The 57,671-nt window shown below is 72.3% G+C and carries 48 protein-coding genes (1 of these 48 only partly in view); 18 read left to right on the forward strand and 30 right to left on the reverse strand.

Going from position 1 to position 57,671, the window contains the following annotated elements:
* The 3 genes in view from ACWDVW_RS11370 to ACWDVW_RS11380 are tightly spaced (at most 2 nt apart) and all read left to right on the forward strand, a layout consistent with a single transcriptional unit that may run on beyond the window.
* Positions 1-227: the final stretch of a precorrin-3B synthase gene (locus tag ACWDVW_RS11370; RefSeq protein ID WP_449946955.1), read on the forward strand. 973 nt of this gene lie to the left of the window's left edge; 227 of the gene's 1,200 nt are visible here — the last part of the coding sequence; its start codon lies beyond the left edge, outside the window; its stop codon occupies positions 225-227.
* Entirely contained in the window at positions 224-853 is a 630-nt protein-coding gene (locus tag ACWDVW_RS11375) for a precorrin-8X methylmutase (RefSeq protein ID WP_449946957.1), read from the forward strand. Before ACWDVW_RS11370 ends, ACWDVW_RS11375 begins: the two co-directional genes overlap by 4 nt.
* Positions 854-855: 2 nt before the next feature.
* Positions 856-2,370, forward strand: a complete 1,515-nt coding sequence (locus tag ACWDVW_RS11380) for a precorrin-2 C(20)-methyltransferase (RefSeq protein ID WP_449946959.1) — start codon at positions 856-858, stop codon at positions 2,368-2,370.
* Here ACWDVW_RS11380 and ACWDVW_RS11385 read toward each other — a convergent pair.
* The 3 genes from ACWDVW_RS11385 to ACWDVW_RS11395 form a co-directional block, all read right to left on the reverse strand.
* Positions 2,358-3,107, reverse strand: coding sequence for a cobalt-precorrin-6A reductase (locus ACWDVW_RS11385; protein WP_449946960.1), 750 nt, complete (start codon positions 3,105-3,107; stop codon positions 2,358-2,360). The genes ACWDVW_RS11380 and ACWDVW_RS11385 overlap by 13 nt on opposite strands.
* A gap of 153 nt (positions 3,108-3,260) precedes the next feature.
* Positions 3,261-3,746: an SRPBCC family protein gene (locus tag ACWDVW_RS11390; protein WP_449946962.1), complete on the reverse strand. Its 486-nt coding sequence runs from the start codon at positions 3,744-3,746 to the stop codon at positions 3,261-3,263.
* A 3-nt stretch (positions 3,747-3,749) separates the two neighbouring features.
* Positions 3,750-4,091: an ArsR/SmtB family transcription factor gene (locus ACWDVW_RS11395; protein WP_449946964.1), complete on the reverse strand. Its 342-nt coding sequence runs from the start codon at positions 4,089-4,091 to the stop codon at positions 3,750-3,752.
* 572 nt (positions 4,092-4,663) lie between these two features.
* Between ACWDVW_RS11395 and ACWDVW_RS11400 the strand changes: the two genes are divergently transcribed.
* Positions 4,664-4,834, forward strand: a complete 171-nt coding sequence (locus tag ACWDVW_RS11400) for a hypothetical protein (RefSeq protein WP_449946966.1) — start codon at positions 4,664-4,666, stop codon at positions 4,832-4,834.
* 27 nt (positions 4,835-4,861) lie between these two features.
* Here ACWDVW_RS11400 and ACWDVW_RS11405 read toward each other — a convergent pair whose 3' ends face one another.
* Both ACWDVW_RS11405 and ACWDVW_RS11410 read right to left on the reverse strand, forming a co-directional pair.
* Positions 4,862-5,404, reverse strand: coding sequence for a hypothetical protein (locus tag ACWDVW_RS11405; protein WP_449946968.1), 543 nt, complete (start codon positions 5,402-5,404; stop codon positions 4,862-4,864).
* Positions 5,405-5,699: 295 nt separating this feature from the next.
* Entirely contained in the window at positions 5,700-7,001 is a 1,302-nt protein-coding gene (locus ACWDVW_RS11410; RefSeq protein ID WP_449946969.1) for an aspartate aminotransferase family protein, read from the reverse strand.
* A 125-nt stretch (positions 7,002-7,126) separates the two neighbouring features.
* Here ACWDVW_RS11410 and ACWDVW_RS11415 point away from each other — a divergent pair, with 125 nt between their 5' ends.
* Entirely contained in the window at positions 7,127-8,047 is a 921-nt protein-coding gene (locus tag ACWDVW_RS11415; protein WP_449946970.1) for a LysR family transcriptional regulator, read from the forward strand.
* A gap of 106 nt (positions 8,048-8,153) precedes the next feature.
* Here the strand turns inward: ACWDVW_RS11415 and ACWDVW_RS11420 are convergent, their stop codons facing one another.
* The 3 genes from ACWDVW_RS11420 to ACWDVW_RS11430 form a co-directional block, all read right to left on the reverse strand.
* Positions 8,154-9,380, reverse strand: coding sequence for an epoxide hydrolase family protein (locus tag ACWDVW_RS11420; RefSeq protein WP_449946972.1), 1,227 nt, complete (start codon positions 9,378-9,380; stop codon positions 8,154-8,156).
* Positions 9,381-9,437: 57 nt separating this feature from the next.
* Positions 9,438-9,890 carry a peptide-methionine (R)-S-oxide reductase MsrB gene (gene msrB / locus ACWDVW_RS11425; protein ID WP_449946973.1) on the reverse strand — a complete coding sequence of 151 codons (453 nt, stop codon included), beginning with the start codon at positions 9,888-9,890 and terminating at the stop codon, positions 9,438-9,440.
* Between the two features lie 95 nt (positions 9,891-9,985).
* Positions 9,986-11,017 carry a fatty acid desaturase family protein gene (locus tag ACWDVW_RS11430; RefSeq protein ID WP_449946975.1) on the reverse strand — a complete coding sequence of 344 codons (1,032 nt, stop codon included), beginning with the start codon at positions 11,015-11,017 and terminating at the stop codon, positions 9,986-9,988.
* Between the two features lie 109 nt (positions 11,018-11,126).
* On the opposite strand from ACWDVW_RS11430, the gene ACWDVW_RS11435 reads away from it, so the two are divergent.
* From ACWDVW_RS11435 to ACWDVW_RS11445, 3 genes are all read left to right on the forward strand, one after another.
* A complete protein-coding gene (locus tag ACWDVW_RS11435; protein ID WP_449946977.1) occupies positions 11,127-12,434 on the forward strand; it encodes a sensor histidine kinase in 1,308 nt (435 codons plus the stop codon).
* Positions 12,386-13,021, forward strand: coding sequence for a LuxR C-terminal-related transcriptional regulator (locus tag ACWDVW_RS11440; RefSeq protein ID WP_449946979.1), 636 nt, complete (start codon positions 12,386-12,388; stop codon positions 13,019-13,021). Before ACWDVW_RS11435 ends, ACWDVW_RS11440 begins: the two co-directional genes overlap by 49 nt.
* 204 nt (positions 13,022-13,225) lie before the next feature.
* Positions 13,226-15,352: a Xaa-Pro dipeptidyl-peptidase gene (locus ACWDVW_RS11445; RefSeq protein WP_449946981.1), complete on the forward strand. Its 2,127-nt coding sequence runs from the start codon at positions 13,226-13,228 to the stop codon at positions 15,350-15,352.
* A 121-nt stretch (positions 15,353-15,473) separates the two neighbouring features.
* Here ACWDVW_RS11445 and ACWDVW_RS11450 read toward each other — a convergent pair whose 3' ends face one another.
* The 4 genes from ACWDVW_RS11450 to ACWDVW_RS11465 all read right to left on the reverse strand — a co-directional run bounded on the left by ACWDVW_RS11450 (position 15,474) and on the right by ACWDVW_RS11465 (position 20,906).
* Positions 15,474-17,099: a cellulase family glycosylhydrolase gene (locus ACWDVW_RS11450; protein ID WP_449946983.1), complete on the reverse strand. Its 1,626-nt coding sequence runs from the start codon at positions 17,097-17,099 to the stop codon at positions 15,474-15,476.
* Between the two features lie 111 nt (positions 17,100-17,210).
* Positions 17,211-17,771 carry an NADAR family protein gene (locus ACWDVW_RS11455; RefSeq protein WP_449946985.1) on the reverse strand — a complete coding sequence of 187 codons (561 nt, stop codon included), beginning with the start codon at positions 17,769-17,771 and terminating at the stop codon, positions 17,211-17,213.
* A gap of 111 nt (positions 17,772-17,882) precedes the next feature.
* A complete protein-coding gene (locus tag ACWDVW_RS11460) occupies positions 17,883-18,986 on the reverse strand; it encodes a M14 family zinc carboxypeptidase (protein ID WP_449946987.1) in 1,104 nt (367 codons plus the stop codon).
* A gap of 447 nt (positions 18,987-19,433) precedes the next feature.
* The gene (locus ACWDVW_RS11465) at positions 19,434-20,906 is read right to left on the reverse strand and encodes a hypothetical protein (RefSeq protein ID WP_449946989.1); all 1,473 of its coding nucleotides are present in this window, start codon (positions 20,904-20,906) and stop codon (positions 19,434-19,436) included.
* A 257-nt stretch (positions 20,907-21,163) separates the two neighbouring features.
* On the opposite strand from ACWDVW_RS11465, the gene ACWDVW_RS11470 reads away from it, so the two are divergent.
* From ACWDVW_RS11470 to ACWDVW_RS11480, 3 genes are all read left to right on the forward strand, one after another.
* Positions 21,164-22,123 carry a TIGR03557 family F420-dependent LLM class oxidoreductase gene (locus tag ACWDVW_RS11470; RefSeq protein WP_449946990.1) on the forward strand — a complete coding sequence of 320 codons (960 nt, stop codon included), beginning with the start codon at positions 21,164-21,166 and terminating at the stop codon, positions 22,121-22,123.
* A 161-nt stretch (positions 22,124-22,284) separates the two neighbouring features.
* Positions 22,285-23,331 (forward strand): NAD(P)-dependent alcohol dehydrogenase, encoded by a 1,047-nt coding sequence (locus ACWDVW_RS11475; RefSeq protein WP_449946992.1) that lies wholly within the window; start codon positions 22,285-22,287, stop codon positions 23,329-23,331.
* A gap of 108 nt (positions 23,332-23,439) precedes the next feature.
* A complete protein-coding gene (locus ACWDVW_RS11480) occupies positions 23,440-24,558 on the forward strand; it encodes a PQQ-dependent sugar dehydrogenase (RefSeq protein WP_449946994.1) in 1,119 nt (372 codons plus the stop codon).
* 43 nt (positions 24,559-24,601) lie between these two features.
* On the opposite strand, the gene ACWDVW_RS11485 is transcribed toward ACWDVW_RS11480, so the two are convergent.
* Positions 24,602-26,059, reverse strand: a complete 1,458-nt coding sequence (locus ACWDVW_RS11485) for a pentapeptide repeat-containing protein (protein WP_449946996.1) — start codon at positions 26,057-26,059, stop codon at positions 24,602-24,604.
* A 68-nt stretch (positions 26,060-26,127) separates the two neighbouring features.
* A complete protein-coding gene (locus ACWDVW_RS11490; RefSeq protein ID WP_396747005.1) occupies positions 26,128-26,988 on the reverse strand; it encodes a LysR substrate-binding domain-containing protein in 861 nt (286 codons plus the stop codon).
* A 134-nt stretch (positions 26,989-27,122) separates the two neighbouring features.
* On the opposite strand from ACWDVW_RS11490, the gene ACWDVW_RS11495 reads away from it, so the two are divergent.
* Positions 27,123-28,088 carry a bile acid:sodium symporter family protein gene (locus ACWDVW_RS11495; RefSeq protein WP_449946999.1) on the forward strand — a complete coding sequence of 322 codons (966 nt, stop codon included), beginning with the start codon at positions 27,123-27,125 and terminating at the stop codon, positions 28,086-28,088.
* Positions 28,089-28,141: 53 nt separating this feature from the next.
* On the opposite strand, the gene ACWDVW_RS11500 is transcribed toward ACWDVW_RS11495, so the two are convergent.
* Positions 28,142-30,574 (reverse strand): glycogen debranching N-terminal domain-containing protein, encoded by a 2,433-nt coding sequence (locus ACWDVW_RS11500; RefSeq protein WP_449947001.1) that lies wholly within the window; start codon positions 30,572-30,574, stop codon positions 28,142-28,144.
* A 127-nt stretch (positions 30,575-30,701) separates the two neighbouring features.
* Here ACWDVW_RS11500 and ACWDVW_RS11505 point away from each other — a divergent pair, with 127 nt between their 5' ends.
* The gene (locus ACWDVW_RS11505) at positions 30,702-31,484 is read left to right on the forward strand and encodes an alpha/beta fold hydrolase (RefSeq protein WP_449947003.1); all 783 of its coding nucleotides are present in this window, start codon (positions 30,702-30,704) and stop codon (positions 31,482-31,484) included.
* A 101-nt stretch (positions 31,485-31,585) separates the two neighbouring features.
* Positions 31,586-32,026, forward strand: a complete 441-nt coding sequence (locus ACWDVW_RS11510; protein WP_449947005.1) for a DUF7144 family membrane protein — start codon at positions 31,586-31,588, stop codon at positions 32,024-32,026.
* Here ACWDVW_RS11510 and ACWDVW_RS11515 read toward each other — a convergent pair.
* From ACWDVW_RS11515 to ACWDVW_RS11535, 5 genes are all read right to left on the reverse strand, one after another.
* The gene (locus ACWDVW_RS11515; protein WP_449947007.1) at positions 31,995-33,626 is read right to left on the reverse strand and encodes a hypothetical protein; all 1,632 of its coding nucleotides are present in this window, start codon (positions 33,624-33,626) and stop codon (positions 31,995-31,997) included. The genes ACWDVW_RS11510 and ACWDVW_RS11515 overlap by 32 nt on opposite strands.
* Positions 33,627-33,770: 144 nt before the next feature.
* Positions 33,771-37,160: a beta-L-arabinofuranosidase domain-containing protein gene (locus tag ACWDVW_RS11520; RefSeq protein WP_449947009.1), complete on the reverse strand. Its 3,390-nt coding sequence runs from the start codon at positions 37,158-37,160 to the stop codon at positions 33,771-33,773.
* Between the two features lie 204 nt (positions 37,161-37,364).
* A complete protein-coding gene (locus ACWDVW_RS11525) occupies positions 37,365-38,831 on the reverse strand; it encodes an FAD/NAD(P)-dependent oxidoreductase (RefSeq protein ID WP_449947010.1) in 1,467 nt (488 codons plus the stop codon).
* Positions 38,828-39,097: a (2Fe-2S)-binding protein gene (locus ACWDVW_RS11530; RefSeq protein WP_449947012.1), complete on the reverse strand. Its 270-nt coding sequence runs from the start codon at positions 39,095-39,097 to the stop codon at positions 38,828-38,830. The genes ACWDVW_RS11525 and ACWDVW_RS11530 overlap by 4 nt, the downstream gene beginning before the upstream one ends.
* A complete protein-coding gene (locus ACWDVW_RS11535) occupies positions 39,094-40,269 on the reverse strand; it encodes an NAD(P)/FAD-dependent oxidoreductase (RefSeq protein ID WP_449947014.1) in 1,176 nt (391 codons plus the stop codon). Before ACWDVW_RS11535 ends, ACWDVW_RS11530 begins: the two co-directional genes overlap by 4 nt.
* 138 nt (positions 40,270-40,407) lie before the next feature.
* Here ACWDVW_RS11535 and ACWDVW_RS11540 point away from each other — a divergent pair, with 138 nt between their 5' ends.
* From ACWDVW_RS11540 to ACWDVW_RS11555, 4 genes are all read left to right on the forward strand, one after another.
* Complete coding sequence (locus ACWDVW_RS11540) at positions 40,408-41,304, forward strand: dihydrodipicolinate synthase family protein (RefSeq protein WP_449947016.1); 897 nt, start codon at positions 40,408-40,410, stop codon at positions 41,302-41,304.
* A gap of 19 nt (positions 41,305-41,323) precedes the next feature.
* Positions 41,324-42,334, forward strand: coding sequence for a proline racemase family protein (locus ACWDVW_RS11545; protein ID WP_449947018.1), 1,011 nt, complete (start codon positions 41,324-41,326; stop codon positions 42,332-42,334).
* A 17-nt stretch (positions 42,335-42,351) separates the two neighbouring features.
* Positions 42,352-43,731 (forward strand): aldehyde dehydrogenase family protein, encoded by a 1,380-nt coding sequence (locus ACWDVW_RS11550; protein WP_449947020.1) that lies wholly within the window; start codon positions 42,352-42,354, stop codon positions 43,729-43,731.
* Between the two features lie 71 nt (positions 43,732-43,802).
* Positions 43,803-44,483: a GntR family transcriptional regulator gene (locus ACWDVW_RS11555; RefSeq protein WP_449947021.1), complete on the forward strand. Its 681-nt coding sequence runs from the start codon at positions 43,803-43,805 to the stop codon at positions 44,481-44,483.
* 39 nt (positions 44,484-44,522) lie between these two features.
* Here ACWDVW_RS11555 and ACWDVW_RS11560 read toward each other — a convergent pair whose 3' ends face one another.
* From ACWDVW_RS11560 to ACWDVW_RS11605, 10 genes are all read right to left on the reverse strand, one after another.
* A complete protein-coding gene (locus ACWDVW_RS11560) occupies positions 44,523-46,265 on the reverse strand; it encodes an ABC transporter ATP-binding protein (RefSeq protein ID WP_449947023.1) in 1,743 nt (580 codons plus the stop codon).
* On the reverse strand, positions 46,262-47,950 hold the full coding sequence (locus tag ACWDVW_RS11565; protein ID WP_449947025.1) for an ABC transporter ATP-binding protein: 1,689 nt from the start codon (positions 47,948-47,950) through the stop codon (positions 46,262-46,264). Before ACWDVW_RS11565 ends, ACWDVW_RS11560 begins: the two co-directional genes overlap by 4 nt.
* A 133-nt stretch (positions 47,951-48,083) precedes the next feature.
* Positions 48,084-49,001 (reverse strand): ROK family protein, encoded by a 918-nt coding sequence (locus ACWDVW_RS11570; RefSeq protein ID WP_449947027.1) that lies wholly within the window; start codon positions 48,999-49,001, stop codon positions 48,084-48,086.
* Positions 48,998-50,458 (reverse strand): lyase family protein, encoded by a 1,461-nt coding sequence (locus tag ACWDVW_RS11575; RefSeq protein WP_449947029.1) that lies wholly within the window; start codon positions 50,456-50,458, stop codon positions 48,998-49,000. Before ACWDVW_RS11575 ends, ACWDVW_RS11570 begins: the two co-directional genes overlap by 4 nt.
* 65 nt (positions 50,459-50,523) lie before the next feature.
* A complete protein-coding gene (locus ACWDVW_RS11580; protein ID WP_449947030.1) occupies positions 50,524-51,471 on the reverse strand; it encodes an amidohydrolase family protein in 948 nt (315 codons plus the stop codon).
* A 2-nt stretch (positions 51,472-51,473) separates the two neighbouring features.
* Positions 51,474-52,352: a creatininase family protein gene (locus ACWDVW_RS11585; RefSeq protein WP_449947032.1), complete on the reverse strand. Its 879-nt coding sequence runs from the start codon at positions 52,350-52,352 to the stop codon at positions 51,474-51,476.
* Positions 52,349-54,136, reverse strand: coding sequence for an ABC transporter permease (locus ACWDVW_RS11590; RefSeq protein ID WP_449947033.1), 1,788 nt, complete (start codon positions 54,134-54,136; stop codon positions 52,349-52,351). The genes ACWDVW_RS11585 and ACWDVW_RS11590 overlap by 4 nt, the downstream gene beginning before the upstream one ends.
* Positions 54,133-55,206, reverse strand: a complete 1,074-nt coding sequence (locus ACWDVW_RS11595) for an ABC transporter ATP-binding protein (RefSeq protein ID WP_449947034.1) — start codon at positions 55,204-55,206, stop codon at positions 54,133-54,135. Before ACWDVW_RS11595 ends, ACWDVW_RS11590 begins: the two co-directional genes overlap by 4 nt.
* Positions 55,207-55,378: 172 nt before the next feature.
* Positions 55,379-56,422, reverse strand: coding sequence for an extracellular solute-binding protein (locus tag ACWDVW_RS11600; protein WP_449947035.1), 1,044 nt, complete (start codon positions 56,420-56,422; stop codon positions 55,379-55,381).
* Positions 56,423-56,444: 22 nt separating this feature from the next.
* Positions 56,445-57,608 (reverse strand): ROK family protein, encoded by a 1,164-nt coding sequence (locus ACWDVW_RS11605; RefSeq protein WP_449947037.1) that lies wholly within the window; start codon positions 57,606-57,608, stop codon positions 56,445-56,447.
* Positions 57,609-57,671 lie beyond the last annotated feature (63 nt).

Here is a 57,671-nt window from a genome sequence, read left to right on the forward strand (position 1 = left end):
TGGCCGACGTCCGCGCCGACGCCACGGCCGCCCTGGCCGCCGCCGCGCCGCCCGCCGCCGACGCGCTTCCCCTGCACTGGGCCGGCTGTGACCGGTGCTGCGGCCGACCCTCCGGCCCGGTCGCTCTGGCGGTGGCCACCGGCGCCGGTTACCGTGTCGCCGGTCCCCGAGAGGATCACCACGGCCCGCTGTCCGAGCGGGTGGCACAGGCACGGAGACCACGATGAGTTACGACTACGTCCGCGAGGGCGCCGAGATCTACCGCCGCTCGTTCGCCACCATCCGCGCCGAGACCGACCTGTCCCGGTTCCCCGCCGACGTCGCCCGGGTGGTGGTGCGGATGATCCACGCCTGCGGCATGGTCGACCTGGTCGACGACGTGGACGCGCACCCCGAAGTGGTCGCCGCCGGGTACGCGGCACTGGCCGCCGGTGCGCCGGTGCTCTGCGACGCGGCGATGGTCGCCGCCGGGATCACCCGCAGCCGGCTGCCCGCCGACAACGAGGTGGTGTGCACGCTGCGTGATCCGGCGGTGCCGGAGTTGGCCCGGCAGTTGGGCACCACCCGCAGCGCCGCCGCCATGGAGTTGTGGCGGGACCGGCTCGACGGCGCGGTGGTCGCCATCGGCAACGCCCCGACCTCCCTGTTCCGGCTGCTGGAGCTGATCGACGAGGGCGCGGGTCGGCCGGCGGCGGTGGTGGGCGTACCGGTCGGGTTCATCGGCGCGGCCGAGTCCAAGCAGGCGCTGGCCGACCATCGGGCCCGGATTCCGTACCTGGTCGTGCAGGGTCGTCGGGGTGGCAGCGCCGTCACCGCGGCGGCGGTGAACGGCATCGCGAGCGAGGTGGAGTGACCATGGTGGAGCCCGGCACCCTCTACGGCGTCGGGGTCGGACCCGGCGACCCGGAACTGTTGACCGTCAAGGCGGCCCGGCTGATCGCCGAGACCGACGTGGTCGCGTACTACTCGGCCCGGCACGGTCGCAGCATCGCCCGGTCCATCGTGACCGGGCTGCTGCGGGAGGACCACGTGCACGAGGCCCTGGTGTACCCGGTCACCACCGAGGGCACCGACGACCCGGCCGGCTACGAGGGCGTGATCCGCCGGTTCTACGACGACAGCGCCGAGCGGCTGGCCGTCCACCTGGCCGCCGGACGCGACGTGGTGGTGCTCTGCGCGGGCGACCCGATGTTCTACGGCTCCTACATGTATCTGCACGAACGGCTCGCGCACCGGTTCCCGGCCGAGGTGGTGCCGGGGGTGACCTCGGTCAGCGCCGCCTCCGCCGTGCTGGGTCGACCGCTCGTCGAACGCGACGAGGTGCTGACCGTCCTGCCCGGCACGCTGCCCGCCGAGGAACTCGCCCGGCGGCTCGCCGACACCGACGCCGCCGCCGTACTCAAGCTGGGCCGGACCTTCGACAACGTCCGCGCCGCCCTGGACGACGCGGGTCGGCTGCCCGAGACGTGGTACGTGGAACGGGCCACCTCACCACGCGGCCGACACGCCCCGCTGGCCGACGTGTCCGCCGACGAGGTGCCGTACTTCTCGCTGGCCCTGCTGCCCAGCCCGACCAGTGCCGCCAGCCGGGACGACCTGCCTGCGCCGGCACCGGCGTCGGCGGGGGAGGTGGTCGTGGTCGGGCTCGGCCCGGCCGGACCGCGCTGGCTCACCCCGGAGGTGGCGCGGGCGCTGCGCGAGGCCCAGCACCTGGTGGGCTACGGCCCGTACGTGGACCGGGTGCCGGTGCGTCCCGGCCAGCAGCGGCACACCTCGGGCAACCAGGTGGAGACCGAACGGGCCGCCCACGCGTTGGAACTGGCGCTCGGCGGGGCCCGGGTGGTGGTGGTCTCCTCCGGCGACCCCGGGGTGTTCGCGATGGCCAGCGCGGTCTACGAGGTGGCGACCGGCCAGGCGAGATTCGCCGGGGTGCCGGTGCGGGTGCTGCCGGGACTGACTGCGGCGCAGGCGGCGGCGAGCCGCGTGGGCGCCCCGCTCGGGCACGACTTCGCGGTGCTGTCGCTGTCGGACCGGCTCAAGCCGTGGCCGGTCATCGAGGCGCGCCTGGCCGCCGCCGCTGCGGCCGACCTGGTCCTGGCGCTCTACAACCCGGCCTCGGCCAGCCGTCGCTGGCAGGTCGGCGCGGCCCGGGAGACGCTGCTGCGCCACCGTGACCCGAAGACGCCCGTGGTCCTGGCCCGGGACGTGGGCCGGGCCACCGAGTCGATCACCGTGGTCACGCTCGGCGATCTCGACCCGGAGACGGTCGACATGCGGTGCCTGCTCATCATCGGTTCGTCGACCACCCAGGTCAGTACGCGGGGCGACGACTCCGTGGTGGTCTGGACTCCCCGCACCTACCCCGGGTGAACCGGCAGCGCCGACACCCAGTCCACCGCCTCGTCCACCTTGGACACCGCCGTCGGGCGGACGGCGGCGACCGGCCGGTCGATCATCAGCACCGGTAGGCCGAGTTGCCGGGCCGCGTCGAGTTTCGCCTCGGTGAGCCGGCCGCCGCTGTCCTTGGTCACCACCACGTCGATGCGATGGGTGCGGATCAGCTCCAGTTCACCGGCGAGCGTGTAGGGACCCCGGCTGCGCAGCAGTCGGATGTGCTCCGGCAGCGGCTCCTCCGGCGCGTCCACGACCCGGGCCAGGATCCACAGCCCGGTCGACGGGCGGAACGCCGCGAGGCTCTGCCGTCCGGTGGTGAGCAGGACCCGCCGCCCGAGCGCCGGAAGTTCCCGAACCGCAGCGGCCACGTCGGGCACGCGGTGCCAGCGGTCGCCCGGCCGCGCCGTCCAGCCCGGCCGTTCCAGCCGCAGGTGAGGTACGCCGACCCGGGCGGCGGCGGTGACGGCGGAGGTCCGGATCCGGGCCGCGTACGGGTGGGTGGCGTCGATCAGCACCTCCACGCGGTGCGCGTCGAGCCACCGGGCCAGCCCGTCGGCACCCCCGAACCCGCCGACGCGTACCTCACCGACCGGCAGACGAGGATCGGCGACCCGCCCGGCCAGCGAGGAGATCACCGACAGCCCCGGTCGGTCGACGAGTCGAGCGGCGAGATCACGTGCCTCGGCGGTGCCCCCGAGGATGAGTACCCGCACCCGCTACCCCCTCGCACTCGTACCCGGGGGAGTAGTGAACCACGCGGCCTCGATGAAAGGAGGGGTCCCCTGCTAACGCCTACGGTATAGAAAGGGACCCCTCCTAACATCGGCGGTGCCGGCTCCCGCGTCGGTGCCGGCTCCGCGCGTGGGTCAGGAGGCGACCAGGCCGTCGATCTGGTTGATCGCCCCGGTGGCGCCCTCCACCATGCCCATGTCCAGCACCTGCTGGAGCGCCTCGGCGGACGGGTACGTGCTCACGTACGTCGCCCGGGTCCCGCCGTCGTGCGCGGTGAAGGTGAAGACGCTCTTGGAGACCGGCATGTCCGGGTTGGGGGTGAGGTCGTCGTGGGCGAAGCCGTCCTCGAAGGCGAAGCTGCGTGTCGCGTCCACGGCGGTGACCAGCCAGTATCCGGCGAAGCGTTCGCCCTCGGGGCTGGTCATGTAGTAGGTCACCCGCCCGCCGGGTGTGAGGTCGTGGTCGACCACGGTGGCCGGATAGGTCGGCGGCCCCCAGATCTTCTCCAGTTGGCGTGGGTCGGCGTACACCTGCCAGATCCGCTCCACCGGCGCGGCGAAGTCGGCGGTGATGGTCAGGCTCAGGTTGTCGAGGTCCTGCTTGACGTCGGTGACGGGCACTGTTCAGTCCTCCTGGTCGGTTTCTGATGCGATGAGCATGTCGATGCGGGCGATGCGGCCGCGCCAGACCTGTTCGAGCTCGGTGAGCATGGACGCCACCGACCGCACCGCCTGCACGTCGCCGCTGGCCAGTTGCTCGCGACCGCTGCGTCGCTTGGTCAGCAGGCCGGCCCTCTCCAGCACGGCGACGTGTTTCTGCACGGCGGCGAAGCTCATGTCGTACTTGGCGGCGAGCGCGGAGACGGAGTGCTCCCCGGCCAGCACGCGGCGCAGGATGTCGCGCCGGGTGCGGTCGGCGAGCGCGTGGAACAGGGCGTCCGCCCGGTCCTCACTCGTCTCCGTCACAAACCCAATATACAACCGATCGGTTGTACGTCGTCAAGGGGCTTGCGGATGTGTCGGCGCGTGTCGCGGCGCGGCACCTCGCGCCTTCCCGCCCGGCAGACGTCGACACGCACCCACCACGGCACCGTCCGACCCCGCGAGATGTGCCGACTGCCGGGCGTGGGCCGCCACGCGTGCTCCACGCCGATGATCGACCGCCGGTCGCGCTCCGCCGAGCAAGAGCGCCCGGCGTGCCCGGGCGTGCAAGGAAGGGTCCCCTGTTAACGCTTGGTGGTGTTAACAGGGGACCCTTCCTTGCGTTTGGGCGGGCAGGGGGTGCAGAGAACGGGAGGTGGGTAGATTTGTTGCTGCCATAGCGACAACAAATCGACCCACCTGCGAACGTGCCTGCGTGGGTCTTCCCAGTCAGTCGCCAGTTCGGGTGCTTTGTCCGTTCTGGTGACGGCAGTGGCCCCGGAGCTGGCCCGATCGCCACAGCGGCTGGTCCGACCGATCAACTCACACGGCGGAGCGGGCTGAGCGGCGAGGCAACCGCGCCAGCCGGGCTGGAACACGTCTACCAGGCCGACCGGGTGCCGACTCATCCAGAAGCCCGGATCACGGCGGCCCGGATCACGGCGGCCCGGATCACGGCGGCCCGGATCACGGCGGCCCGGATCACGGCGGCCCGGATCACGGCGGGCCGCCTCATGCGGCTCGGCGACGCGCTCTCGGTCGGCTTCGAGCAGTCATCCTGCAACTGAGCTAATGGGCTCGGGGCGGCCGGGTGGTCAGGGCGTCGAGGCGGCGGGGGGTTCTGGCTCGGGGGTGCGGCGTCGTTGCAGCGTCCGCGCGGCGACCACCGGCAGGACGCGCAGGACGAGCGCCAGGATCACGGCCAGAGTGACGACCTGGCGTACCGACAGACCCTGCCAGGCCAGCACGGCACCCGCGCCCACGCCGGTCAGCAACGCCCCGCGTGCGACCCGCAGCGCGACGACGAGACCCGAGGGTTCCTCCCCAGCCTGGTCGGGCTTGGACCACAGGGTGCTCACCGCCGCCGTGACCGCGAACAGTACGGCGATCAGCAACGCCCAGAGGGCGACCCGACCGATGCCGGCGTCGTCGGTCAACGACGGTGCGGCGAAGGTGGCCGCCAGCAGGATGAAAAGGGTGGGTACCCACGTCAGGAGGAAGGCCGCCAGCCCGGTCTGCAACGCCCGGCGTCCCCGTCCGACCTGCGGTTGCACCTGACTTCCGATGCCGGCGGTCACCTCGTCGGGGGCCCATACCAGCTGGCCTATTCTGCGCGGCTCGGGCGTTGACTCAGACATGCCGGCAAGCCTAGTGCGGGGGCTTTTCCTCACCCTGTGCGGCGTCCTGCCCGCCGTGCTCGGAGTCCGACGATCCGGCCGACGTTTCATCCACTGTGGACGGTGCCTCGACCACCGCGCGGCCGGTCCGTCTCGTGGGGCCGCTGTCAGCGCGCTCTCACCGCTCGCGCAGGACCGCTGTCCGCGCGTTCTCACCGCTCGGGCAGGGCTGCTGTCCGCGCGCTCTTACCGCTCGCGCAGGACCGCTGTCCGCGCGTTCTCACCGCTCACGCAGGACCGCTGTCCGCGCGCGCCCTTACCGCTCGCGCAGGACCGCCGTGAGCGCGGCGTCGAGGATGTCCAGGCCGGCGTGCAGGTCGTCGTCGCTGATGGTGAGCGGCGGGGCGATCCGGAAGATGCCGCCCATGCCGGGCAGTTGGACGATGTTCATGTGCAGACCCCGGTCGAGGCAGGCCGAGGTGACCCGGGCGCCCAGCGCGTCGGCCGGCGTCCGGCTCATCTTGTCGGTCACCAGTTCGATGCCCTGGAGCAGGCCCCGGCCCCGTACGTCGCCCACCACCTCGTGCTCGTTCCGCAGGGTCTGGAGCCGCTCGGTGAGCTGCTCGCCGAGCTGCGCTGCCCGCCGGACCAGGTCCTCCCGCGCGATGACGTCGAGGACGGTCAGCGCGACCGCCGCCGCCAGCGGGTCGGAGACGTGGGTGGTGTAGAAGAGGAATCCCCGCTCGTGGCAGACCTGCTCGATCTCGGCGCTGGTGACCACGGCGGCCACCGGCAGTCCGGCGCCGAGGGTCTTGGACAGGGTCAGGATGTCCGGGGCGACGCCGTCGCGTTCGAAGGCGTACATCGCGCCGGTGCGGCCGAGCCCGGTCTGCGCCTCGTCCAGGATGAGCAGCATCCCGCGCTCGTCGCACATCTGCCGGAGTCGGCGCAGGTATCCGGGCGGCAGGTCGATGATGCCGCCCGAGGAGAGGATCGGCTCGACCAGGCAGGCGGCGAGGCTTCCGGCGGACTGCTGGTCGACCAGGGCGAAGCCGTACGCGAGTTCGGCCTCCCAGTCGTGCGCGCCGGTGGCCGTACGGAACGGCGACCGGTAGGCGTTCGGTGTGGGCAGGACGAGGTTGCCCGGCATCGGCGGACCGTAGCCGCGCCGCCCGGCGGAGAACGTCGCCGACGCCGCCCCCTGCGTCATGCCGTGCCAGGACCGGTCGAACGACACGATCTCGTACCGGCCGGTGTGGAGCTTGGCCATCTTGATCGCCGCCTCGTTCGCCTCGGCGCCGGTGGTGAGCAGCAGCGTCTTGCCCAGCGAGGGAGGCAGTGTGGCGGCGAGCCGTTCGGCCAGTGCGAGCAGCGGTGGGCTGAGCATGCCGCTGTAGAGGTGGTCCAGTGAGGCGACCGCGGACGAGACGGTGGAGACGATGTCCGGGTGCGCGTGGCCCAGGATGGCGCTCATCTGTCCCGAGGTGAAGTCGAGGATCGGCCTGCCCTCGCGGTCGAAGACGTACGCCCCACGGGCGCGCTCGATGATCCGGGGGGTGAAGGTGGCCCCGTAGCGGATCAGCAGGCGGTCCGCCTGGTCCCAGAACGTCGTGTCCATCAGCGGTCCTCTCGTACGCACCGGGCGGCGGAGCCGGTCCCTGCGGGTCATCCTGCGACGGCCCCGGTGCGGGCGACAAGCAGACAAAGATCGCTGATCGTTCGTCGTCGCCGTACGGTCGACCCATGCTCAACCCTCGACGTCTGGTGGTGCTGCGGGCGGTCCTGGCCGCCGGATCGATCAACCAGGCCGCCCGGAACCTGAACTACGCCCCGGCCACGATCAGTCAGCACATGACCGAGCTGGCCAGGGAGACCGGCCTGGTCCTCTTCGTGAAGCAGGGACGGGGCATCGTCGCCACCGACGCCGCCCGGCACCTCGCGGACCAGGCGCAGACGCTGGTCGCCGACTTCGAGCGGCTGGAGCGGGTCGTCGCGGACCTGCGCGGCGGCCAGGGGGAGCACCTGGCGATCGCCTGTTTCGCCTCGGCGGCCGAACGGTGGATCCCGGAGCTGGTGCGGACCGTTCGGCAGCACCGACCGAACCTGACCGTGGAGATCAGCCTCAACGAACCGGTCGACGGCCGGGGCCGACGGCAGCCGGACCTGGACATCCGCACCGAGCCGTCCGGCGGCGTCGAGGTACGGCTCGACGGCTACCACCGGCACGAACTCGCCGTGGAGGAACTCGTCGCCGTGCTGCCCGCCGGGCACCCGCTCGTGGACGCCCCCGAGATCGCGTTGCGGGATCTCGGGGGCGAGCCGTGGGTGGACCACGACATCTACGACAGCCCGATCGGGCAGATCATCTCCAGTGCCTGCCGCACCGCCGGGTTCACGCCCCGGTTCGCCGCGCGGCTGGACGACCACCGGGCGGCCCTGCGCCTGGTCGCGGCCGGTGTCGGTGTCACGCTGCTGCCCTGCCTGGCCGTGGTGGACCTGCCGGAGGGCGCGGTGTCGAGACCGGTGGTCCGTCCCGTCGTCCGGCGTCGCATCGTCGTGCACGTGCGCCGGGACCGCCGCCGGCACGAACTCCTCGCCCGGGCGGTGGCACGCCTGCGCGCCGACGCCAAGTCCGACCCCTGCACCGCGAGCCCCGACCACTGACCCGACCGTCCCGCACCGGCGGATCGACAGGCGGTGCGGTCCAGGCTGGGCGGACGCGCACGACCGGCGCCCGAGGGCACCGGTCGCGGCGATGGGTGACGGTCGATCAGCGCAACGGCCGGAATCCGGCGCGCAGCTCCTCGGCGAAGGCCATCGGCCGTTCCCAGGCGGCGAAGTGCCCGCCCCGGTCGAGCCGGTGGTAGTAGACGAGGTTCGGGTACGCCTGCTCCACCCAGCTCCGCGGCGCCTCGTACAGCTCGTCCGGGAAGACGCTGACCGCCACCGGCACCCGTACGCCCTTGGTGGCGAAGAACGAGAGTGCGTTCTCCGCGTAGAGCCGGGACGACGAGACACCGGTGTTGGTCAACCAGTACAACGTGATGTTGTCCAGCACGTCGTCCCGGCTGAGGCCGCCCGGCCCACCCGCGAAGACCCGCGAGATGAGGTCCAGGCTGCGCGCGTCGTGGTCGAGCAGGAACGCGGCCAACCCGACCGGCGAGTCCGCCAGCGCGGTCAGGGTCTGCGGCCGGGTGCCCATCATGAGGGCGTACGCGACGTGCTTCCACACGAAGTCGAGCTGCTCGCAGGCGCGCCGCTCCTCGGCGGAGAGGTTCGACGGCAGCGAGCCGAGGGCGTCGTTCGCCCCGCTCATGTCGGACTGGAACAGCTTGTCGAGATCCGCCGGTACGGCTCCCGGCATGTTGGTGTGGATACCGGCCAGCTCCGGTGGGTCCTGCACCCCCATCAGGTCCGAGATGATCGCGCCCCAGTCGCCGCCCTGGGCGACGAAGCGGTCGTACCCGAGACGCCGCATCAGCTCGGTCCATGCGCCGGCGATGTGCTCCGGACCCCAGCCCGGCATGGTCGGCTTGCCGGAGAAGCCGTGCCCGGGCATGGACGGGATCACCACGTGGAAGGCGTCCGAGGCGCTTCCGCCGTGGGCGGTGGGATCGGTGAGCGGGCCGATGACCTTGAGCTGTTCGATCACCGAGCCGGGCCAGCCGTGCGTGATGATCAGCGGCAGCGCGTCCTCGTGCTTCGAGCGGACGTGGATGAAGTGGATGTCCAGCCCGTCGATCTCGGTCATGAACTGCGGGACGCTGTTCAGCCGTGCCTCGACGTCACGCCAGTCGTACTCCCGCTCCCAGTAGCGCGCGACCGCCTGGATGGTCGCGAGCGGCACGCCCTGCGACTGGTCGGCGACGGTCTCCTTCTCCGGCCACCGCGTGGCGGCGATCCGGCGGCGTAGGTCGTCCAGCTCCGCCTGCGGGATCTCGACCGTGAACGGCCGGATCTGCGCGGTACGCGGTCGGGCTTCGGTCTTGACGGCCATCTCTGCCTCCTGTTCCCACTGTCGCGGGCGAACGGGATGTCCTCGTGCCGGGTCAGCTCACCGCCGGGCGGCGAACCGGTCGAGGTACGCCCCGTAGCCCTCGCGCTCCAGGTCGTCGCGGGGCACGAAGCGCAGCGCGGCCGAGTTCATGCAGTAGCGCAGCCCGCCGAACTCGATCGGGCCGTCGTCGAAGACGTGGCCGAGGTGGCTGTCGCCGTGCGCGGACCGGACCTCGGTGCGGGTGACGCCGAGGCTGCGGTCTGGGATCTCGACCAGGTTCCCGGACTCGACCGGCTTGCTGAACGTCGGCCAACCGGTGCCGCTGTCGTACTTGTCGACGGAGGCGAACAGGGGTTCACCGGACACCACGTCGACATAGAGGCCGGGGTCCGACTTGTCCCAGTACTCGTTGGCGAAGGGCGTTTCGGTCGCGGACTCCTGGGTGACCCGGTACTGCTCGGGCGTCAGGTCCGAGATCACATCGGGGCTCTTGCGATAGTCCTGAGACACCATCTCTCCTCCCGGCGGGCAGTTGCCCGATGGTCGGGGAATCTCCGAACCCGCTGCTTACCCTGCCCCCCGACGCCTACGCCCCGGACGGACAGTCACCGGGAGGCGTGTGCGGCCCGGGCGGGGGCACCCACCTCGTGCAGGTGGCGCAGCGCCTGCCGGTACGAGTCGACCAGGCCGGTCTGCTCGTAGCGGACACCGATCTCGGCACAGTACGCCTGCACGATCGGCTGGGCCCGGCGCAGGTTCGGCGTCGGCATGCCGGGGAACAGGTGGTGCTCGATCTGGTAGTTCAGGCCGCCGAGGGCCGCGTCCACCAGCCGGCTGCCGTGGACGTTGCGCGAGGTCAGCACCTGCTTGCGCAGATAGTCCTCGGAGCCGGTCGGATGCGGCATCCCCTTGTGGTTGGGCGCGAAGGTCATCCCGAGGTAGACGCCGAAGATCGCCTGGTGCAGCAGCAGGAAGACCACGGCCTGCGGCGGGGTGAGGACGAGCAGCAGGGCCGTGAGGTAGCCGGTGGCGTGCAGGGACAGCAGGGCGGCCTCGACGCCCGGCCGCTTGACCGTGCCGTCTCGCAACGCCTTGACGCTGGACACCTTGAGACTGACGGCGAGCAACGCGAGCAGTGGGAAGAACAGGACGGCCTGGTGCCGGACGACGAATCCGCGCAGCCCACGGCGGCCGAGGGACGCCTCCGCGGTCCAGACGAGCACCTCCGGGGCCACGTCCGGGTCGAGATCGTCGTGGTTGGGGTTGTTGTGGTGGCGGGTGTGCTTGTCCATCCACCACCCGTAGCTCATCCCGACGCCGAGGTTGCCGGCCACCAGCCCGGCGAACGCACTCGGACGCCTGGTCCGGAACACCTGGCGGTGTGCCAGGTCGTGTGCCACGAGCGCGACCTGGGCGAACGTGACGGCGAGGAAGACTGCGGTGATCATCTGCCACCACGACGAACCGAGGGCGAAGAAGGTCGTCCAGCCACCGACGAACATGAGTCCGACGACACCCAACCTCAGGGCGTAGTAGAGGGGCCGGCGTCGCATCAACCCGGCGTCGGTGATCCGGCGGGACAGGACGGCGAAATCGCTGCCGCTCGTCGGGCGCGGTGGCGTCGTGGCGGTCGTCATGGTCCCAGCAGACCGCATACGGGACGCGCCCGTCAGGAGTTCTGCCCCCGCCCTACGACGGGGTGCTAGCACCACCGAGAAGCGCCCGACACGCGGGCACAATGTGACGATGGACCGGGTCGGCGGCGACGAGCGGGCGTACGCGTGGGCGTGGCGGGGCCTGCGTGCCGTACTCGCCGGTCTGGCCGCCGTCGGTCTGGCCGTGACCAACCTCGGGCTGCTCGGCGTCTCGCTGGTGGCACTGGCCCTGGTCCCGGTGCCGTTCCTCGGCATGGCGTTGCTGCCGTGGACGATGACGCTGGTCCGCCACCGCGCGGATCTCGAACGCCGACTGGCCACCCGCGCCGGTGTCCCGGTGTCCCGGCCCTACCGTCCGCCCCCGGCACGGGGTGTCCCCGGCGGGTGGCGGCGGTTCCGCTGGATCGTCACGGACCCGGCCACCTGGCGCGATCTCGCCTGGCTCCTGCCCGGCGCGGTGGTGTCCACCGCCCTCGGCCTGGTCTCCCTGGCCGTGCCGCTGTACGGGGTGCTGGGCCTGACGCTGGTGCCGGTGTGGATCTGGCTCGGCACCGACTGGTACGGCTACGGCCTCGTCTGGTCCGTCGACACCGTCGTGGAAGGGCTGGTCTGTGTGCCGCAGGGCGCGGCCATCCTCGCCGGTGGTCTCTGGTTGGCCCCGTGGCTGCGCCGCGTCGTCGGGTACTTCACCCGGCTGCTGCTCGCCCCGACCAAGGCCGCGGAGCTGCGACTGCGCGTCACCGAACTGACCGTCACGCGGGCCGACACCGTCGACGCCCAGGCCGCCGAGCTGCGTCGCATCGAGCGTGACCTGCACGACGGCATCCAGGCTCGCCTCGTCTCCCTGGGCATGATGATCGGCCTGGCCGACGAGCTGATCGACCGTGACCCGAACGCGGCTCATGAGATGCTCGCGGAGGCGCGGGAGTCCAGCGGTACCGCCCTGGTCGAGCTGCGCCATCTCGTCCGCGGCATCCATCCGCCGGTGCTGGCCGAGCGCGGGCTCGACGGCGCGGTGCGGGCGTTGGCGCTGGGCCTGCCCGTCCCGATCACGGTCGACGTCGACCTACCCGGCCGACTCGACACGCCGGTCGAGTCGGCGGCCTACTTCGCCGTGGCCGAGACGCTGACCAACCTGGTCCGGCACAGTCGGGCGCGGACCGGGGCGGCGTCCCTGCGACACACCGACGGCACGCTGACCATGGTGGTCGCCGACGACGGGATCGGTGGTGCCGACCCGAGCGCCGGTTCCGGCCTACGAGGCATCGCACGCCGCCTGGCCGCCTTCGATGGCACGATGACCGTGTCGAGCCCGGTCGGCGGGCCCACCGTCGTCACCATGGAGTTGCCGTGCGCGTTGTCATCGCCGAGGACCACGCACTCCTCCGGGACGGGTTGACCCGGATCCTGCGGGCCTTCGACTTCGACGTCGTCGCGGCCGTCGACAACGGACCTGCCCTGCTGCCCGCCCTGGTCAGCCTCCGGCCTCAGGTGGCGGTCGTGGACGTACGGCTGCCGCCGACGTTCACCGACGAGGGCCTGCACGCCGCGATCGCCGCCCGTACCCGTCTTCCCGGGCTGCCGATCCTGGTGTTGTCCCAACACGTCGAGCCGTTGTACGCCCGGGAACTGCTCAGCACCCCGCACGGCGGCGTGGGCTACCTGCTCAAGGACCGGGTGTCCCACGTCGGCGAGTTCGTCGACGCGGTCCGTCGGGTCGCCCAGGGTGGCACCGCGATGGACCCCGAGGTGATCTCTGCACTGCTGGCCCGCCGGGAGCCCCTCGCGGCGCTCACCGTCCGGGAGCGGGAGGTGCTCGGCGAGATGGCCGAGGGCCGCTCCAACGCCGCGATCGCCAGCAAGCTGCACATCACCGAGAAGGCCGTCAGCAAGCACATCAACAACATCTTCACCAAGCTCGACATGCCGCCCTCCGACGACCACAACCGGCGGGTCCTCGCGGTACTGGCATACCTCAACCCCTGAGCGGGGCGACGTTTCGTCGTACTCGGACCTGCGGAGTTCCGTCAGGTGTCTCAAGCGTCCACTCTCCACGGACCGTTACCGTCTGCTCACCAAAGGATCGAGTCGGTGTGTGCCGTCGACGACAGTCGGCCGGGACCGCCGACCGCGCCGGGTGCTCCGTCGCTCGTTCGGGCCGCCCGGACGAGCAACGGAAAGGGGCTCACGATGGTGCGACGAAGCGGGCGCCGACAGGTCACCGCCCTGGTGGCGGTGCCGTGCGCGGCGGCACTCGTCCTGTCCCTGACGGTCGCGACACCTGCGGTCGCCGCCCCGGAGGAGGTCGGGCCGGTCTTCGTCGACGGCCAGGCCCAGATCGTGCCCGAGTTCGCCGACTCCGCCGGCTGGATCCGGCAGCAGTTGTGGGTGGAGACGGAGTTCGACTCCGACGGCGACGGCCGGCGCGACCGGATGCACGTGGACGTCACCCGACCGGGACAGACCGACGACGGACTCAAGGTGCCGATCGTCTACGAGACCAGTCCCTACTACGCGGGCACCGCCTCCACCCAGGCGCAGTACTTCTGGAACGTCCGGCACGAGCTGGGGGAGGAGCCGCCCGCCCGGGTCTCCCCGCCCGCCATCGCCCACCGCGCGACCCGGACGGCGGTCTCCACCAGCGAGGTCGCCACCTGGGTGCCGCGTGGCTTCGCCGTGGTGCACTCCGACTCGCCGGGCACCGGCCTGTCGCAGGGCTGCCCGACCGTGGGCGGCAGCAACGAGTCGTTGGCGCCGAAGGCGGTCATCGACTGGTTGAACGGACGGGCCACGGGCTACACCAGCGTCGACGGTGACGTGCAGGTCGCGGCCACCGGCTGGTCCACCGGCAAGGTCGGCATGACCGGTACGTCGTACAACGGCACGCTGCCGCTGGCCGCCGCCACCACCGGAGTGGACGGACTCGAAGCGATCATCCCGATCGCGCCGAACACCTCGTACTACCACTACTACCGGGCCAACGGCCTGGTCCGGAACCCGGGTGGCTGGGTCGGCGAGGACATCGACTACCTGTTCGACTACGTCCACAGTGGCTACCCGGACCGCCGGGCGTACTGCGTCGAGCAGGTCCGGGTCAACGAGCTGAACCGCTTCCAGGACCGCCGCAACGGCGACTACAACGACTTCTGGGCCGGACGCGACTACCTGCACGCCATCGGCGGCGTACGCGCGGCGACCCTGATGGCACACGCCTTCAACGACTGGAACGTGATGCCCGAGCACAGCGTCCGGATCACCGACGCGCTCAAGGCTCAGGGCACGCCCGTGCAGATGTACTTCCACCAGGGCGGACACGGTGGTGCGCCGCCGCTGGAGATGCGCAACAAGTGGTTCAGCCGCTACCTGTACGGCGTGCCCAACGGCGTGGAGGATGACGCACGGGCCTGGGTGGTCCGCAACGAGACCGGGACCAGCACGCTCACCCCTTACCCGGACTATCCGAACCCGGCCGCGCAACCGGTGACCATGGTCCTCCAGCCCGGCGGCGACACCAGCGGTGGGCTGACCTCGCTGGCGTTGCCGGGCGTCGGCGTCGAATCACTCGTGGACGCCGGTGACACCGCCTGCAACGCCGGTGCCCTCGCCACCACCGTCTCCGACCAGCGGCTGCTCTACGTCACGCCGGAACTTACCGCCCCGGTGCACATCTCCGGCACCGCCACCGTGACGCTGCGGATGCGGTCGAGCAAGCCGGCGGTCAACCTGTCGGTGGCGCTGGTACGCCTGCCCTGGACCAGCGCGTCGGGCTGCACCTCCAGCACCCAGGGCAGCACCACCAGCATCATCACCCGGGGCTGGGCCGACCCGCAGAACCGCCACTCGCTGACCCGCGGCGAGCCGCTCGTGCCGGGGGAGTTCGTCGAGGTGACCGTACCGTTGCAGCCGGACGACCAGGTCGTGCCCGCTGGCTACCGGATCGGCCTGATGGTCTTCTCCACCGACCGGGAGTTCACCCTGCAACCGGCCCCGGGCACCGTGCTCGGCGTGGACCTGGCGGCGTCGCGGCTGCGGCTGCCGGTGGTCGGCGGGCCGCTCGCCATGCCGATCTGCGTGGGCACCGACACCCGGGCGACCGTGGTGGTCGGCGGCGTGGACAGCCGGGTGGCCAACCGTGTGCTGGCCGGCACCTGCACGATCAACGACCACATCCTCGACGGGGAGCCGTGGCCGAACCGTGGTCAGTTCGTGCGGCACGTCAACGAGGTGGTGGACCGGCTGGTCACGGCCGGGGTGCTCACGCCGGGCCAGCGTGGACCGATCGTGTCGGCGGCCGCCCGCTCCGGCGTCGGCGGCTGACCGAGATGTAAGGAGGGGTCCCCTGCTAACGCCTGGTGTATAGCAGGGGACCCCTGCTTACACGCAGGGCGATCGCGAGGGTGGGGCAGCCCGGTCGGACCGCCCCGCCCTCGCGCCGTCGTCAGCTGGTCGGGAAGTTGTCCGGGGTACGGATCCGGTCGCGGACCCACACCCCGGCGGGCTTGAGCACACCGGTACCGGTGTACGAGCTGCCGTTGCAGGTGCCGGTGTTGAAGACGGCACCACTGCGGAAGTCGTCGGAGAAGTTCCAGTTCACCCAACTGATCTTCTTGGTGGCCATCAGGTCCAGATACTGCTGGGCACGGGTGAAGTCGTTCGCCCCGTCACCGGAGGCGGTCTGGGTGCCGAACTCGGTGACGAAGACCGGCAACCGGTCGGCAGTCCGGGACAGCGCGTTCAGGTACGTCGTGCCGTGCGAGGCGGCGTAGAAGTGGAACGTGTACATGATGTTCGACGCGTTGACCGGGCTGTTGACGATCTCGGTCTCCGAGGAGCCCTCGGACAGGCCCAGCGACGACCAGGCGCGGGTGCCGACCAGCACCACGCCGTCCGGGTCCTGGGCCCGGATGACCGGGATGATCTGCTCGGCGTAGCTCTTGATCGACGCCCAGCTCACCCCGTTCGGCTCGTTGGCCACCTCGTACAGGATGTTGGTCTTGTCCTTGTGGCGCTGGGCGATCTCGGTGAAGAAGGTGCGGGCCCGGGCCAGGTTGTGGTTCGGGTCGCCCGGGGTGAGCATGTGCCAGTCGACGATGGCGTACATGCCGCGTGCGGTGGCCCGTTCGATGTAGTCGTGCACCCGGTCGGTGAAGCCGCGCGGGTCGGTCTCGTAGCCGCCCTCCTGGATGTACATGGAGATGCGCAGCACGTCGGCGTTCCAGTCGTGGGCGAGCGCGTCCAGCGAGGCGTTGTTGACGCACTGCGAGTACCACTGGATGCCGTGGGTGCTCATGCCACGCAACTGGATCGGCCGGCCGTACCGGTTGCAGAGCTGCACGCCACAGACCCGCAGTTGACCGTTGATCGAGGCGGGGGTGCCGGTCACCGTACCGGGTGCGGTGGTCGCGGAGACCGTCGTGCTCGCCGCCGAGACGTTGCCGGCGGCGTCGCGGGCCCGGACCGAGAAGGTGTACGCGGTGGCGGGGCTCAGGCCGCCGACGGTGGCCGAGGTGGTGCCGACGACGCTGGTGGCGAGCGTGCTGCCCCGGTAGACGTCGTAGCCGGTGACCCCGACGTTGTCGGTCGCGGCGTTCCAGGCCAGCGCCACGCTCGACGTGCTGGTGCCGGTGACCCGGAGGTTGCCGGGCACGCTGGGCGCCTGGGTGTCGGCGCTGCCGCCGCTGCACGAGCCGCCGTTGACGGTGCAGTTGGTCGGCGTGCCGCTGCCGGTGACGATGAAACCGAACGTGGTCGACGCACCGGCGGTCAGGGTGCCGTTCCAGCTGCGGTTGGTGAAGCTGTGCCGGCTGCCGCTGCTGGTCAGCAGGGCGTCCCAGTAGCTGCCGAGGGTGGAGCCGGCCGGCAGGTCGAAGTCGACCCGCCAACTGGTGATGGTGGTGCCGGTGTCGTTGCGGACGGTGAAGCGGGCCTCGTAGCCGCCACCCCACTCCTGGACCTTGGCGAAGTTCGCGGTCGCGGCCTGTGCGCCGGGGGCGGCGACCAGGACGCCGGCGATGGCGAGTGTGGCGGCGAGGACTCCGGACACCGCAGTACGCAGTCTGGACATTCCACTCCCTCTGTCGTCATGGGGTAGCTGCCGACACGCGTCGAAACAGGACTGTAAAGATGTCTTACAGTCGGGTCAACCCATCGACGGAGGCGCACGTCCATGCGACGTTCACGGGAGCTGGGTCCGCAGGCGCTCGCGAGCGGACCCGAGGGCGAAGCCCAGCAGGTTGAGACCCTGCCATCGGGCCGGGTCGGCGGCCCGGGGATCGTCGGCGGTGAGCCCGATGCCCCAGATCCGGTCGACCGGGCTGGCCTCGACCAGGATCCGGTCGCCGGTGCCGAGCAGGAAGGCGCGCAGGTCGGGGTGCTGGCCGAACTTCGCGACGCTGGCGTCGACCACGATCGCGTACCGGTGGGCCTCCCAGGTGGCCTGGTCGAAGCCCCGGACCTGCCGCCCGAGCGACTTGGCCCGCCGCGGATCGGCCCCGGTCAGGATGCGGGCGGCCAGCTCGTCCTCGCCGAACAGCGTCGCCTTGGACCACATCATGTAGTGCTCGGCGGTGGCGAACTCGTGTCCGTCGACGGTGAACCGGGCGGGCCACCACTGGCTCAGGCAGCCGACCCCGACGCTGCCGTCCCGCTGCGGCCGGTGACCCCAGAACCGCAGATACCGTAGGTCGGCCCCGGAGGAGACGAGGTCGATCAGTTCCGCCACGCTGGACACGTTCACGGCGGCCAGTCTTCCCGTCCACCGCGTCGACCGCAGCCCGGTTTCCGGCCACACGCGTGCGGCGTCGCCCCGGCCCTCTCGGCCGGGACGACGCCGGTCATCTCGGCGGGGTCAGCTCCGCGGGACGTTCATCCGAGCGGGGATGAGGTCGTAGCGCGCGGGGTCGATGTCGTCCAGGGTGCCGTCGGTGATCGAGTTGACGATGCCGAAGAGCCCGTCCTCGACCTGCTTGGTCAGCATGCCGTGCTGCTTCTGGCCCCACGACTGGGTCTGGCCACGCGTCTCGAACAGGATGGTGGCGCTACCGCGCAGCGCGAACGAACCCAGCGCGGTGCCGGGCAGGTTCGTGTTCTGCGGGTAGAGCGTGACCTTGCTCTGCGGGGAGTTGCCGGACTGGAGTGCGTCGTAGACCGCGACGTTCACCCGGCGCGACGCGTCGTAGTCGAACTTCGGCCAGTTGCCGTGCTGCGCCGGGTCCGTGATGAAGCGTCCGGAGATCGACAGGGTGGTGTAGTCGTCCATCCCCACACCGGTGTAGCAGGCGGCCTGGTTGTGCAGGTCGGCGAAGACGTCGACGGTGCCGAACTCCCGCTCCAGCGAACGGTAGACGTCCCGGGCGGTCTGGCCCTCCGGGGTGATGTACCAGCCGACGGAGGCGCTGTTGCCCGGGAAGTCGCCGGGGCTGGGCACGTAGTCGAGGTTGGGGTTGAAGTCGCGGTTCACGTCGAACCCGCCGACCCGGGTGTTGTAGTTCCAGGCGGTCCGTGCGTCGGCCAACTGTGGGAAGTCGGCGACGACGTCGGCCCAGGTGCGGGCGTTCTGCCGGGTGTCCAGCTCGCTGCCGTCCGGGTTGAGCTTGGGGATGGCCACCACGGTGACCGCCTTGCGGATCTCCGCGGACCGCTTCGAGTTGTTGCCCAGCGTCCGCAGGGCGTCGAGCACCGCGGCCGTACCGTGCATCTCGTTGCCGTGGATCTGGCTCTGGATCAGGACGACCCGGTCGCCCTCGCCGACCCGGGCGGTCCAGATCTCGCGACCGTGGTTCGAATGGCCGGCCACGTCGACGCGGACCTTGCCGTTGCTGGTGTGCTCGATCTGCCGAAGGCTCCGACGGAGTTCCTCGTGGCTGATGAAGCCCTGCACCGACTTGTTGCCGGTCTCGTTTCCGCAGTGCGATTCGAGAGGTTGGGCGACCGCCGGCCCGGTGAGTGCCACCACGGCACCGGGGGCACCGATGAGTAGTGTGGCGGCGACCGCGACAGAACGCTTGACTCGACGTGTTGGCGATGCCGCCATAGCTGAGCGCATGAATGTCCTCCACAGTGATCGGGTGGATCTAGTCCGTCACCTAAGCACAGGTCAGGGCCGGTAGCAATGCGCGGCGGAGAGATCGGCCACCGTTTGCTGCCGAATGTCGGAACCGTATTGCCGAAAGCATTCCGATCGATTTTCGGGAGGGCTCGCCGGGTGGCGGAGGGAAGTCTCAAGAATTCCTCAACAGTCGACCGGGAAGCTGCACTCCGAGCATGCGGACGACTATTTTCGCGCGCACGGTCAGGAGTGGCCGGGAGATGTTCCGACGATTGTCGGAAATCGGTTCGGCGATTGTAGAAACAGTTTCCTGCAATTGTTTCCGATGCCTCGACAGATGTCGGAGGCGGCTCAGTCGGCCGACGGTTTCGGGGTGCCGCAGAGCGTGGTGCCGGGCGGGATGACCTCTTCGGCGCTGTGGATGCGGTACGGCGGCGGCCCCAACCGGCCGGACGGGTCGATCGGCGTGACGTTCAGCAACTGCAGGAACTTGTTGATCACCTTCGCCACCGGGGCCAGGATCGTGTAGCCGATGCCGTACGAGGCCCGGATGCCGATGCCCACGCCACGGCACACCGCCAGCGGCGCGCCCAGCGCCGACCCCATCGTCGTCCCGTACGCCGTCGACACCTCGAAGAAGAGGCCAGCCTTGAGCACGAACGCGCTGAACCCCAGGTCGAACCGGACCCGGTGCTCGGTGAGCAGGCCCGTCACGCCGACCGGCACCCCGCGCAGCGAGTTGATCAGGCTTTCCTTGCGCTGGAAGTTCTTGCTGACCTGTGGGCCGAACGTACCGCCCGCGTACCCGTACCCGAGCGAGCCGGCCAGCGAGAACTCGCCGTTGCCCTTGAGCGTCCCGGCCTTCGCGCCGAACGCCGTGGTGACCTTGACCGTCTGACTGATCGTCAGCGCCAGCGGCACGCCGACCACGGTGCCCATCGGGATGCTGAACTCCACCGGGATGGGGAGCACCGCCCTGATGTTCTGCCCGTCCCGGATCCCGGCCTCGAACGAGTACCGGATCCCGAAGCCGCCACTGATCGACAGCTCTGCCCGGGCCACCGAGCCGCCCTTGATGCTCAGGTAGAAGCCCGCCTCCGGCTGCTGAAAGGTCAGCGCAGCCCGCCCGAACAGCTTGGTGCCGTTGCGGTCGTAGTGGAAGCTGACCTCGGCACCGCGGTTGAGGCTGACGCCGGTGGAGAAGTTGGCGACGACCGACCTGACCTCACCGCCGCCCCGGGTCGGCGCCGGCTGCGCGGGCCGGGGCGGCAGCGGGGCGAGTCTCAGCGCGCCGCTGCGGCCGGCCCGGCCCGACGGGGTGGCCAGCGCGGCGTCGGCCTCCTCCTCGCCGAGCGCCCAGATCGGCTCCCCCGCCTGGTAGGCGACCGGGTCCTCGATCGCGATGCCCTGCTTCTCGAGGGTGCCGTCGCGGATCACGTCGGTGATGGTGACCGGCCCGATCGTGACCAGCAGGTCCCCACCCTCGCGCCGCAGGTCGAGCACCCGGCCGACGCCACGGCCGGTGACGAACATGACCTTCCCGGGCGCGAGGTCGTCGGCGCGGGGCGCGGCAGCGTCGATCCGCCAGGTGAGGCCGTCGGCGGTGACCGAGCGCACCGCGCGGCCACCGCCGCCGACGAGGACCACGTCCGGCTGGTACGTCAGGTCGGGGTGCGGCACGGGTGCCATCCCGTACCGCAGCGCGGACTCGCTGTACGGGTCCTCGTCCACCACGCCGAACGCGTCGACCGGTGACCTGCCGGTGCAGGCCGTGCCGGTCAGTAGCAGCACCACCGTGAGGACGGCCGAGACGAGCTTGCGCACCAGGGACTCCTCGCCGCCGGGGGTACGACCCGCCGTTCCGGCCGCCGAGCGGCGGCGTGGTCCGGTCGGATCGGGTCAGCGGCGGTGCGATCGACAGTAGAGTCCGCTCGGCGCGGAGGAATCCGGAGTTTCCCCACCCATCGGGAGCACCGCACGGGCCGGTCGCCGGTCTCCGAGGGGTGTTCCGATTCCTCCGCCCGGGCGGCCGGACAGTGCGACAGTGGTCGGGAGGGCACGGGTCGGGGGCGGGGGAGTCGATGCGGATCGGGTACAAGCTGGCCAGCGAGGGATTCGGGCCGACCGAGATCATCCGGCAGGCGGTCCGGGCCGAGCAGGTCGGATTCGACTTCGTCGAGATGAGCGACCACTTCCACCCGTGGCTGGACGTCCAGGGCCACTCCTCGTTCACCTGGACGGTGCTCGGCGCCGTCGCCGCGCGTACCGACCGGATCGGTCTGGCCACCGGGGTGACCTGCCCGACGGTGCGCTACCACCCGGCGATCATCGCGCAGGCCGCCGCCACCCTCGCGATCATCTCCGACAACCGGTTCACGCTCGGCGTCGGCGCCGGTGAGCGTCTCAACGAGCACGTCGTCGGCCAGGGGTTTCCGAGCGCACGCGGGCGGCACGAGCGGCTGCGCGAGGCGCTGGACATCATCCGGCTGCTCTGGTCCGGCGGCTACCACTCGTACGAGGGCAAGCACCTGCACCTGGAGGACGCGCGGGTGTTCGACCTGCCGGACCGTCCGCCGGTCATCGCCGTCGCCGCCAGCGGTGCCGCGTCGGTGGCCATCGCCGCCGAGCTGGGCGACGGGCTGTTCGCCACCGAGCCGGTGGCCGACCTGGTGCAGAACTACCAGCGGCTCGGCGGTCAGGGGCCGCGCTACGCGGAGGTCCCGATGGCCTGGGCCACCGACGAGGAGCAGGCGGTGCAGGCCGCCTGGGAGACCAGCCGCTGGGCGGTCACCGGCTGGAAGGTGATGAGCGAGCTGCCGAACCCGGTCAACTTCGAGGCCGCCGCGCGGACCGTCACCCTGGACGACGTCCGCGCGCAGTTCGCCGTCGGCCCCGACCCGGACACCTACGTCCAGGCGGTCCGCACGTACGTCGACGCCGGTTTCGACCACATCGTGCTGCAGAACGCCGGACCGGATCCGGACGGGTTCCTCGACTTCTTCCGCGACGTCCTGGCCGAGCGCCTGCGCGCACTCGGCTGACCGACACGCTCCCGAACGCGCGCCGCGTACCCGCCTCGTCGCGGGGTGTCGCGGCGCGTCGTCGTGCTCTGCCCCGGTGCGCGGGCGCGGCTAGGCTCGATCATGCCGCCCCCGCCCCACCCCGTGGCGGCCCGCGTCGACCCGTCCTACCTGGGAGAGCTGTGACCCTCGTCAGCGCCTACACCGCCTCGTCCGCGACCGCGCCCCTCGCGCCGGGTCAGATCCGTCGGCGGGAGGTGGGACCCCGCGACGTGCTGATCCAGATCGCCTGGGCGGGAATCTGCCACTCCGACATCCACACCGTGCGCGGCGACTGGGGCACCGTGCCGTACCCGCTGACCGTCGGGCACGAGATCGTCGGCGTCGTGAGCGAGGTCGGTGCGGAGGTGTCCCGGCACGCCGTGGGTGACCGGGTCGGGGTCGGCTGCATGGTCGACTCGTGCCGGGAGTGCGCCAACTGCCAGGCCGGTCAGGAGCAGTACTGCCTACGCGGGTTCACCGACACCTACAACGGCACCGACCGGGACGGCTCGGTCACCCAGGGCGGCTACTCGACGCACATCGTGGTGGACGAGCACTTCGTGCTGCGGATCCCCGAGTCGATCCCGTTCGAGAAGGCCGCGCCGCTGCTCTGCGCCGGCATCACCACGTACTCGCCGCTGCGGCACTGGAAGGCCGGGCCCGGCAGCCGGGTCGCGGTGGTCGGCCTCGGCGGTCTCGGCCACATGGCGGTGCAGCTCGCCGCCGCGATGGGCGCGGAGGTGACGGTGCTGTCCCAGACGCTGAACAAGCGCGACGACGGGCTGCGCCTCGGTGCCACGCACTACCACGCCACCAACGACCCGGAGACCTTCACCCGGCTGCGGTACGGCTTCGACCTGATCGTCAACACGGTGAGCGCGCAGATCGACCTGGAGGACTACCTGAACCTGCTCGCTCTGGACGGCACGCTGGTGACCGTCGGCGCGCCGCCGGAGCCGATGCCGGTCCGCATGTTCACGCTCTTCGACAACCGACGCTCGCTGGCCGGGTCCACCATCGGCGGGATCCGCGAGACCCAGGAGATGCTCGACTTCTGCGCCGAGCGGGGGATCGCCCCCGAGGTGGAGGTGATCGAGGCCGCCCAGGTCAACGACGCCTGGGAGCGGGTGCTCGCCGCCGACGTGCGCTACCGGTTCGTGATCGACATGTCCACGATGACGTCCTGAGCCGAGGTGCGCCGACGCGTGCTCGGCCCGCCTTTTCCTCAATTTTCGCCGCCACCTGGTTCGCTGCTCGCAGGACCGGACGACGCAGCAGACCGCCGAAGGAGACGAATGCGATACCACGTGTGGGCCGGATCGGCCCTGGCCGTACTGCTGGTGGCCGGGACCGCCGCGTGCGGCAACGGTGACACCGACGCCACCGGTCCCGGCCCGGACCCGGGACCGGTGGCCACCAGTACGGCGAGCAGCTCCCCGTCGGCGGCGCCCGACCTCGACGCGGGGGAGGAACTGGCCCGGGGCATCGACGTGCCGTGGGGGCTGGCGTTCCTGCCCGGCGGCGACGCGCTGGTCGCCGAGCGCAACACCGGCCGGGTCCTGCGGATATCCCCGGGCGGCGGCACGCCCGACGAGGTCACCACGGTGCCCGGCGTGAGCGCCGGTGGTGAGGGCGGGCTGCTCGGGCTCGCCGTGTCGCCGGACTTCGCCGACGACGACCTGGTCTACGCCTACTTCACCGCGTCCGACGACAACCGCATCGTCCGGTTCCGGCTCGACGGCGGCCAGCCGGAGGTGGTCTTCTCCGGTATCCCCAAGGCCAGCTTCCACAACGGCGGACGCATCGCCTTCGGCCCCGACGGCATGCTGTACGTCGGCACCGGCGACGCCGGGGACACCGGCAGCTCGCAGGACCCGGCCAGCCCGGCCGGCAAGATCCTGCGGCTCACGCCGGACGGCGAACCGGCGCCCGGCAACCCGACCGCCGGTTCCCCGGTCTACAGCCTCGGGCACCGCAACGTGCAGGGCCTGGCCTGGGACCCGGAGGGCCGACTCTTCGCCACCGAGTTCGGCCAGAACGACGTCGACGAGGTCAACCTGATCCAGGCCGGGGGCAACTACGGCTGGCCCGAGGTCGAGGGCGAGGGCGACACGGCGGGCGGGCGCTACACCAACCCGCTGATCACCTGGTCCACCCGGGAGGCGTCGCCGTCCGGCATGGCGATCACCGCCGGCAACGCCTACGTCGCGGCGCTGCGCGGCGAGCGGCTCTGGGTGGTGCCGCTCGACGGCGACCGGCTCGGCGAGCCGTCCGCGCGGCTCGACGGGTACGGGCGGCTGCGGACCGTGCAGGTGGCCCCGGACGGAGCGCTCTGGGTCACCACGTCCAACACCGACGGGCGGGGCGACGTCCGCGACGGCGACGACCGGGTGCTGCGCTTCCCGGCTCGCTGAACCGTGACCCGGCGGGCCCGACGGGTCCGCCGGGGATGCGGTGTCAGGCCACCGCGCCGTGCAGGACCACGTGCTCCGGCGGCGCGGTGCCGAACACCACGTCACCGTGGAAGACGGCCCGACCCGACGGCCCGTCCAGGCTGAACGAGACGCGGTCGAACCGGCTGCCGTCGAGGCGGGTGGTGCCGTGGAACTGGGCACCGGTGAAGTCGACGTGTCCGGCCTCACCGCCACGCAGGTCGAGGTCGACCAGCGTGGCGCCGCAGAGCCACAGGTGCACCCCCCGCCACTGTCCCGGCCCCGGACGCAGCCGGTCGGCGAGCAGCCGCTGCGCCAGTCGCCGTTCCCGCAGCAGGGCGTCCTGCCCGGCGGTGCGGCCCTCGGCGTCCAGCGGGAACGGCACGGGCACCCGCAGGAAGGCGCAGAACGCCGTCACGACGTGCTGCCGCAGCTCGGGTCGGTCGTCCCCGAGACGGGCCAGGATCCGCAGCCCGGCCGCACGCACCACCGGGTCGGTGTCGGCCAACTGCCGGGTGTACGGCGCAACCGAGGCGTCCGGCGTGAGGGGACCGCCCGTGGCGTCCACCGTCCAGCCGAACGGCCACTCCGACTCGCCGTCGTCGGTGCCGCCGGACCAGTGGGCGCCGGTCAGGTCACCGCCGGGGTGGGTGAGGTGGGCCCGCCCGGCGAACCGGGCACCGCTGAAGGTCGCCCGGGCCCCGAAGCGGGCGTGGTGGAACCAGGCCGGGCCGTCGAAGCGTACGTCCCGGAACGACACGTCGCCGACGAACCGCGCGCCGTCGCCACCCTCCTCCCAGCCCTGGTAGTCCTCCACCAGGACCGCCACCGGCCAGTGCGGGTCGTCCTCGTTGGGCTCGTCCCACGGCGCCGGGGTGATCTCGTCCACCGTGTCCCACGCCTCGTCCTCCTCCCACCAGGTCTCGGCGCCCCGGCCGAACCAGGCCATGCCGGCGAACACCGCGCCGGTGAAGTCGGTCCGTCCCCGGAACCGGGTCCGGCCGAAGGCGGCGTCGCCGGTGACCCGCAGGCCGGTGAAGGTGGCGTCGTCGGCGAAGACCGCGCGCGAGAACGACGCGTCGGTGTCGACGACGGCCCCCTCGAAAGCGGTGACACCGTTAAACCGGGCGTCGGCGAACCGGGCCGCCCGCAGTCGACAGGCCCGGAAGTCGGCGTCGTGCAGCGTCGCGCCGGACAGGTCCACACCGATCCCGTCCCAGGGCGGGTTCCTCGGGGCCGGGCCGGAACCGCGTAGTCGGTCGGTGAGCAGGCGCAGCACCGTCCGACGTTCCTCGGCATCGACGTTCCCCGGCGCGGGCGCGGTCCGTAGCCACGCGCAGATCGTGTCGGCGACCGGCTGTCGCCGTGCGGGGTCGGTCGCGCCGAGGGCGACCAGTTCCTGCGCCGCCGCGAACCGCGCGCCGGGCGCGGCGGTGGTCAGCCGTCGCACCGCCTCGCCGTACGCCGTCGAGGTGTCGTCCACGGCGCGAGCCTAGTACGGCGACGCCCATCGTGATCATGGTCGGTCGGGCCGCTTCACTGTGGCGCCGCTCAGGACGCGGGTGCGGTGCGGGCCCCTGCGGTCAGGATCGCCTCGGCCAGGGCGGCCACCGTGTCGGCGGGCGCGCTGTCGCGGTGCAGCAGGACGAACTCCACCTCGCCCAGCGGCGGCAACCGGTGTCCGGCCGGGGCCGGCACCAGCCCGGGCGGGACCAGCTCGGCGGAGTGTGCCATCACCCCGAGACCGGCGCGGGTCGCCGCCACCAGCCCACCGAGGCTGGTGCTGGTGCAGGCGAGCTGCCAGGCGCGACCGGCCGCGCCCAGCGCGTCCAGGGCCTGCGCGCGGGAGATGCTCGGCGGCGGGTACGCGACCAGCGGCACCGGTTCGTCCGGGCCGAGCCGGTGACCGGGGGCCGCCAGCCAGATCAGTCGGTCCCGCCAGACCAGCCGGCCCCGGTCCTGCCCGGCCAGGCGCTTGGCGAAGACCACGTCGAGCTGCTGCGCGTCGAGCCGGTGGTGCAGGGTGCCGCTCAGGTCGACGGTCAGCTCCAGGTGCACCAGCGGATGGCGGTGCCGGAAGTCGCGCAGCACCCGGGGCAGGTGGGTGGAGATCAGGTCGTCGGAGACCCCGAGCCGCAACCGGCCGCGTACCGGTCCGGCGGCGAAGTGGCGTCGGGCCCGGTCGCCCGCGTCCAGGATGTCGCGGGCGAAGGTCACCATCGCCTCGCCGTCGACGGTGAGGCCGACGCTGTGCGTGTCCCGCACGAACAACGCGCGGCCGGTCTCGGCCTCCAGCCGCCGGACGTGCTGACTCACCGTGGACTGGCGCAGCCCCAGTCGGGCCGCCGCCCGGGTGAAGCTCAGAGCCTGGGCCACCGCCAGGAAGCTGCGGAGCTGAACGGGGTCGTACACCCGGCGAAGCTATCACGTTGTGTGATGGCAGTCAGCGCGATGATCGCCTTTCCCACTGATCCATCCGGGCCGACAATGGTCGGGCAGCCGCCCCGAGGTGGGCGGACGGCAGGAGCGACCGGAGGGGAGAGGCGATGCGCTGGCCGCGTCGGCTGCCGATCGACCCGTTCATCGCGGCACTGTTCGGCACCGTGGCGCTGGCCGCCCTGCTCCCGCTGAGGGGCACGGCCGCCGAGGTGGGGCGGGTGGCGGCCCAGCTCGCGGTGGCGTTGCTTTTCTTCCTGCACGGCGCCAAGATCGCCCCGAGGGCGGCGCTCGCCGGTGCCCGGCACTGGCGGCTGCACGCGGTGGTGCTGCTCGCCACGTTCGTCCTCTTCCCGCTGCTCGGGCTCGCCGCCGCGCCACTGCGACCGTCGGTGCTGACCCCCGAGCTGTACCAGGGTTTGCTCTTCCTCTGCGCCGTCCCCTCGACGGTGCAGACCTCGATCGCGTTCACCGCCATCGCCCGGGGCAACGTGCCGGCGGCGGTCTTCACCGCCTCCTTCTCCAACATCGCCGGCATCGCGCTCACGCCGCTGCTGGTCACCCTGCTGCTCCAGGGCTCCGGCGAGGTACGCGTCAGCGCCGGCTCGATCGGCACGGTGGTGCTGCAACTGCTCGTGCCGTTCGTCGCGGGGCAACTCTCCCGCCGGTGGACCGCCGGCTGGATCGAGCGGCACCGCTCACTGACCGGCCGGGTCGACCGGGGCGCGATCCTGCTGGTGGTCTACTCGGCCTTCAGCGCCGGTGTGGTGGCCGGGGTCTGGGACGAGGTCTCACCCGGGCGGTTGGCCATCCTGATCGCCGTCGTCGCCGGGCTGCTCGCGCTGGTGCTGGGGCTGCTGTACGCCGGTGGCCGGCTGCTCCGCTTCGACCGGCCCGACCGGGTGACGATCCTGTTCTGCGGGGCCAAGAAGAGCCTGGCCACCGGGCTGCCGATGGCCGCCGTGCTGGTGCAGCCCGAGGCGCTCGGCCTGCTGGTGCTGCCCCTGATGATCTACCACCAGATCCAACTCGTCGTCTGTGCGTGGATCGCCCGCCGCTGGGCCGACCGCGGGTAAGGAGGGGTCCCCTACTAACGCCTCGTGTATAGGAGGGGTCCCCTCCTTTCACCTCAGGGCGTGCGGCGTGGACGGAAGGCGCGGCCCCGGCCCAGCGCGTCGGTGTATCCCCACCGACCGGGGATGTCGAGCAGCTCGATCTGGCCCATCTGTTCCGGCACCCCGGCCTCCACCGCCAGGTGGTTCGCGTACGGCTCCAGGCCGAGCAGCGTCCGCAGCACCATCAGGGGCGTACCGCTGGACGGGGCGTACGGGCTGTCGGCGAGCCCGTACGGCACCGGGACCTTGGTGGCGGCCCGGTCGTAGCCGGTGAGGTACGCGGGCAGCCGGCCGTCGAAGTAGCGGCTCGCCTCCAGCATCCCCTCGGCGATGCGCGCCGCCTCGGCCCGGAACCCGGCCCGACACAGGCCCCAGGCGATCATCGAGTTGTCCCAGGGCCAGACCGCGCCGGTGTGCCGCCCGAGCGGGTTGTAGCCGGGTTCGTCCTCGGCGACGGTACGGATGCCCCAGCCCGACCAGAGGCCGGGACCGAACAGGTGCCGCACCACGTCGTCGCGCCGCGACATCGGGACCATGTCGCTCCAGAGCAGGTGGCCCATGTTCGAGGCCAGCCCGTCCACCGGTCGGCCGTCGACGGAGAGCGCCACCGCGTAGTGCCCCCGCTCGGGCAGCCAGAAGTCCCGGTCGAAGCGGTCCTGCAACTCGGCGGCCTCGCGGTCCAGTCTGTCGGCCCACTCCGGGTCCCCCCAGAACAGGCGTGCCATCCGGGCGGCCCGCCGTTTGGCGTCGTAGGTGTAGCCCTGGACCTCACAGGTCGCCTGCGGAAACCCGGCCGGACGGCCGTCGGCGAAGCAGATCGCCTGCGCCGAACTGCGCCAGGTGCCGCCCACCTGCTCGGTGCGGCTGGTCTGGCACCCGGCCCAGACGTAACCGGTGCGATGCGGGTCGGCGGGACCGTCGAGCCAGGCGATGGCCGCCCGCACCTCGTACTCGTACCCGCGGACCACGTCGGCGTCGCCGGTCCACCGCTCGTACTCGTCGAGCAGGATGACGAAGAGCGCGGTGGTGTCGACGGCGGTGAAGTTTGCCGACTCGGGGGTGTCGTTGAAGGCGGCCGAGTCGCCGTACCGGCACTCCTGGACGATCTTGCCTGGCTGTTCGCCCCGGAACGGGTCGTCGCGCGCGCCCTGGGTCAGCGCCAGGATGCGCAGGGTCCGGGCCGCCCGTTCCGGCAGGAAGGGCAGCGCCTGGAAGCTGCTGACCAGGCTCTCCCGGACCAGCAGGGTCATCGACCAGGGCAGGCCGGTGGCGGGTAGCGCCTCGAGGTAGTTGAGGCCGGGGTAGTGCAGCGCGGCGAGGTCGTGCACGGACCGCTCGTACGCCTGCTGCAACGGCGCGTAGTCGGCGCGTAGCCGGGGTGCCGACGAGGTCAGCCGGGCGATGTCGGTCAGGAGTCGGGTGTCGGCGCGCCCGGTCGAGCTGTTCAGCCGCTCCCGCAGGTCACGGCTGTGCAGGTCGCGGACGAGGGTGAGCACCCGCAGCCGGGTGCTCCAGGCGCTCTTCGCCTCGATCGTGACCGTGAAGGTCAACCCGTCCTCGTCGATGACGGCCGGTTCGCTGGCCGTGACCACGGTCTCCCGGTGCAGGCTCTCCCGCTTGTAGTGCAGCCGCAGGGTGTCGCGCTCCACCGTCGCGACCACCGGTCGGTCCCGGCGGAGGCCGCTGCGGACCTCGGGGACCTCGGCGAAGTCCGCGGCGACCGCCAGCCGCATGGTGTAGCGCACCGCTGCGGGCGCGTGGTTGAGCAGGGTGATCTCCTCCTGGAACTCCTTGTCCACCCGGCGTCGCCGCATGATCGAGGTGGTCGCGCTGACGTAGTGGGTGGGCTCGCCGGGCACCAGTCCGAACCGGGACTCCCAGGTGTGCACCGCGTCATGGGAGAGCACCGAGAGTTGTTCCCCGTCGAGGGTCAGGTCCCAGGTCGACAGGAACCGGGTGTCGAAGAAGTAGAGGCCCATCGGCGTGGTCGGTGTGGTCCCGACGTTCCCGTTGGCTTCGCTGATCATGAACAGGCTGCCGGCGAAGATGCGGGTGGCCTGCTGGAGCCCGACCAGGCCGGGCTCGGCGAAGGTCGTACCCGGTTCGGCCGGCTCGGTGGCGCCACTGTAGGCGGCGACCGGCAGCAGCCGGCGGAAGAGGTGCATCAGGGCGAGGTCGCCCTCGACCGAGAGCACTCCCCGGAACAGCATCGAGACGAAGTGGTCGTGGCCGGCGAGGAGGCGCTCGAAGGAGGCCCGGCTCATCTCCACCCGGCAGTCGGCGTGGCTGCCGTCCCGGTACGCGTGGGCGCGGCCGTCGGCGAGCGTGACGAACCAGGTGTCGTCCCCGTCGAAGTCGAGGCGGAGCACTCCGGTGGGCGTGGTGGGCAGGCGGCCGGGCGGTGTCTCGGCCAGGCTCGCGAAGAAGCTGTCGAGCAGTCCGTCCACCTGCCCCTCCCCGTCCGCCCGCCGCGCCGGTAACACGGTAAATCGGACATACAACATATAATTGTCTTCTGGTGTGGGGCCGTGCTTCAGTGGAAGTGCGGACACATCGGTCCGGGGAGGTGCGACGGTGGACGGACGGATCGCGGCAGGGATGCGCCACCACACGTACGGGCCCGGCCGGGGCGACACGTTCCTGCTCGTCCACGGCTGGTGCGGCGACCACACGTACCTGGAGCCCGTGGCCCGTCACCTGGCCGCCCGACCGGCCCGGGTGGTCGCCGTCGACATGCCCGGCCACGGCGACAGTCCACCCTCGCCCGACGGGTACGGCGTCGACCGGATGGGCGGCCACCTGCGCGCCCTGGTCGAGGCGCTGGACCTGCGCCGGGTCACGATGATCGGGCACAGCCTCGGCGGGGTCTGGTCGTTGGCCGCCGCAGCCGCGAACCGGAGTCGCTTCACCGGGCTGGTGATGCTCGATTCCGCGGTGGCCGGGCCGCCCGGGGCCGCCGACGCGATCGACCAGGTGGCCGAATCGCTGCGCGACGACACGTCGGGCGCGGCCCGGGAGAAGATCGTCCGCTCGTACTTCCGGCCCTACTCCGAGCCGCGCCTGGTGGAGCGGGTGGTCCGGGCGATGGGCCGGCCCGCCACCGAGATCGCCTACGAGCCGATCGCCGGCCTGGCCGCGTACGTGCGGCAGGGCGCCGACGTGGCGGCGTTGACCACCTGGGCCCGGCCGTTGCTGATGATCGGCACCGACGCGCCCTTCGCCGACTACGCCCACCTCACCCGACTCGTCCCCGAGGCGCACATCGGGCAGACCGCCGGCTCCGGGCACTTCGTGCAACTGGAGGTGCCGGCGCAGGTGAACGCGATGATCGACCGCCATCTGGAGATCACCCGCTGAGCGCGCCGCGCACGGGACGGGACGACCGACGCCGGAGCGGGACGCGCCGACCGGACGGCGCGCCACGGGCCGCCGCCGGGTCGGCCGATGACGGGGGAGCGGTGAGGACGGACGACGTACGGTCTCGGGCGCTGCTGCTGGCGGCGGTGCTGCTCGGCGCGGCCGGGATCTTCGACGCGGTCGCGGCCGGCGCCGACCTGACCGGTGACCGGTACGTCTCGATCGGCGAGGGCGTCGTCCACCAGCACGACATCACCGGGTGGGTCTGGCTGCGACTGGTCGCCGCGGTGGGCACGGCACTGGCCGGGGCGCTCGTACCCCTCGGCCGCCGTTGGTCGACGGTGCTCGCGCTGGTCGCCGTGGCGGTCTTCGTCGTGCTGCACCTGTTCCTGTTCACCTACCACCCGGTGCAGACGGTGCTGGTGCTCGGGCCGGCACTGGCCGCCGCCCGGCTGGTGCTCCTGCACCGCTCCGGCCCAGCCCCGCTGAACCGCGCCGGACCCGGCCCGGTCAGCGGGTCGGTAGGCAGACCTTCCCGGTGAAGGCGGGGTCGGGCTGCCGGAACGCCGCCCAGGCCGGGTTGGCCGCGATGGCCAGCGGCGGCGCCTGCCACGCGGCGCCGAGCCGCTGCAACAGCGGGTACTCGTCGCGCTCCTGCTGGATCGGCTCGCCGGAGAGGAAGGCGACCAGCCGGTTCTCGACCAGCGCGCGGTTCAGCAGGCCGCCGTGGACCCCGGGCATCTGGAACACCGGGATGTCGGAGTAGTCGCCGGGTGGCGCCTCGGCCGCGGTGCTGGTGGGGACGAAGGCGACCATCCGTACGCCGGGTACCGGGCACATGAGCTGGTTGCGGTAGAACGGCGCGTTGTCGACCAGCGAACGGATGAACGGCTCGTCCAGGCCGGTGCCCGGTCCACCGCCCTTGTGCAGCACGCCGAACATGACCCGCAACTGCCACCCGGTGACCACGCCCCAGCCCCGGTCCTGGTGCGGCGGCGGATAGTAGGCGCGTCCCGCGTTGATCAGCGGGCTGAACATCGCCAGCGCGTCGACCGCCGGATGGGCCCCCTCGTCGAGGTAGGTGCGGGCGACCATGGCACCCTCGCTCTCGCCGATCAGCGCGATCGGTCGCCCGGTACGCCCGTGCAGCCGCTGCACCTGCTCGCCGAGCAGCCGTACGCTCTGCGCCACCGAGATCGTGGTGTCCCGCGGCCCGTACGGCAGGGGGGTGCCGTCCGGGGCCAGTCCCCGGTAGGAGAACCGCTCGACCCGCTCGTCGGCCGGTGCCTCGCCGCCGTACGCGGAGCCGTAGCCGGCGAGGACGATGACCGCCTGCGGCACCTCCGGCGGCAGCGGGTGGTCGAGCACCACCGCCTCGGCCCGCAGGTCCTTGCCCGGGACCGCGTGCACCAGCGGCGGGATGAGCAGCGGCACCGCCAGCGCGAGTACGGCCGCGACCGGGGTCGCCGGCAGCCACGCCAACCGGACCCGGGGCGCGCACAACGCGGCGTGCACCGTCCGGTCCCACAGCAACCCGTTCACCACCCCCGCGGCGGCGGCCACCGGCACCGTCCACCAGCCTGGCACGCTCCAACACAACGCACCGGCCATGGTCAGCACCACGAAGTTCAGCAGCGACCAGCCGACCAGGGACAGCGACGGCATCCCACGCCACCAGGGGCCCACCACGGCGGCCCGTTGCAGGAACGGTGCCAGCAGGAACATCGGCAGCAGGGAGGCCAGCAGCACCCAGGACAGCGCCACCACCGACGCGGCCACCGAGATCAACGCCCACGGTGCCACGATCACCGCCACCAGCAGGGCCAGCCCCAGGCTGCGCCGCAGCAGCCACCGCACCGGCGGTCGGGGCACCCCGTCCGGCCAGGCCAGCACCACCAGCATGGTGTGGAACACGCCCCGCGCCGCCACCACCACGCCGAACCAGAACAGGAACTTCGGCCAGGACTCGTGGTAGACGTACAGCCAGCGCAGGTCGTGGTAGGTGTCGTACGGCCAGACGGCCGAGGTCTGCGGCGCGAGCCCGGTGGCGGCGACGAAGCCCAGGGCGACCAGGACGGTGGCCTCGACGGTCGGCGACACGGCGGTGAGCAGCAGCAGTCCCGCCCGCCTGCGCTGCCGCATCCCGCCTCCCCGCCGTCTCCTCCCTGGCAGACTCCACCGGGAACGGCCGTCGTGTCGGGCAGTTCGGCAACTTCGCGGCGTGCAAGTGCCCGGCAGACCGGGTGACGACGCCCCGGCGGGGCGCCGCCACCCGGCAGGACACGCCTAGCCGAGCGCCGGGTACGGGGCCTCGAACTCGGTGACGATCTCCTCGCCGTCGACGGTGCCGGTGACCCGGATGGTGGCGGTGCCGGCCGGCACCGCCGCGCTGCGCGTGTTGAACTGCTGGAAGGCGGTCTTGCCCGGAGCGACACCGGTCACCGTCCGCGAGCCGAAGGCGGTGACCAGCTCGATGGTGAGCGGCACCTGGTCGGCGTTGCGGGCGGAGACGGAGACGTAGGCGTTGCCGCCGATGCGCTGGGTCTTCGCGGTGACCTCGACGTCGAACGAGGTCCCGGGGTCGAGTTCGGCCCTGGCCCGGGTGGCGTCGGCGATGATCCGGTCGCGTTGCGCGGCGGTGAAGACGTCCGCGTCGACGAACGCGTCGGCCAGGCGGGTGACGGTCGTGACGAACTGGCTGTGGCCGGCGAACGGCGCCTCGTCCCAGAGCAGGTCGAGGAAGGTCGGACCGTCGGTGCCGGGTGACGGCACGCCGGTGACCGGCACGTCGTACGCGGGCAGGCCGTCGTTGCGCTTGTGGTTGGGTACGCCGGTGTCGATGCCGCCGAACACGACCGTCGGTTCGACCCGCCGGAAGTACGACGAGACGGCCTGGGTGTCGGCGACGTAGTACGGCCGCAGGGTGAACCCGTGCGTGGCGAAGAGTTGATCACCGGCGGCCGTGGTGCTGCTCGGGGTGATGGCGGCCCGGGTGTAGTCGCCGTCGCGCTTGAGGTGGCGGTACAACGACAGCTCCCGGAAGGCGCCGCCACCGGGGTTGCCGAGGATCTGCAGCAGCACCGGTCCCCAGAACACGGCCTGGGTGTCGGGGCGGTCGATGGCGCGCTCGATCCGGATGCTGAACGGCATCCGGATGTCGACCGTGTCGCCGGAGCGCCAGGTGCGGCTCAGCGTCAGGTAGCTGCCCGGGGTGGCGCTGTGCTGGTGCGCGACCCCGTTGACGCTGACCTGGAAGCCCTTGCGTACCCAGGCCGGCACGCGGAGCTTGACCTCCAGCGGGCCACTGCCGTCGACGGTCAGCCGGACGTGGTCCTGGCGGGGGTACTCCGTCTCCTGTACGACCGTGAGGTCCTTCTCCGACCAGGTCAGGGTCGACGGCACGTACAGGTTGACCCAGAGGGTGGAGTCGTCGGCGGACTTGAAGTAGATCGTCTCCTGGTACTTGGTGTGGTTCTCGATGCCGGTCCCGCCACAGCAGGTGCCGGTGTTGCCGTAGCCACGGGCGGCTCCCGGGGTCAACGGCTGGAAGTAGGTGACCTGCGGGTTGCCGACGGTGGTGGTGTCGGCGCGGGACCCGGCGATCTGGTTGATCAGACCCCGCTCGTAGTAGTCCAGGTACGCCGGGTCCTGCTCGTGGAAGAACAGATTGCGGGCGAGTTTGATCAGGTTGTAGGTGGTGCAGGTCTCGGCGCCGCCCTGGGCGATCGAGTTGGCGATGTTGTCCCGGTTCTGGAACAGCTCGATGTTGTTGTTCGAGCCGGGGTAGTTGCCGCCGGTGCCGCCGTTGGCGTACGCGCGGTGCGGGACCACCATGCCGAAGAAGTTCTTGGCGGCCTGGAAGTACTCGGTGTCCCCGCTGTGCTCGTAGACGCGCAGGTAGCCGACGAACTGCGGCACGTGCGAATTGGCGTGCAACCGGTCGGGCCGGCGCCGCCCCGGGTTGGTGGCCGCAGTGGTGACCAGGATGTCCCGGTTCTCCACGCAGGCGTCGAAGAGCGACTCGCGGTTGTCGAACAGCTTGGCGGTCTCCAGGTGCCGACTGTCGCCGGTGAGCGCGTAGATCTCGGGGAACACCTCGTTCGCGCCGCCGGTCTCACCGGCGATGTAGAGGTCCCACATGTAGTTCAGGTTGTCCCGGGTGATCGGCCCCGGGTAGCCGGGGTGGTTCTTGTCCCCGACCGTCAACGCCAGGTGCGCCCAGGTGGCCATCCTGGTCACCACGTCGAGCGCGGTGGCGTTGTCGGTGTGGTAGTACGCGTCGAGCAGACCCCGCATGATCTTGTGTTGGGTGTACCAGGGGGCCCAGGTGTTCGTGGCCGCGTTGCTGCCGTACACCGCCCACCGGGGCGGTCCGAGCCGCAGCACCGCGTCCTCCGGGATGGCGCCGAGGTAACCGGGGTGGGTCGGTACCCACAGCTCGGTGCCCCCGCTCTGGGTGGCGACGATGCCGCCGTCGCGGCCGTTGGGCGACGAGTCCAGGATCGTCGACCCGCCCTCCTCCTCGAACCGGTACCAGGCGATCGAGCCGCCACCGGTGCTGCCGGCGGGGGAGTCCTGGAGGGAGGCCACCTCCGGCGCGCTCAGCGCCCGGTCGAAGATGTGGAACTCGTCGATGGTGGCGTTGAGCATCGGGTCGCCGTACTGCGACCGTCCGATCCACCGGTTGCCGGGGTTCCCCAGGTTCGCCGGGCTCAACGTCATGTTCGTGTTCTGGCCGGCCTGCACGCCGTTGACGTACAGCGTGCCGGTGTTCTGGGTGAGGGTGACGGCCAGGTGCACCCACTGGTTGACGGGCAACGCGGTGGTGCCGTTGATCTGCTGTTCGCCGCCGCTGCCGCCGACCGTGATGGCGAACCGGGGCGCGTTCCCGGTCGACCCGGCGCGCGGGGCGAGGAACATGTTCACCGTGCTGTTCTGACCGAAGTCGAACAACCGGCTCCAGTTCTGCGTGGCCGCCAGGTTGACCCAGGTCGCGATGGTGAAGTCGGTGAGCTGGCTGATCGCCTCCTGCGGCAGCGTCACGTGCTCGGCCCGGCTGGGACCGCCCAGCCGCAGGCCGCTGCCGAACCGGCCGGCGACCCGGTCGATGTCCGGCTCCTCCGGCTCCTGCGGGTCGCCGCCCGGGTCACCGGTGCCCATCCTGGCCGTGATGGCCGCCTGGCAGGCGGCGAGTTCGCCGACCATCCAGTCGAGCTTGTTCTTGAAGATCGGTTCGCCCAGGTCGGCGTACCCCTGAGCGAGGGCGGTCATGAAGTGCCCGGCCCAGTGGCCGCTGAGCAGCCCGCCGTCCTCCCAGCCGCCGGGTGTGGTGACCCCGGCCGGGTTCGGCCGGCCCGCCTGGTTGTTGAACAGCACCAGGAAACGCCGCTCGTCGAGCTGCCGCAGGTAGTTCTTCATCCGGTCCCGCTTCTGCTGAAGCAGACCGTCGCCGAGCCGGACGTCACGGAGCTGGAACGGCCGGACCGGCGCGGTGCCGCCCGGACCGGGGTCGGCGACGAGGCTGCCCGGGACGGGCGAGCCGGGGCTCGAACCCGGGGTCGGCGCCGCCTGTGCGGCGGCCGGGAACGCCGCCGCAGTGGCCACCGCGGCCACTCCGGCGGCGGACACCTGCAGGACCTGACGTCGACTCACGGGGATCTCAACGGATTCAGCCACTTAGGATCGTCCTTCCAGGTGGGGTACGGCTCGACCGGTGCGGTGGCGCAGAGACGGATTGTCAGCGAGTGTGAGCGTTAACTTTTCGCTCGTCAATCCCTACGACCCGGTAAAGTGCGGACTTCGACACCTGCGGGAAACAAGGCGATGTTAGCGCTCACACACGCGGTCAACTGGGATTCCGGGCACTGTGGAGACGCCCTCTCAGCCGTGGTCGACGTCGGATCCGTCGTCCTCGGACGCGGCCAGCCGTCCCAGCGACAGCGGCGCGGCGATCGGTCGTTCCGCGAAGGCGCGCAGGTCCGCCCCGGTGACCGCCCGACCGGCGTACCGGGCGGTCAGGCAGGCAGTGGCGAAGCCGCACACCCGCCCCTGGCACCACCCCATCCCGGGCCGGGCCAGCAGCTTGACCGTGCGGGCCTCGGTGGCGCCCAACCCGGTCACGGCCTGCCGGATCTCGCCCGCGCCGACCTCCTCGCACCGGCAGACCACGGTCTCGTCGGCGCAGCGCGCGAGCACGTCGGCGGGGACCGGGTAGGCCCGGTGCAGCGCGGCGGCGAACCGGCGTAGGGCGTGGCGTCGCCGACGCGCCGCCCGGTCCACGGTCGGCGGTCCGTCGCCGAGCGAACCCGCCGCCGAGGCACCGGCGATCCGACCCTCCACCGTGGCCAGGTCGGCGCCGCCGACGCCGGTGGCCTCACCGGCCGCCCACACCCCGGCCACGCTCGTCGCCTGGTCCTCGTCGACGGAGAGCACCAGGCTCCGGTCGGCGTCGACCCGGGTCGCGCACCCGAGCTGAAGTGCCAGGTCGAGCTGCGGCGTGAAGCCCCAACCGACCGCCAGCACGTCGCAGCCGATCCGCCGCTCGGAGCCGGTGCGGATCCGGCCGTCCCGGCCCCGCCGGCCGACGATGACACCGGTCAGCCGGTCCGTGCCGGTCGCCCGCAGCACCACGTGCCGGTGCCGGACCGGCACCCGGTGCCGCAGCAGCCGGGCGGCGTACCCGGCGGCCTCGCCGAACTTTCCGGCCACGCCGAGCAGCGCGCGGGGATGCCGGGCGAGGGCGAGCGGACCGTTCGCCTCCAGCACCGCCGCCACCCGGGCGCCGTACCGGGCCAGACCGTCGGCGACCGGCAGCAGGAACGGGCCGGTGCCGGCCACCACCACCCGCCGTCCGGCTACGACGAGGTGGCCCTTGAGCAGGGCCTGCGCCCCGCCCGCCGTGAGCACGCCGGGCAGGTCCCAGCCAGGGAAGGGCAGTTGCCGGTCGTACGCGCCGGTGGCGAGGACGAGTCGGCGGGCGGTGACGGTGACCGGGGCGGGGGTCCCGTGCTGCCTGGGCTCGGCGCCCACCAGGCAGCGCAGCACCCAGCCGTCGCCCTCCGGCGTGACCGACCAGACGTGGTGCCCGGCCAGCCGGACGACCCGACCGGCGTCGGCCAGCGCGGCGAGACGGTCGATCGTCGAGGTGAACCGCCGCCACCCGTGGTGCAGGGTGCCCGGCCGGAAACGGCCGACGCCGGGAGCGGGGGAGCGCCAGTACTGCCCGCCGGGGCGTACGCCCGCGTCGACGATCGCCACCCGGGCTCCGGCCTCGGCCGAGGCCAGCGCGGCGGCCAGTCCCGCCGGCCCGGCCCCGACGACCGCCACGTCCACGTCTGTGCCGGTCATCGTCCGGTGCCCTGCTGGGTGCGGACGTCGTCGCCCGGGGCGGCCGGCACCAGGCAGGCGCGCAACGACGGTTGCCCGTTGACGGTCACCAGGCAGTCGAAGCAGATCCCGATGCCGCAGAACAGCCCCCGGGGTCGCCCGCCGAGCCGGGTGTCCCGCCAGGACCGCACCCCGGCGGCGGTGAGGGCGGCACCGACGGTCCAGCCGTCGCGGCAGGGCACCGCCGTGCCGTCCAGGAGGATCTCGAACTCGTCGGGATGGCTCACCGGGACACCTTAGGGTCGAACCGGTCCGGGCGGAACGGGGTCAGGTCCAGCTCGGGCGGCGTGCCGAGCAGGCTCTGCGTGACCAGACGCGCGGTGCCCGGGGCCAGGCCGATACCGGCACCCTCGTGACCGCAGGCGTGGTGCAGCCCGGGAGCGCGAGGGTCCGGGCCGATCACCGGCAGATGGTCGGGGCAGTACGGCCGGAATCCCCGGTACGCGCGGATCACCGCGACGTCGCGCAGCACCGGGAAGAGGCGTACCGCACCGGCGGCGAGCTGCCGCAGGGCCGGGACCGAGACGCTCCGGTCGAAGCCGACGCGTTCCCGGCTGGCGCCGATGAGCACGGTGCCCGCCCGGGTGCCCTCGACCACCGTGGAGGTGCGCAGCGCGGCCGAGTCGCTGGCCACGTCGGCGACGTAGTCGGCGAGGTACACCTTGTGCCGGATGAGCGCCGGGAGCGGCTCGGTCACCAGGATGTAGCCGCGTCGGGGCGCGATCGGCAGCGCGACACCGGCCAGCGCGGCGACCGCACCGGCCCAGGTGCCGGCGGCGTTGAGCACGGCGGCGGCGGGGATGTCGCGTCGGGGCGTCCGCACGCCGACCACCCGTGGACCGTCCCGCAGCAGGCCGGTGGCCGGCTCGTGCGGCAGCACGGTGGCGCCGCCCCGGCGGGCCAGTCGCAGCAGGTGGGCGGCGGCGAGCATCGGCTGCACCTGCATGTCCTGCGGGTACCGGTAGCCGCCGGTGAGGTCGTCGCTCAGGTGTGGTTCGTGCTCCCGCAGCCGGTCCCGGTCGACCGCGACCGCCTCGACGCCCAGGTCGCGTTGCCGCGCGGCGAGCCGGGCCAGGCCGTCCAGGGACGCCCGGTCGGTGGCGACCACCAGCCCGCCCTTGGCCTCCATCTCCACCAGCTCACCGAAGGTCGTGTCGCGCACCGGCAGGTCGGCCAGGGCGCGCCACTGCCGGTGCGAGTGCAGCGCGAGGTCGAGTTCCGGGCCCGGTTCCTTGTCGGAGACGAGGATGTTCCCCTCGCCCGCCCCGGTGGTGCCGCCGACGATCGGTCCCCTGTCCACGACCGTGACCGACAGGCCCGCCCGGCTCGCGTGGTACGCGCAGGCCGCCCCGACGATGCCCGCGCCCACGACGACCAGGTCCACCGCTCTGCTACGCACGCGAGCACCGGCCCGATCGGACGGTGCCGCAGGGGCGGGGCGCAGGCATGGCACCTCCGACGTCGAGGGCTGGAGGGCGGTGGGACGCCGTTGTAGTGTGTGACATTGTACTGGCCGACACGGATAAGGAGCACCCCGATGCCCCCTCGGTCGAGACCATGGCACGGCGTCCTGGTGGCCACCACGGTGCCGCTCGACGACCGACTCGCGGTCGACGTGGACCGGTACGCCGAGCACGTCCGCTGGCTCGCCGACGAGGGCTGCGACGGGGTCGTGCCGAACGGCTCACTCGGTGAGTACCAGACCCTCACCCCCGAGGAGCGCAGCACGCTGGTCCGGGTCGCGGTCGACGCGGCACCCGACGGCTTCACCGTGATGCCCGGCATCTCCGCGTACGGCGCGATCGAGGCGCGGCGGTGGGCCGAGGACGCCGCCGAGGCCGGGTGCGCGGCGGTGATGCTGCTGCCGCCGAACGCCTACCGGGCCGACGAGCGGGCCGTGGTCGCGCACTACCGCGAGGTCGCCGAGGTCGGCGTGCCGGTGGTGGCGTACAACAACCCGATCGACACCAAGGTCGACCTCACCCCGGAGCTGCTCGCCCGCCTGCACGGCGAGGGCCTGATCGTCGGCGTCAAGGAGTTCACCGGTGACGTCCGCCGCGCCTACCGGATCGCCGAGGCGGCACCCGGCCTGGACCTGATCGCCGGTGCCGACGACGTCACCCTGGAACTCGCCGTGGCCGGCGCGCCGGGCTGGATCGCCGGGTACGTCAACGCGCTGCCCCGGGCCTGCGTCCGGCTCTTCGACGCGGCGGCCGACGGCGACCTGGCCACCGCGTTGCCGCTCTACCGCGCGCTGCACCCGTTGCTGCGCTGGGACTCGCGGACCGAGTTCGTGCAGGCCATCAAGCTCTCGATGGACGTGGTCGGGCGCTACGGTGGGCCGTGCCGCCCGCCCCGGGTGCCCCTCACCCCGGAACACGAGCGCATCGTCCGGGAGGCCACCGAGAAGGCGGTGGCGGCCGGCGGCCGGTGACGGGAAGGGCGGTAGGGCGATGCGCAGTACACGGGTGTTCCACGCGGTCGACTCGCACACCGAGGGCATGCCGACCCGGGTGGTCACCGGCGGGATCGGCGTGGTCCCCGGCGACTCGATGGCGCAGCGGCGTCGGTACTTCGTCGCCCACCTCGACCACCTGCGCACCCTGCTGATGTGCGAGCCGCGCGGGCACGCCGCGATGAGCGGGGCGATCCTGCAACCGCCCACCCGGCCCGACGCCGACTGGGGCGTGATCTTCATCGAGGTCAGCGGCTGCCTGCCGATGTGCGGACACGGCACCATCGGGGTGGCCACCGTCCTGGTGGAGACCGGCATGGTCACCGTCACCGAGCCGACCACCGTGATCCGGCTCGACACCCCGGCCGGGCTGGTGGTGGTCGACGTGGCGGTCCGCGACGGGCACGCCGAGTCGGTGACCCTGCGCAACGTGCCTTCCTTCGTGTCGGAGCTGGACGCCACGGTCGACGTGCCCGGGTACGGTCCGGTCACCCTGGACCTCGCCTTCGGCGGCAACTTCTATGCCGTCGTCGACCTCGACCGGCTCGGGATCGCCTTCACGCCGACCGACCCGCAGACCCGGCAGCGGATGCTCGACGCCGGGCTGGCCATCATGGACGCCGTCACCGACCAACTCCGGCCGGTGCACCCCGAGGACCCGACGATCGCCGGCTGCCACCACGTCTACCTCGCCGCACCCGGGTCCGACGCCCGGCACTCGCGGCACGCCATGGCCATCCACCCCGGATGGTTCGACCGCTCGCCCTGCGGCACCGGCACCTCGGCCCGGATGGCCCAACTGCACGCCCGGGGCGAGCTGGCGCTCGGCACCGACTTCGTCAACGAGTCGCTGATCGGCAGCCGCTTCGTCGGACGGCTGCTGGACCGCACCACCGTGGCGGACCGACCGGCCGTGATCCCGACGGTCACCGGCCGCGCCTGGATCACCGGCACCGCCCAGTACCTCCTCGACCCCACCGACCCGTTCCCCGCCGGCTTCCAGCTCTGACCAGCACTGGAGTTCTCATGTCCGTCGTCGTGTCCGCCTGCCCCCAGCGCCCGGAGGACACCGTCGTCTCGGTGCCCGCCGCGACCACCGAGGACGTCGGGACCGCCGCCGAGGCGGCCCGCGCCGCCCAGCGCGGCTGGGCGGCGGCACCTCCCGCCGAGCGGTCGGCGGCGCTGCACGCCGCCGCCGACGCGGTCGCCGAGGCCACCGCCGAGCTGGTCGACCTGGTCGTGCGCGAGGTGGGCAAGCCGATCACGGAGGCGCGCGGCGAGGCGGCCCGGACGGTGGCGCTGCTGCGGTACTACGCCCAGCAGGTCTACGACCCGACCGGAGCGGTACACGATCCGAGCGGCGGCCGGGGGCTGGCGTACACCCGTCGTCGCCCGCGCGGTGTCGCCGGCCTGGTCACGCCGTGGAACTTCCCGCTGGCCATCCCGGTGTGGAAGGCCGCCCCGGCGCTGGCCTTCGGCAACGCCGTCCTGCTCAAGCCGGCACCGCAGGCGACGGCCTGCGCGATGCGGCTGGCCGAGCTGGTCACGCCGTACCTGCCGGACGGGCTGCTGACGGTGCTGCCCGGTGACGCCGAGACGGGCCGTGCGGTGGTGGACGCCGGGGACGTCGTCTCGTTCACCGGCTCCGCCGAGGTGGGCGCGAGCGTCGGCGCGACCGCCGTGGCGCGGGGCGTACCGGTGCAGTGCGAGATGGGCGGGCTCAGCCCGGCGGTGGTCCTTCCGGACGCCGACGTCGAGTCCGTCGCCCGGCAGGTCGCCTACGCCGCGTTCGGGTACGCCGGCCAGAAGTGCACCGCCACCAAGCGCGTCATCGTGGTGGGTGACCCGACCGCGTTCACCGACGCGCTGGTGACCGCCGTGGCGGCGTTGGCCTGCGGCGATCCCGCCGCACCGGAGACGGTGGTGGGGCCGGTGATCGACCAGGCCGCCCAGCGCCGGGTGCGGGACGCCGCGCAGAGCGCCGTGGCCGCCGGTGCTCGACTGCTCACCGGTGCCCGTACGCCCGAGGGACCGGGTTGGTTCGTCGCCCCCACGCTGCTGGCCGACGTCCCCGCCGACCACCTGCTCCAGCGCGCGGAGGTGTTCGGTCCGATCTGCACGCTGACCCGGGTGGACAGCGTCGACGCGGCGCTGGCCGCCGCCAACGACTCCCGGTACGGGCTGGCCGCCTCGGTCTTCACCGCCGACCTGGACGCCGCGCTGCGCTTCGCCGACGGGCTGACGGCCGGACAGATCAAGGTCAACGCGCCGACCGCCGGAGTGGACTTCCACCTGCCGTTCGGCGGCGAACGCGCCTCCAGCTACGGGCCCCGCGAACAGGGCAAGGCGGCACAGGACTTCTACACCGCCCTGCACACCGTGACCGTCGTACCCGCCGGAGGCTGAACCGCCCCGGGTGTCCCGGGGCCCGCCGCCGTGGCGTCGCCTAGCATCTGCGACGAGAAGGAGACGTGGTGGTGACTGACGCCTTGGAGCTGCCGGCCCTGGGGGCGCGTACGAGCCTGCGCGGGCAGGTCGCGCACGCGCTGCGGGCCGCGCTGGTGGCCGGCCAGATGCGCCCCGGCGAGGTCTACTCCGCACCGACGCTCGCCGCCCGGCTCGGCGTCTCCGCCACCCCGGTCCGCGAGGCGATGCTCGACCTGGTCAAGGAGGGCCTGGTCGAGACCGTGCGGAACAAGGGTTTCCGGGTCACCGAACTGTCCGACCGGGAACTCGACAACCTGACCGAGATCCGCCAGTTGATCGAGGTGCCGACCACCGTGCGGGTGATCGGCGTGGCCACCGCCGAGGACGTCGCGCGGTTGCGGCCGATCGCCCACCGGATCGTCGAGGTGGCCGAACGCAAGGACCTGATCGCGTACATCGAGCACGACCGCCGATTCCACCTGGAACTGCTCGCGTTGGCCGGCAACAGTCACCTGGTCGCGCTCGTCGGTGAGCTGCGGGCGAGGTCGCGGCTGTTCGGCCTGACCCGGCTCGCCGAGACCGGGGAACTGGTGCCGTCGGCCCGCGAGCACGTCGAGATGCTCGACCTGATCGAGGCGGGCGACCGGGCCGGACTGGAACGGCTGATGCGCGTGCACATCGGTCACGTACGCGGCCGCTGGGCCGGCCGGGCGGAGCCGACCGCCGACTGACCGCCGACTGACCGCCGACCCTGACCGGTGTGCGTACGGTCAGCGCTGCCAGGCGGCCCAGAGTTCGGCGTACCGGCCGCCCGCGGCGACGAGTTCCGCCGGGGTGCCCAGCTCGACGATCCGCCCGTGCGCCATCACCGCGATCCGGTCACAGCTCTGCGCCTGGGTCAGCCGGTGCGCGACCACCACGGCGGTACGGCCCCGCACCAGGGCGGCACTGGCCAGCTCCAGTTGCCGGGCACCGGCGCTGCCCGCCTCGGCACTCGCCTCGTCGAGCACCACGATCGGCGGGTCGAGCAGGGCGACCCGGGCCAGCGCCACCTGTTGCGCCTGCCCGGGGGTGACCGGGTGGTCGCCCTCACCGACCGGGGTGTGCAGCCCTTCCGGCAGCGCGCCGACCCACTGGTCGGCCCCGACCAGCCGCAGCGCGTTCCACAGCTCCTCCTCGGAGGCGTGCGGCGCGGCCAGGCGCAGGTCCTCGGCGAGCGTGCCGGCGAAGACGTGCACCTCCTGGGTGACGACGCCGACGGTGCGTCGCAGCTCCGCCGGATCCAGGTCGGCGATCGGCCGACCGCCCAGCAGCACCTCGCCCTCGGCGGCCGGGAACACCCCGCCGAGGATGGCCGCCAGCGTCGTCTTGCCGGCACCGCTCTCGCCGACCACGGCCAGCGACTCGCCCTCGGCGATCTCCACCGAGACGTCGTGCACGACGGTGGGCCCGCCGGGGTAGCGGTGCCCGATCGACTTGGCGCCGATCCCGCCCGCCGGTCGATCGCCGGTGCCCGCGCGGGACTCCGGCACGTCGAGCCCGGTGATACCGACCAGCCGGGCCAGCGCGGCGCCGGCCGACTGGACGTCGTTGAACGAGATCAGCAGCATGCCGAGCGGGCCGAAGAGCCGGTGGAACAGCAGCGCGGCGGCGGTGACGTCACCCACGCTGCTCTCGCCCGCGCGCACCAGCAGGAAACCGGCGAGCAGGACAGCGGTGAGTCCGATCGCCTCCGCGTAGTTCATCATGTTCGCGAACCACAGGAATCCGCGTACCGCCCGCAGGCGCGCGGTGACCGCGTTGCGCGACGCTCCGTCCACCCGCTGGCCCTGCCGCTGCGCCATGCCGTAGGCGTGCACCGTCCGCGCGCCGGTGAACGTGGTCAGCAGGCTCTGCGTCCGCACCGCCGCCGCCTCGCGCTCGGCGGCGTAGAGCCGCTTCGCCTGGGGCACGAACCGGCGCAGGCTCAGCACGTGCACCGGGAAGACGACCAGGAACGCCAGCGCGATCCGCCAGTCCAGGGTGGCGAAACCGGCGAAGGTGATGACGACGGTGACCAGGGCGGTGAAGATCCCGGCGGCCAGCCGGACCGAGTCGGTGACCTGTTCCACGTCGTCGGTCACCCGGGCGGCGACGTCGCCGGAGCCGGCGCTCTCCAACCGCGCCGAGTCCATCCGCAGGGCCCGGTCGAGCACCTCTTCCCGCAGGTCGGCGCAGGCGCGCATGCCCCACTCGGTGACCAGCCACCGGGACACGCCGGTCAGCACGGCGGCCAGCAGGCCGGTGCCGAGGATCCAGGCCGACGTCGTCAGCAACGCGTCGACGGTGCCGCCCGCGACGACCAGGTCGACCAGTCGGCCGAGCAGGATCGGCACCACCACGGCCGCGGCGCTGGCCGCCACGGACGTCAGGACCGACGCCCAGGCCAGCAGCGGATAGCGGCGCAGGTTGCGCCAGAACACGGCCAGGGTCTCCCGGCCGGAGGCGACCGGCAGGATCGTCGTCGCGCTCATCGCAGGACCACCTCGGCGTACGCGGACTGGGCGAGCAGGTCCCGGTGCGATCCGACGGCGGCCACCCGCCCGGCGTCCAGGAAGACGACGCGGTCGCACCGGTCGAGCAGCGGCGCGCTGGTGGTGACCAGCACCGTGGCCCGGTCGTCCCCGGTCCGGCGGGAGCGGATCCCCTCGGCGATGGCGTGCTCGGTGACCGCGTCGACCGCCGTCGTCGGGTCGCGGAACACGGTGACCGGCCGGTCGGCGAGCAGCGCCCGAGCCAGGGCGATCCGCTGCCGTTGCCCGCCGGAGAGGTTCAGACCGTGGTCGAGCAGTTCGCGGTCCAGGCCGGTGCCGCCCTCGGCGAGCAGGTCGTCGACGGAGGCCGCCGCCATGCTCTGCCGCAGCGCCGCGTCGTCCCGGTCGTCGCCGCTCTGCAACACCTCGCGCAGGGTGCCGCCGAACAGGTCGACCGCGTGCGGCTCGACGAGCACCACCTGCCGCAGCGAGGCCGCGTCGAGGTCGCCGACCGGCGTACCGGCCAGGGTGACCTCGCCCCGCTCCGGTGCCCGTGCACCGGCCAGGAGGTCGGTGACGTCGTCGGCGGTGGTGGTCTGCCCGGTGACGACCCCGAGCATCTCGCCGGGCCGCACCTCGAGACTGGCGCCGTCCAGGCCCGAGGTGTGCACCTCGGCGAGGACCAGCGGACCGGGCTGCGCCGCCCGTACGCCGGAGGTGGCGCGCTCGGGCGCGGCCAGCACCTCGGCGACCCGGGCCGCGCTGGCCCGCGCGGTGGCCAGCCGGAAGACGCAGTCGGCCAGGTTGAGCACCGGGTCGGTGATGAACGCGGCCAGGCCCACGATGGTGATGAGCTGCCCGACCGTGATCCGCCCCTCCAGGGCGAACCAGCCGGCCAGGGCGGCCACGACGGTGATCAGCAGGCCGGTGGTGAACGTCGACACGCCGACGAACGCGGCACCGGCCTTGACCGCGCCGACGTTGGCGCGCAGCGAGGTGCGGCTGGCGGTCCGGTAGCGTCGCGACGCCTCGTCGACGCCGCCGAACCCGCGCAGCGGCCGGAGCCCGCGCAGCAGGTCCGACGCGGTCGCGGCGGCCCGGCCGATGGCCTGCTGCTGGGCCGAGGTGTGGCGTTCCACGACCGGCCCGAGCGCGTGCAGGCCGAGCACCAGCACCGGGATGCCGATGACCAGCCCGAGTCCGAGCGTCCAGTCGATCCGCAGCAGGACGATCGTGGAGACGACCAGCCCGAGCAACGCGGACACCACCCGGCTGCCCAGCTCCAGCGAATCGGCGGCGGCCTGGGTGTCGGTGGTGGCGATGGAGAGCAGCTCACCGCTCTGGCGGCTGGTGCGGATGCCCTGGCCGCCCAGCAGTCGCCGGACCACGCGCATCCGCAGGACGTGCGACTCCTCGGTCACCGCCCTGGACAGGAACCAGAACCCGGACCGCCAGCCCATGGTCAGCGCGGTGAACAACACGAAGATCCCCAGGACCGACCAGATCATCGCCGAGGTCGACCCGGTGCTCACCGCCTGGTCGATGACCAGGCCGATGGCCACCGGGACCAGCGCCTCACACACCTGGTGCAGCGACCAGAAGGCGGTGCAGAGCGCGGTGTCCCGGCGCTGCCGCCAGAACATCTCGCCGAACAACCGGCCGGTCGGGCTGACTCGCACGGTCACCTCACCCGCCGTCGGTCGGTGCGGCGGATCCCCGCCGTCGGCTGTGCCATCTCGCCTCACTCTCCACAAGTTAGGTGAGGCTAACCTGTGGTCGTGGCTCGACGCCATCCGGTAGGGGGTGTCGCCCCGGCGGTCAGCCGGGGACCGCCACCGCTTCCCGGGCGAGCGTGACCGCGCCCAGCAGGGCGGCGTCGTCGGCGAACCGGGACAGTACCACCTCCGGCCGATGCGGCAGCACCTCGGTGAGCCGGTCGACCAGCAGCTCCCGGATCAGGGCGCTGCCGGCCACGCCGCCCACCAGCACCACCCGCTGCGGGTCCAACAGCAGGCAACTCGTGACCAGGTGTCGGGCCAACTCGTCGAGTCGGGCGGTCAACGCCTGCCGCTCCGCCCCCGGTCGTTCGGCCGCACCGGCGAGGGCCGCCGCGCCGCCGGAGAGGCCCAGTTCGGCGGCGAGCCCGTCCAGGGCCCGGCCGGAGAAGTCCAACTCCAGCATGGTGCCCGGCCACGGGCCGCCGGAGACCGCGTAGCCGATCTCACCGGCCGCGCCCCGGTGGCCGGAGACCACCGCGCCGCCGACGGTGATCGCCGCGGCCACTCCGGTGCCCAGCCCCAGCACCAGGCCCGGGTCGGCGTCGCGCAGCGCGCCGAGCCGCAGTTCGGCCAGGGCGGCGGCGTTGAGGTCGTTGTCCACCGCCACCTCGGTGACGCCGAGCGCCTCGCGGACCGCGTCGGCCAGCCGCAGCCCCTCCCAGCCGGGGACGTTCGGCGCCAGCTCGATGCCGTCCGGCCGGATCACCCCGGGGGAGGCCACCCCGGCGGCCAGCAGCGGGCCGCCCACCTCGGCCACCAGCCGGGCGGCCAGGTGCAACGCCCGTTCCAGCGCCTGCGGCGCACTGCGTTCGGCGTACGTGGGGACCCGCTCCCGGGCCAGGATGCGGCCCTGCCGGTCGGCGACCCCGACGGCCATCTTGGTCCCGCCGAAGTCGATGCCGAGCAGCAGCCCGTCGGTGTACGCGCCCGACTCGGGTCGCGCCAACTGCACGCTCATCGGGCCGCCATCTCGGCGGCGACCGCGTCCAGCGCGGTGTCGGCCCGGTCGAGACGGTCGCGGACCGCCGCCAGCCGTGCCCGTGCCGCGTCGAAGCCGCCCCGCAGCGTCGCCACCTGGGCGCGTACCGCGGCGGCGCCCGGCCCGTCCGCCTGGACGCGGTCCAGCACCAGTTCCGGCCGGACGGCGGCGGCGATCAGGTCGTCCACGGCGGCGTCGTCGAGCCCGCCGGGCACCAGCCCCTCGGCGGCGGCCCGCACCTCGTCGGCGGTCCAGCCCTGCGGGTCACCGCCGCGCACCAGCCGACCCACCACCGAGTGCGCGGCCCGGAACGGCACACCGTGTCGGGTCAGGGCGTCGGCGGCGGCGGTCGTGGTGGCCCCGGAGGCGACGATCTCGGCCGCCGACGGCGGCGTCAACGGCGCGATCTCGGCGAGGAAGCCGCCGAGCAGGGCGAAGAACCGGTCCGCCCGGTCGTTGCTCTCCCAGAGCCGCACCTGCACGTCGGTGGTGGCGTTGTTCGAGTCCTCCCACCAGGCCGCGCCCACGTTGTTCAGCACCGAGGCGGCGTCGGCGGCGGCCTGCCCGGCGTACGAGACCAGGTGCTCCAGCACCACCGGGTTGCGCTTCTGCGGCATGATGCTGCTGCCCTGGGTGAAGTCACCGGGCGTGGTCACCCACTGCCAGCTCAGCCAGTCCATCAGGGTGCGGGCCAGCCGCGCCCCGGTGGCCAGCGCCTGGGCGTTGAGGGTGCCGACCCGCACCAGGTGGTCGGCGCCGGCCACCGCCTCGTAGGAGTTGGTCACCAGACCCGCGAAGCCGAGCAGCTCGGCCACCCGGGCGGGGGAGATGTCCAGGTCGGTGCCGGCGAAGGCGCAGGAGCCCAGCGGCGAGACGTTGAGCGCCTCGATCACGTCGGCGTAGGCGAGCGCCTCCCCGGCCAGCGCCTCGGCGTACCCGGCCAGGGCGTGCCCGATGGTGGTCGGCTGGGCCGGCCGCCGGTGCGTGTAGCCGGTGATCACCACGTCCGCGTACCGGTCCGCGGCGTCCAGCGCGACCGTGCCGGCGGCCAGTACCCGGTCGAGCACCCCGGTCACCTGGTCGCGCAGCAGCATCCGGAACACCCCGGCGTCGAGGTCGTTGCGGCTGCGCGCCATCTGCACGTCCAGCTCCGAGGTGGGCACCCCGCAGGCCGCCGCGAGGCGCTTCTCCACCAGGTAGTACGTGTCCTCGAAGGTGCCGTCGAAGGGCGGCGCGTCGGCCTGGTCGGCGCGCAGCTCGGCCAGTCCGCGCAGCAACCGGGCGCCCCGCTCGGCGGGGATCAACCCCTGCTCGGTCAGCATCACCACGTGCGCCTGGCTGGCCCGCACCATCGCCGGGAACAGGTGCCCGACGTGGTGGTCGTAGGTGGGCCGCAGGTGGTGCCGCTGGTAGGTGGTCAGCGCGGGTGTGCTCATGACGGAGTTCCTTACTTCCTCTCCAGGCCGGGTCGGCGCGGTGGCCGTCCCGGACGGTAAGCCGGTCAGTCGTCGAGCCCGAGCAGGCGCTCGGCGTTACCGGCGAAGATCGCGCGCAGATGGTCGTCGGGCAGGCCCAGCTCCCGGCAGATGCGGAGCTGGTCGTCGAGGTAGCGGGTGACGTATCCGCGCGGGAACCACGACGAGTCGCTGCCGTACACGATCCGCTGCGGGCCGATGGTCTCGTAGCAGCGCCGGAACAGATCCTCCAGCGTCAGCTTGTACGGCATCCAGCGCACCCACTGGTTGGAGCCGGAGGTGTCGACGTGCACGTTCGGGCAGCCCCAGGCGGTGAAGAGCAACTCCTGCACGTACTGCACACCGAAGTGCGGCACCACCACCGGCAGCTCCGGGAACCGGCGGGCCATCCGGGCCAGCTCCTCCGGACCGCCGTGCCGGCCGAAGGTGAGGCCACCGGCGCTGCCGTAGTGCCCGATGTGGATCAGCACCGGCACACCGAGCCGCTGCGCGGTGCCCCAGAGCGGATCGAGGTCCGGCCCGTCGAGCGGGCCGCGCAGCAACGGCGCGAACAGCTTCAACCCGCGCAGGCCGCGTTCGGTGACCGCCCGTTCCAGCTCGGCGGCGGCGTCCGGCGCGTACGGGTCGTGGTGGGCGAAGCCGAGCAGCAGGTCCGGGTGCCGGTCGACCACGGCGGCCACCGCGTCGTTGCCGCCACCGGTGACGAACACCGCCCGGCGTACGCCGACCCGGCGCAACTCGTCGGCCCACCGGTCGGCCTCGTCCGGCCAGTGCGCGGCGGGCGGCTCCGGTTCCGGGAACGACCACGCCTGCCGCCAGGCCCGCGCGTACGGGGCGGAGGCGGCGGCGCGGGCGGCCCGCTCGGGTGCCCCGCCGGGGTGCATCCCGGCGGCCTCCTCGCAGGCGTGGATCGTCTCGTCGGCGCCGATGCGGAAGTGCAGGTGGAAGTCGACGACGTCCAGTCCCCGGTCCACGGTCACCCCTCCTTGACAGACAGCGGCGGATCAGCGGACAGCGGATCAACGGTCGGCGGATCGGTCGGCAGGGGATCGGCGGTGGGCGGCGCGGGTGGCGGGGCGGCGACCCAGGCGGCCACGATCTCCCGCAACCGGGCACCGGCGATGTGCCGGACCCGCTCGCCGCTCTCCACGTCGGCCAGCGAGATGTGCCCGGACCAGCCCTGCCACGGGTCGGGCCGGGACTCCACCAGCACGTACGGGTGGGCCACCGGCAGCTTCGGCTTCGGCGGCAGGTCCTCGACCGCGTCGAGGCGTACCGCGTCGGGGTCGAAGCCGAGCACGCCCGAGGTCTCGTACGCCCCGCCGTGCCCGCGCGCGGGCAGTTCGCCGTAGAGCTGCGTGGTCTCCGCCGGGGTGACCAACTGGAACCAGTTGACCAGCAGCAGGCTGGCCTGCCGACGGCCGGAGACCCACTCCATCGCGGCCCGCGCGGTGGACATGTTGGCGTCGTGCCCGTTGACGATCAGCAGCCGGGGGAAACCGGCCGCGACGATCCCCTCGATCACGTCGGCCAGGTAGCCGACCGCGATCTCCGGGCGGATCGCCACCGTCCCCGGCCACGGCCGGGTCTGCCCCGGGCAGGCCGCGTACGGCACGGCGGGGAAGAGCACCCCGCGCGGGCCCTCGCCGGTCGCGCCGCTCTCGGCGGCGAACCCCTCGGCCAGGATCAGGTCGGTGCCCAGCGGCAGGTGCGGGCCGTGCCACTCCACCGCGCCGACCGGCAGCACCGCGAAGTCTGCGGCAGCGGCCACCGCCGCCAGTTCGCCACCGGGCACCCGGCCGATCGGCAGCAGGCCCGACTCCGGCCAGCTCACCGTCTCGTCGGTACGCGTCACGCCGTCCACTTCGCCGCCTCCCGGGACGCCGACCGGCCGCTCTGCAACCGACCGGAGACCACCATCACCACGAAGATCAGCGCCACCTGGAGCATGCCGTACGCGGCGGCGGTGCCGACCTCGAACGAGTACATCCGATTGTTGATCTCGACCGAGATCGGTGCCGTCTGCGACGTGTAGATCAGCACCGAGGCGACGAACTCGCCGACGCCGTTGACGAAGGCCAGCAGCGCGCCGGCCGCCACCCCGGGGATCATCAGCCGCAGGGTGACCGTGCCGAACGCCCGCCACCACGAGGCGCCCAGGTTGCGGGCCGCCTCCTCCAACGAGGGGTCGATCTGCGCCAGCGTGGCCGAGCTGGACCGGAACACCAGCGGCAGGAACCGCACGAAGTACGCCAGCGGCATGATCCAGAAGGTGCCGATCAGCACCTGCCCGAAGCTGAACGCGTTGCCGGTGCTGAACGCCGAGATCAGGTTGATCGCCACCACCGTGCCGGGCAGCGCCCAGGCCAGCATGACCGCCACGTCCAGCAGCGCCCGACCCCGGAAGTCCAACCGCCGCACCGCGTACGCGATGAGCACGCCGACCACCACACAGGCGACCGTGGCGATCAGGCTCATCTGCAACGAGTTGAGGATCGGCTGGAACGCCCTCGGGTCGGAGAAGATGGTGACGAAGTTCTGCCAGGTGTACGCCGACGGGATCACCTCGGTCGTCCACGACCCGTCCTCGGAGAACGCCACCAGGCCGATCGTGCCCACCGGCGCCAGCAGCACCACCGTGGCCAGGATCGAGGCGGCCAACGCGGCCCACTTGCCGAACGGGTTGGTGATCTCCCGCCGGTGCGCGGCGACGCCCTTGGACTGCGAGCGGTAGCTGCGCCGTCCCTCGTACCAGCGCATGCCGAGCAGGAACAGGATCGACACCACCGCCAGCACCGAGGCGTACGTGGAGGCCATCGGCAGGTCGCCGTTGGTGCGGTTGATGTAGATCTGCATGGTCATCGTGCGGTCCACCCCGAACAGCAGCGGAGCGGTGTACGACGCCAGCGAGGTCATGAACACCAACAGCGAGGCCGAGACCAGCGCCGGGGTGAGCATCGGCAGCAGCACGGTCCGCCACACCCGGACCCGACCGGCGCCCAGGTTGTACGCGGCCTCCTCCACCGACGGGTCCATCCCGGCCAGGGCGGCCGAGGCGGCGAGATAGAAGAACGGGTACATGGTGAAGGTGTGCACCACCAGCACACCGGCGATGCCGGTGAACGGCAGCACCGGGCTCTCGGTGCCGAACAGCTGCTGGAGCCCGCGCGGCAGGATGCCGGTCTCGCTGTAGAGCAACTGGAACGAGATGGCGCCGATCAGCGGCGGCAACGCGGCCGGCACCAGGATGATCGCCTCGATCAACCGGCGACCGGGGAAGTGGAAGCGCTTGAGCAGGAACGCCATCGCCACGCCGACGATCCCGCAGAGCAGCACGCTGGCCGCCGAGATGCCCAGCGAGGTGAGCAGCGCGGACCGGGCCACGCCCCCGCCGCGCAGGAACTCGGTGTAGTTGGCCACCCCGTCCACCCCGACGCTCTCGGCGAAGGTGGCGAACATCGGCTGGACCACGTACCCGAACAGGATCAGCGCCAGCGGGAACACCAGCGCGTACGGGAACCAGCGGGAGCTGGCGCCACCGGCGAAGCGTCCGCCCAGCCGGGGACGGCGACCCCGTCCGGGCGGGGTCGGGTCCTCGGTGATCGGCGGGACGGTGGCGGCGCTGGGTGCGGCCGTCACGGGTGCACCACCCACATGCGTTCGCGGTTGAGCCGCAGCCCGATCTGGTCGCCGACGGCGACGCCGGCCGGCACGTCGATGGCGGCCACCTGCACCGACTCACCGGCCACCTCGACCACCAGGTTGGTGGCCATGCCGGTGAACTCCAGCTCGGTCACCCGGCCGGGCAGCGCGCCCGCCTCGGTGGCCGAGGTGAGACCGATGTGCTCCGGGCGCACCGACACCAGCGCGCTCTCGCCGGGACGCAGGCCGTGCCCGACCGGCGCGGCCACCACGATCTCGGTGCCGTCCGGGCGGCCGACGGTGACCGTCTCGTCGGTGACCGCCGTGACCGGCAGCGACAACACGTTGCTGCGGCCGATGAAGCGGGCCACGAAGGCGTTGGTCGGCCGGTGGTAGATCTCCTGCGGGGCGCCGATCTGCTGCACCCGGCCGGACTCCATCACCGCGATCCGGTCCGACATCGCCATGGCCTCGGCCTGGTCGTGGGTGACGTAGATGGCGGTGGTGCCGCTCTCCTTCTGGATGCGGCGGATCTCGGTCCGGGTCTCCTCGCGCAGCTTCGCGTCGAGGTTGGACAGCGGCTCGTCGAGCAGCAGCGTACGCGGGCGGATGACCAGGGCCCGGGCCAGCGCCACACGCTGCTGCTGACCGCCGGAGAGCTGGTCGATGCGCCGCTCGCCGTACCCGCCGAGGTGCACCTCGCCCAGTGCCTCCTCGACGCGTCGCCGGGACTCGGCCCGCCCCACCTTGCGGATCTTCAGCCCGTACGCGACGTTCTGCGCCACCGACATGTGCGGGAACAGTGCGTAGTTCTGGAACACCATGCCGGTGTCGCGCTTGTTCGGTGGGCGGCGGGTGACGTCCTCGGCGCCGAAGCGGATCCGGCCGGAGGTCGGGAAGTAGAACCCGGCCACCATGCGCAGGGTGGTGGTCTTGCCGCAGCCGCTCGGGCCGAGCAGGGTGAAGAACTCACCGGCGGCGATGCTGATGTCGACATCGTCGACGGCCGCGGTGTCGCCGGCACGGGCGAATCGCTTGCTCACCGACTCCAGCGTGACATCGATCATGATGTCCTCCTTCTCGTGCTGCCGGTCGTAGGTAAGGAAGGTGCTGCCGGCCTGCGATGTAAGGAAGGGACCCTTCCTAACGTCTCCGGTATAGGAAGGGTCCCTTCCTAACATCGGTCGGCCGGGCGGCGACCGGGCCGGGTACGCGTACCCGGCCCGGCAACCGACGCGGTCAGCCCTTGTTCTTGATCTGGCTGTTCCAGTGGTTGATCCACTCGGTCTCGTGCTCGGCGATCACGTTCCAGTCGACGTTCATCGGGCGCAGGTCGAGCTGGGCCAGCCACTCCGGCTGGTCGGCGATGTCGATGGCGGGGATCTGGAAGAAGTCCTTGGCCAGGTCGGCCCGGAGCGCGTCGTCGAAGAGGAACTCGATGAACTTCTGCGCGCCCTCGGAGTTGCCGCCCTTGACCGCGGCGAGGCCGTCGACCAGCACCGGCGCACCGGAGGTGGGCATCACGTAGCCGAAGGGCATGTTCGACTGGTTGGCCTGCAACAGCACGTCCTGCAGGTTCCAGGCGCTGAGCGTGCCCTGCTGACGGGAGAGCTTCAGGTACAGGTCGGCCGGGTTGGCCGCGTACGAGCCGGTGTTGGCGTCGAGGCGCTTGAGCCAGTCGTACCCGGGCTGCGGGTTGCTGCCGTCGGGGGAGAGGCGCTGGATCATCGAGGCGTAGATCGACCGCATGGTGCCGGACGCGGCCACGTCCCGAATGATGATCTTGTCTTTCCACTGCGGGTCGAGCAGGTCGTCCCAGTCCTTCGGTGCCTGCTCCGGGGTCAGCGCCGCGTTGTTGTACATGATCACCTCGGGCAGCAGGATCTCCCCGAACCAGCGGCCCTCGGCGTCCTTGTACTGCGCGTCCATGTCCCCGGCGAACGACGGCTGCCAGGGGGCCAGCAGGTCCTCGGCGGCGCCCGCCGACAGACCCTGCTGGGTACCGCCCCACCACACGTCGGCCTGCGGGTTGGCCTTCTCGGCGCGGACCCGCTCCAGGATCTCCTGGGCGCCGATGTTGAGGATCTCGACCTTGCCCTGGTACTCGGGGTACTTCTCGGTGAACTTCTCCACCACGAAGTCCGTGACCTTCTTGTCCCGGGCGGTGTAGATGGTGAGCTGCGCAACGTCACCGGCCGCGTCGTCCGAGCCGCCACCGCCGCAGGCGGTGCCGACGGCGAGCACGCTGGCGAGCGCCCCGGCCAGGAGAAGTCGTCGTTTCATGAGGTACCTCCGAGGGAAGGGATCAAGGGGTGGGTAGGAGTTGGGGTGTGCCGGCCGCCGCGGCGGCGAGGGCGTAACTGACCGCACCGTGCAGCACCGCGCGGTCGCCGAGGACCGCCCGGCGTACCTCGGTGGCGGCGGGCGCGGAGGCGTCGACGAGCGTCTGGAGCCGCGCCACGGCGTCGTCGTCGAGCTGGGTGGCGGCGCCGCTGAGCAGGACCCGGCCCGGGTCGATCACGCAGGCGCAGGAGACGATCAGCCGGGACCAGGCGGTCAACACCTCGTCGAGGTACGCCGCCGCGCGCGCGTCGGTGCGGGCCAGCTCGACCAGGGCGGCCACCGGTTCGTCCGGCCGTCGCCCGGGAGCCAGCGCGACGACTCGTTCGGCGACGGCGTTCTCCGACCACCGGGCCTCGAACGGGCCGATCCCGTCGTGTCCCCGGTCGCTCGGGTCCAGCGGCAGGAAGCCCACCTCGCCGGCCGCGCCACCGGCACCCCGACGGACCTGCCCGTCCAGGACCAGTCCGGCGCCGATGCCGTCGGCGACGTGCAGCAGCAGCAGGTCGGCCACGTCGCTGCCGGCCCCGGCGGCGTGCTCGCCGGCCGCCATCAGGTTGACGTCGTTGTCCACCACGACCGGGACGCCGAGGTGGTGTTGCACCGATTCGCCTATCTCCCGGCCCTCGACCAGCCCCACCGAGGGGGCGAGCCGGACCGTGCCGCCCGAGGAGACGCCCGGCGCGGCGATCGCCACCCCGCGCAGCGCGGGCAGCCCGTCGCCGGCCAGTTCGGGTACGGAGCGGCAGATGGTCTCGACGATGTCGCCGGCGAGCCGGACCGCCCGGTGGGCGATGACGGTGCCGTCGCTGTCGGCGATCTCGCAGCTGATCCGGGTGGGCTCCAGCGACACCGCGGCGACCAGTTCGGCGCGCGGGTTGAACTCCAGCATGGCCCGGGGGCGACCGGCCCGGGAGGTGCCCGGGCCGCGTTCGAGCAGGTAGCCCTCGGCGATCAGCTCGCGGACGAGGGGAGTGAGCGTGGCGGGGCTCAACCCGGTCAGCTCGGTCAGCTCGGCACGGGAGAGCAGCCGCACCTGGCGGGCGGTGGAGATCACCGAGAGGCGCTTGATCTCCTTCGACCGCTCCCGGCTCACCGGGCTCGTTGGTGGCGTCACCACGTCAGTCACACTTCCTTCCTACGGCGAACGAACTATTGCGTCAAGTAACGAGTTGGTCTCGGGCGCTCGGCG

The sequence above is a fragment of the Micromonospora sp. NPDC003241 genome (genome assembly GCF_053589795.1).

Excerpts from the sequence above, each read along its gene's own strand:
- ACWDVW_RS11375 (WP_449946957.1), top strand. The coding sequence starts at position 224 with ATGAGTTACGACTACGTCCGCGAGGGCGCCGAGATCTACCGCCGCTCG.
- ACWDVW_RS11380 (WP_449946959.1), top strand. The coding sequence starts at position 856 with ATGGTGGAGCCCGGCACCCTCTACGGCGTCGGGGTCGGACCCGGCGAC.
- ACWDVW_RS11405 (WP_449946968.1), bottom strand. The coding sequence starts at position 5,404 with ATGTCTGAGTCAACGCCCGAGCCGCGCAGAATAGGCCAGCTGGTATGG.
- ACWDVW_RS11410 (WP_449946969.1), bottom strand. The coding sequence starts at position 7,001 with ATGGACACGACGTTCTGGGACCAGGCGGACCGCCTGCTGATCCGCTAC.
- ACWDVW_RS11415 (WP_449946970.1), top strand. The coding sequence starts at position 7,127 with ATGCTCAACCCTCGACGTCTGGTGGTGCTGCGGGCGGTCCTGGCCGCC.
- ACWDVW_RS11420 (WP_449946972.1), bottom strand. The coding sequence starts at position 9,380 with ATGGCCGTCAAGACCGAAGCCCGACCGCGTACCGCGCAGATCCGGCCG.
- ACWDVW_RS11430 (WP_449946975.1), bottom strand. The coding sequence starts at position 11,017 with ATGACGACCGCCACGACGCCACCGCGCCCGACGAGCGGCAGCGATTTC.
- ACWDVW_RS11435 (WP_449946977.1), top strand. The coding sequence starts at position 11,127 with ATGGACCGGGTCGGCGGCGACGAGCGGGCGTACGCGTGGGCGTGGCGG.
- ACWDVW_RS11445 (WP_449946981.1), top strand. The coding sequence starts at position 13,226 with ATGGTGCGACGAAGCGGGCGCCGACAGGTCACCGCCCTGGTGGCGGTG.
- ACWDVW_RS11450 (WP_449946983.1), bottom strand. The coding sequence starts at position 17,099 with ATGTCCAGACTGCGTACTGCGGTGTCCGGAGTCCTCGCCGCCACACTC.
- ACWDVW_RS11470 (WP_449946990.1), top strand. The coding sequence starts at position 21,164 with ATGCGGATCGGGTACAAGCTGGCCAGCGAGGGATTCGGGCCGACCGAG.
- ACWDVW_RS11480 (WP_449946994.1), top strand. The coding sequence starts at position 23,440 with ATGCGATACCACGTGTGGGCCGGATCGGCCCTGGCCGTACTGCTGGTG.
- ACWDVW_RS11495 (WP_449946999.1), top strand. The coding sequence starts at position 27,123 with ATGCGCTGGCCGCGTCGGCTGCCGATCGACCCGTTCATCGCGGCACTG.
- ACWDVW_RS11515 (WP_449947007.1), bottom strand. The coding sequence starts at position 33,626 with ATGCGGCAGCGCAGGCGGGCGGGACTGCTGCTGCTCACCGCCGTGTCG.
- ACWDVW_RS11525 (WP_449947010.1), bottom strand. The coding sequence starts at position 38,831 with ATGACCGGCACAGACGTGGACGTGGCGGTCGTCGGGGCCGGGCCGGCG.
- ACWDVW_RS11540 (WP_449947016.1), top strand. The coding sequence starts at position 40,408 with ATGCCCCCTCGGTCGAGACCATGGCACGGCGTCCTGGTGGCCACCACG.
- ACWDVW_RS11545 (WP_449947018.1), top strand. The coding sequence starts at position 41,324 with ATGCGCAGTACACGGGTGTTCCACGCGGTCGACTCGCACACCGAGGGC.
- ACWDVW_RS11550 (WP_449947020.1), top strand. The coding sequence starts at position 42,352 with ATGTCCGTCGTCGTGTCCGCCTGCCCCCAGCGCCCGGAGGACACCGTC.
- ACWDVW_RS11560 (WP_449947023.1), bottom strand. The coding sequence starts at position 46,265 with ATGAGCGCGACGACGATCCTGCCGGTCGCCTCCGGCCGGGAGACCCTG.
- ACWDVW_RS11570 (WP_449947027.1), bottom strand. The coding sequence starts at position 49,001 with ATGAGCGTGCAGTTGGCGCGACCCGAGTCGGGCGCGTACACCGACGGG.
- ACWDVW_RS11575 (WP_449947029.1), bottom strand. The coding sequence starts at position 50,458 with ATGAGCACACCCGCGCTGACCACCTACCAGCGGCACCACCTGCGGCCC.
- ACWDVW_RS11595 (WP_449947034.1), bottom strand. The coding sequence starts at position 55,206 with ATGATCGATGTCACGCTGGAGTCGGTGAGCAAGCGATTCGCCCGTGCC.
- ACWDVW_RS11600 (WP_449947035.1), bottom strand. The coding sequence starts at position 56,422 with ATGAAACGACGACTTCTCCTGGCCGGGGCGCTCGCCAGCGTGCTCGCC.